The sequence below is a fragment of the Ascidiimonas meishanensis genome, from assembly GCF_037782385.1.
GTDB lineage: Bacteria > Bacteroidota > Bacteroidia > Flavobacteriales > Flavobacteriaceae > Ascidiimonas > Ascidiimonas meishanensis.
This window is the reverse complement of the sequence record NZ_JBBEXD010000009.1, coordinates 57,672-115,342: the sequence shown is the minus strand read 5'-3', so window position 1 is coordinate 115,342 and position 57,671 is coordinate 57,672. Positions and strand designations below refer to the sequence as shown.

At 33.3% G+C, this 57,671-nt stretch carries 48 protein-coding genes and 1 pseudogene (2 of these 49 cut by a window edge); 26 read left to right on the top strand and 23 right to left on the bottom strand.

From position 1 onward, the window contains the following. From WBG07_RS15165 to WBG07_RS15105, 13 genes are all read left to right on the top strand, one after another. Window positions 1-872, top strand: the 3' portion of a protein-coding gene (locus tag WBG07_RS15165; RefSeq protein ID WP_340202383.1) for a UDP-glucose dehydrogenase family protein. 460 nt of this gene lie to the left of the window's left edge; 872 of the gene's 1,332 nt are visible here — the last part of the coding sequence; its start codon lies off the left edge, out of view; its stop codon occupies window positions 870-872. Further along, complete coding sequence (locus WBG07_RS15160) at window positions 865-2,139, top strand: nucleotide sugar dehydrogenase (protein WP_340202381.1); 1,275 nt, start codon at window positions 865-867, stop codon at window positions 2,137-2,139. Before WBG07_RS15165 ends, WBG07_RS15160 begins: the two co-directional genes overlap by 8 nt. A gap of 8 nt (window positions 2,140-2,147) precedes the next feature. Continuing rightward, window positions 2,148-3,500, top strand: a complete 1,353-nt coding sequence (murJ, locus tag WBG07_RS15155) for a murein biosynthesis integral membrane protein MurJ (RefSeq protein ID WP_340202379.1) — start codon at window positions 2,148-2,150, stop codon at window positions 3,498-3,500. 20 nt (window positions 3,501-3,520) lie between these two features. Then, window positions 3,521-4,597 carry a glycosyltransferase family 4 protein gene (locus WBG07_RS15150; protein ID WP_340202377.1) on the top strand — a complete coding sequence of 359 codons (1,077 nt, stop codon included), beginning with the start codon at window positions 3,521-3,523 and terminating at the stop codon, window positions 4,595-4,597. Further along, window positions 4,594-5,811: an O-antigen ligase family protein gene (locus WBG07_RS15145; protein WP_340202375.1), complete on the top strand. Its 1,218-nt coding sequence runs from the start codon at window positions 4,594-4,596 to the stop codon at window positions 5,809-5,811. The genes WBG07_RS15150 and WBG07_RS15145 overlap by 4 nt, the downstream gene beginning before the upstream one ends. Next, complete coding sequence (locus WBG07_RS15140; RefSeq protein WP_340202373.1) at window positions 5,801-7,240, top strand: MBOAT family O-acyltransferase; 1,440 nt, start codon at window positions 5,801-5,803, stop codon at window positions 7,238-7,240. Before WBG07_RS15145 ends, WBG07_RS15140 begins: the two co-directional genes overlap by 11 nt. A gap of 5 nt (window positions 7,241-7,245) precedes the next feature. Further along, window positions 7,246-8,202, top strand: a complete 957-nt coding sequence (locus tag WBG07_RS15135) for a hypothetical protein (protein ID WP_340202371.1) — start codon at window positions 7,246-7,248, stop codon at window positions 8,200-8,202. Further along, window positions 8,199-9,278 carry a glycosyltransferase gene (locus WBG07_RS15130; RefSeq protein WP_340202369.1) on the top strand — a complete coding sequence of 360 codons (1,080 nt, stop codon included), beginning with the start codon at window positions 8,199-8,201 and terminating at the stop codon, window positions 9,276-9,278. Before WBG07_RS15135 ends, WBG07_RS15130 begins: the two co-directional genes overlap by 4 nt. Window positions 9,279-9,284: 6 nt before the next feature. Then, the gene (locus WBG07_RS15125; protein ID WP_340202367.1) at window positions 9,285-10,430 is read left to right on the top strand and encodes a glycosyltransferase; all 1,146 of its coding nucleotides are present in this window, start codon (window positions 9,285-9,287) and stop codon (window positions 10,428-10,430) included. Between the two features lie 10 nt (window positions 10,431-10,440). Continuing rightward, window positions 10,441-12,339 (top strand): asparagine synthase (glutamine-hydrolyzing), encoded by a 1,899-nt coding sequence (asnB, locus tag WBG07_RS15120; protein ID WP_340202365.1) that lies wholly within the window; start codon window positions 10,441-10,443, stop codon window positions 12,337-12,339. Window positions 12,340-12,350: 11 nt separating this feature from the next. Then, on the top strand, window positions 12,351-13,487 hold the full coding sequence (locus tag WBG07_RS15115) for a glycosyltransferase family 4 protein (protein ID WP_340202363.1): 1,137 nt from the start codon (window positions 12,351-12,353) through the stop codon (window positions 13,485-13,487). A gap of 64 nt (window positions 13,488-13,551) precedes the next feature. Then, window positions 13,552-14,880: a CoF synthetase gene (locus WBG07_RS15110; RefSeq protein ID WP_340202361.1), complete on the top strand. Its 1,329-nt coding sequence runs from the start codon at window positions 13,552-13,554 to the stop codon at window positions 14,878-14,880. Between the two features lie 565 nt (window positions 14,881-15,445). After that, window positions 15,446-15,793 (top strand): hypothetical protein, encoded by a 348-nt coding sequence (locus WBG07_RS15105; protein ID WP_340202360.1) that lies wholly within the window; start codon window positions 15,446-15,448, stop codon window positions 15,791-15,793. Between the two features lie 90 nt (window positions 15,794-15,883). On the opposite strand, the gene WBG07_RS15100 is transcribed toward WBG07_RS15105, so the two are convergent. From WBG07_RS15100 to WBG07_RS15090, 3 genes are all read right to left on the bottom strand, one after another. Continuing rightward, window positions 15,884-17,005 (bottom strand): hypothetical protein, encoded by a 1,122-nt coding sequence (locus WBG07_RS15100; protein ID WP_340202359.1) that lies wholly within the window; start codon window positions 17,003-17,005, stop codon window positions 15,884-15,886. A 156-nt stretch (window positions 17,006-17,161) separates the two neighbouring features. Next, window positions 17,162-18,865, bottom strand: a complete 1,704-nt coding sequence (locus WBG07_RS15095) for an MBL fold metallo-hydrolase (RefSeq protein ID WP_340202358.1) — start codon at window positions 18,863-18,865, stop codon at window positions 17,162-17,164. Window positions 18,866-19,611: 746 nt separating this feature from the next. Next, on the bottom strand, window positions 19,612-20,469 hold the full coding sequence (locus WBG07_RS15090; RefSeq protein WP_340202357.1) for a formyltransferase family protein: 858 nt from the start codon (window positions 20,467-20,469) through the stop codon (window positions 19,612-19,614). A gap of 67 nt (window positions 20,470-20,536) precedes the next feature. On the opposite strand from WBG07_RS15090, the gene WBG07_RS15085 reads away from it, so the two are divergent. The 5 genes from WBG07_RS15085 to WBG07_RS15065 all read left to right on the top strand — a co-directional run bounded on the left by WBG07_RS15085 (window position 20,537) and on the right by WBG07_RS15065 (window position 26,664). Continuing rightward, on the top strand, window positions 20,537-21,601 hold the full coding sequence (locus tag WBG07_RS15085) for a hypothetical protein (RefSeq protein ID WP_340202356.1): 1,065 nt from the start codon (window positions 20,537-20,539) through the stop codon (window positions 21,599-21,601). A 245-nt stretch (window positions 21,602-21,846) separates the two neighbouring features. Next, the gene (locus tag WBG07_RS15080) at window positions 21,847-22,455 is read left to right on the top strand and encodes a sugar transferase (RefSeq protein ID WP_340202355.1); all 609 of its coding nucleotides are present in this window, start codon (window positions 21,847-21,849) and stop codon (window positions 22,453-22,455) included. A gap of 10 nt (window positions 22,456-22,465) precedes the next feature. Continuing rightward, complete coding sequence (locus WBG07_RS15075) at window positions 22,466-24,571, top strand: GNAT family N-acetyltransferase (RefSeq protein WP_340202354.1); 2,106 nt, start codon at window positions 22,466-22,468, stop codon at window positions 24,569-24,571. Between the two features lie 102 nt (window positions 24,572-24,673). Further along, window positions 24,674-25,696 (top strand): glycosyltransferase, encoded by a 1,023-nt coding sequence (locus tag WBG07_RS15070; protein WP_340202353.1) that lies wholly within the window; start codon window positions 24,674-24,676, stop codon window positions 25,694-25,696. Beyond that, entirely contained in the window at window positions 25,693-26,664 is a 972-nt protein-coding gene (locus WBG07_RS15065) for an ATP-grasp domain-containing protein (RefSeq protein WP_340202352.1), read from the top strand. The genes WBG07_RS15070 and WBG07_RS15065 overlap by 4 nt, the downstream gene beginning before the upstream one ends. Window positions 26,665-26,679: 15 nt before the next feature. On the opposite strand, the gene WBG07_RS15060 is transcribed toward WBG07_RS15065, so the two are convergent. From WBG07_RS15060 to WBG07_RS15000, 13 genes are all read right to left on the bottom strand, one after another. Then, a complete protein-coding gene (locus tag WBG07_RS15060) occupies window positions 26,680-27,630 on the bottom strand; it encodes a hypothetical protein (RefSeq protein WP_340202351.1) in 951 nt (316 codons plus the stop codon). Between the two features lie 5 nt (window positions 27,631-27,635). Then, window positions 27,636-29,087 carry an MBOAT family O-acyltransferase gene (locus WBG07_RS15055; protein ID WP_340202350.1) on the bottom strand — a complete coding sequence of 484 codons (1,452 nt, stop codon included), beginning with the start codon at window positions 29,085-29,087 and terminating at the stop codon, window positions 27,636-27,638. Between the two features lie 17 nt (window positions 29,088-29,104). Beyond that, window positions 29,105-29,977 carry a hypothetical protein gene (locus WBG07_RS15050; protein WP_340202349.1) on the bottom strand — a complete coding sequence of 291 codons (873 nt, stop codon included), beginning with the start codon at window positions 29,975-29,977 and terminating at the stop codon, window positions 29,105-29,107. A 39-nt stretch (window positions 29,978-30,016) separates the two neighbouring features. Then, on the bottom strand, window positions 30,017-31,450 hold the full coding sequence (locus WBG07_RS15045; RefSeq protein ID WP_340202348.1) for an MBOAT family O-acyltransferase: 1,434 nt from the start codon (window positions 31,448-31,450) through the stop codon (window positions 30,017-30,019). Between the two features lie 198 nt (window positions 31,451-31,648). Then, a complete protein-coding gene (locus tag WBG07_RS15040; protein ID WP_340202347.1) occupies window positions 31,649-32,101 on the bottom strand; it encodes a hypothetical protein in 453 nt (150 codons plus the stop codon). A gap of 12 nt (window positions 32,102-32,113) precedes the next feature. After that, window positions 32,114-33,241, bottom strand: coding sequence for an N-acetyl-alpha-D-glucosaminyl L-malate synthase BshA (bshA, locus tag WBG07_RS15035; protein WP_340202346.1), 1,128 nt, complete (start codon window positions 33,239-33,241; stop codon window positions 32,114-32,116). Window positions 33,242-33,277: 36 nt separating this feature from the next. Continuing rightward, on the bottom strand, window positions 33,278-36,127 hold the full coding sequence (locus WBG07_RS15030; protein WP_340202345.1) for a serine hydrolase: 2,850 nt from the start codon (window positions 36,125-36,127) through the stop codon (window positions 33,278-33,280). A gap of 107 nt (window positions 36,128-36,234) precedes the next feature. After that, complete coding sequence (locus WBG07_RS15025) at window positions 36,235-36,720, bottom strand: ABC transporter ATPase (protein WP_340202344.1); 486 nt, start codon at window positions 36,718-36,720, stop codon at window positions 36,235-36,237. Window positions 36,721-36,732: 12 nt separating this feature from the next. Next, window positions 36,733-37,530 carry a (Fe-S)-binding protein gene (locus tag WBG07_RS15020; RefSeq protein ID WP_340202343.1) on the bottom strand — a complete coding sequence of 266 codons (798 nt, stop codon included), beginning with the start codon at window positions 37,528-37,530 and terminating at the stop codon, window positions 36,733-36,735. A 68-nt stretch (window positions 37,531-37,598) separates the two neighbouring features. Further along, entirely contained in the window at window positions 37,599-38,045 is a 447-nt protein-coding gene (locus WBG07_RS15015) for an HAD family acid phosphatase (protein ID WP_340202342.1), read from the bottom strand. A gap of 16 nt (window positions 38,046-38,061) precedes the next feature. Then, entirely contained in the window at window positions 38,062-39,390 is a 1,329-nt protein-coding gene (locus tag WBG07_RS15010) for a 4Fe-4S dicluster domain-containing protein (protein ID WP_340202341.1), read from the bottom strand. Between the two features lie 2 nt (window positions 39,391-39,392). Continuing rightward, window positions 39,393-40,352, bottom strand: a complete 960-nt coding sequence (locus tag WBG07_RS15005; RefSeq protein ID WP_340202340.1) for an MlaD family protein — start codon at window positions 40,350-40,352, stop codon at window positions 39,393-39,395. Between the two features lie 54 nt (window positions 40,353-40,406). Beyond that, complete coding sequence (locus WBG07_RS15000; RefSeq protein ID WP_340202339.1) at window positions 40,407-41,579, bottom strand: N-acetylmuramoyl-L-alanine amidase family protein; 1,173 nt, start codon at window positions 41,577-41,579, stop codon at window positions 40,407-40,409. Between the two features lie 64 nt (window positions 41,580-41,643). Here WBG07_RS15000 and WBG07_RS14995 point away from each other — a divergent pair, with 64 nt between their 5' ends. Beyond that, window positions 41,644-44,421, top strand: a complete 2,778-nt coding sequence (locus WBG07_RS14995; protein WP_340202338.1) for a putative LPS assembly protein LptD — start codon at window positions 41,644-41,646, stop codon at window positions 44,419-44,421. A gap of 24 nt (window positions 44,422-44,445) precedes the next feature. Then, entirely contained in the window at window positions 44,446-44,826 is a 381-nt protein-coding gene (locus WBG07_RS14990) for a RidA family protein (protein ID WP_340202337.1), read from the top strand. A gap of 53 nt (window positions 44,827-44,879) precedes the next feature. Here the strand turns inward: WBG07_RS14990 and WBG07_RS14985 are convergent, their stop codons facing one another. Genes WBG07_RS14985 through pfkA form a run of 4 tightly spaced genes read right to left on the bottom strand, consistent with a single transcriptional unit; the run spans window position 44,880 to window position 47,818 of the window. Then, complete coding sequence (locus tag WBG07_RS14985; protein ID WP_340202336.1) at window positions 44,880-45,737, bottom strand: N-acetylglucosamine kinase; 858 nt, start codon at window positions 45,735-45,737, stop codon at window positions 44,880-44,882. Between the two features lie 14 nt (window positions 45,738-45,751). Then, window positions 45,752-45,817: an HNH endonuclease gene (locus WBG07_RS19490; protein ID WP_413788829.1), complete on the bottom strand. Its 66-nt coding sequence runs from the start codon at window positions 45,815-45,817 to the stop codon at window positions 45,752-45,754. Then, entirely contained in the window at window positions 45,792-46,793 is a 1,002-nt protein-coding gene (gap, locus tag WBG07_RS14980) for a type I glyceraldehyde-3-phosphate dehydrogenase (RefSeq protein ID WP_340202335.1), read from the bottom strand. Before gap ends, WBG07_RS19490 begins: the two co-directional genes overlap by 26 nt. Window positions 46,794-46,831: 38 nt before the next feature. Next, window positions 46,832-47,818 carry a 6-phosphofructokinase gene (gene pfkA / locus WBG07_RS14975; protein WP_340202334.1) on the bottom strand — a complete coding sequence of 329 codons (987 nt, stop codon included), beginning with the start codon at window positions 47,816-47,818 and terminating at the stop codon, window positions 46,832-46,834. A gap of 115 nt (window positions 47,819-47,933) precedes the next feature. Here pfkA and WBG07_RS14970 point away from each other — a divergent pair, with 115 nt between their 5' ends. Further along, a complete protein-coding gene (locus WBG07_RS14970) occupies window positions 47,934-49,661 on the top strand; it encodes a sodium:solute symporter family protein (RefSeq protein WP_340202333.1) in 1,728 nt (575 codons plus the stop codon). Here WBG07_RS14970 and WBG07_RS14965 read toward each other — a convergent pair. Further along, window positions 49,658-54,058 (bottom strand): translocation/assembly module TamB domain-containing protein, encoded by a 4,401-nt coding sequence (locus WBG07_RS14965; protein ID WP_340202332.1) that lies wholly within the window; start codon window positions 54,056-54,058, stop codon window positions 49,658-49,660. The two genes, WBG07_RS14970 and WBG07_RS14965, sit on opposite strands and share 4 nt — an antisense overlap. A 117-nt stretch (window positions 54,059-54,175) precedes the next feature. Between WBG07_RS14965 and tsaD the strand changes: the two genes are divergently transcribed. From tsaD to WBG07_RS14950, 3 genes are read left to right on the top strand one after another with little or no spacing between them, the layout of a single operon-like run. Beyond that, the gene (gene tsaD, locus WBG07_RS14960; protein ID WP_340202331.1) at window positions 54,176-55,198 is read left to right on the top strand and encodes a tRNA (adenosine(37)-N6)-threonylcarbamoyltransferase complex transferase subunit TsaD; all 1,023 of its coding nucleotides are present in this window, start codon (window positions 54,176-54,178) and stop codon (window positions 55,196-55,198) included. Next, entirely contained in the window at window positions 55,198-55,524 is a 327-nt protein-coding gene (locus WBG07_RS14955) for a TfoX/Sxy family protein (RefSeq protein ID WP_340202330.1), read from the top strand. Before tsaD ends, WBG07_RS14955 begins: the two co-directional genes overlap by 1 nt. Next, entirely contained in the window at window positions 55,524-56,228 is a 705-nt protein-coding gene (locus WBG07_RS14950; RefSeq protein ID WP_340202329.1) for a 16S rRNA (uracil(1498)-N(3))-methyltransferase, read from the top strand. Before WBG07_RS14955 ends, WBG07_RS14950 begins: the two co-directional genes overlap by 1 nt. Here WBG07_RS14950 and WBG07_RS14945 read toward each other — a convergent pair. Beyond that, window positions 56,223-56,516: a hypothetical protein gene (locus WBG07_RS14945; protein ID WP_340202328.1), complete on the bottom strand. Its 294-nt coding sequence runs from the start codon at window positions 56,514-56,516 to the stop codon at window positions 56,223-56,225. The genes WBG07_RS14950 and WBG07_RS14945 overlap by 6 nt on opposite strands. Before the next feature lie 33 nt (window positions 56,517-56,549). After that, window positions 56,550-56,927 (bottom strand): annotated as a pseudogene (locus WBG07_RS14940) (DUF1223 domain-containing protein). A gap of 45 nt (window positions 56,928-56,972) precedes the next feature. Between WBG07_RS14940 and WBG07_RS14935 the strand changes: the two are divergent. Together WBG07_RS14935 and WBG07_RS14930 are read left to right on the top strand one after the other, a co-directional pair. Next, entirely contained in the window at window positions 56,973-57,626 is a 654-nt protein-coding gene (locus WBG07_RS14935; RefSeq protein WP_340202486.1) for a DUF4159 domain-containing protein, read from the top strand. 21 nt (window positions 57,627-57,647) lie between these two features. Continuing rightward, on the top strand, window positions 57,648-57,671 hold the 5' portion of the coding sequence (locus tag WBG07_RS14930) for an AI-2E family transporter (RefSeq protein ID WP_340202327.1). The gene runs 1,077 nt beyond the window's last position; the window shows 24 of its 1,101 coding nt (coding positions 1-24); it begins with the start codon at window positions 57,648-57,650; its stop codon lies off the right edge, out of view.

Genomic DNA, 57,671 nt, shown 5'->3' with positions numbered 1-57,671 from the left:
AATTCCTCAAAGAAGGAGCAGCAATTGGAGATTTCATGAAACCAGATCGTGTTGTGATTGGTGCGGATAATGAATATGCGTTTAAGAAAATGGAAGATCTATATTCGCCTTTTCTTTTAAATACAGGAAGATTTATTGAAATGGATGTAAAATCTGCAGAAATGACTAAATACGTAGCAAATACAATGCTCGCTACCAAGATTTCCTTTATGAATGAGGTATCTAATATTTGTGAATTGGTTGGGGCAGATGTCAATCAGGTTCGTATTGGTATAGGGTCTGATTCACGAATTGGTTATAGTTTTATATATCCTGGCTGTGGCTATGGAGGTTCTTGTTTTCCAAAAGATGTAAAAGCCTTAAAGAAAATAGCAGAAGAAAACGGATATAAAGCAAAAATTATTAGTTCTGTTGAAGAAGTAAATGATGCACAAAAGCTGGTGATTGCTCAAAAGGTAGTTAATAGATTTGGTGAAAACTTAGAAGGAAAAACTTTTGCTATTTGGGGACTTGCATTTAAACCCGAAACAGACGATATGCGCGAAGCACCTGCTATTTATGTGATTAATGAATTGATTAAAAGGGGTGCAAAAGTGAATGCGTATGACCCTAAAGCAATGGAAGAAGCCTCTCATTTTTATTTAAAAGATTTAAATGGAATTAATTATTGTCAATCTAAATACGATACACTCAAAGAAGCAGACGCTATGATACTTCTTACTGAGTGGAAAGAATTTAGGTCTCCTGATTTTGAAGAGTTAAAAACACAGCTCAAACATCCTATCATTTTTGATGGAAGAAATCAATACAGTAGTTTAAATCTGGAAGAAAAAGGTTTTGAATACTTTCAAATAGGTAAAAAAAATGATTAAAATAGCTGTAATTGGCCTTGGTTATGTAGGCTTGCCATTAGCTCGTCTTTTCGCTACTAAATATCCCGTAATTGGTTTTGATATCAGCGAAGGACGTATTATTGAATTAAAAGAGGGTAATGACAGTACTCTGGAAATAACTTCGGGTCTTTTAAAAGAAGTATTAAAACCTTCTCCTCAAATATCTGAAGGACTTTATGTTAGTAATCACATAGAAGACATTATTGATTGTAACTATTATGTAATAACGGTTCCAACACCGGTAGACAAAAATAACAGACCAGACCTTACACCACTTTACAAATCAAGTGAAACGGTTGGAAAGGTGCTCAAGAAAGGGGATATTGTTATTTATGAATCTACTGTTTACCCAGGGGTTACAGAAGATGAGTGCGTTCCTGTATTAGAAAAAGTTAGCGGTCTTAAATTTAATGAAGATTTTTTTGCTGGATATTCCCCGGAAAGAATTAATCCTGGAGATAAATTACATACAGTAGAAAAAATTTTGAAGGTTACTGCTGGATCTACTCCAGAAATTGGAAAAAAAGTAGATGCACTATATGCTTCTGTAATTACAGCAGGTACTCACCTCGCTCCTACTATTAAAGTGGCTGAGGCAGCTAAGGTTATTGAAAATTCACAACGTGATATCAATATCGCCTTCGTAAATGAATTGGCTAAAATATTTAATCTAATGAATATAGATACCCATGCCGTATTGGAAGCAGCAGGTACTAAATGGAACTTTCTTCCATTTAAACCCGGGCTTGTTGGTGGGCATTGTATAGGGGTAGATCCCTACTATTTAGCGCAAAAAGCGCAAGAAATGGGTTATCATCCAGAAATTATTCTAGCCGGAAGAAGAATAAATGACGGCATGGGGAAATTTGTCGCAGAAGAAGTGGTAAAACTCATGCTAAAGAATGATGTGAAGGTAAAAGGTGGAAAACTCTTGATGTTGGGTATTACTTTTAAAGAAAATTGCCCAGACGTTAGAAATACCAAAGTAGTAGATGTAATCTATCAGCTTCAGGATTATGGTATAGATGTAGAAATTTATGATCCTTGGGCAAATAGTGAAGAAGTAGCACATGAATATCAACTTACAACGTATACTTCTTTACCCAAAAATAATTATGAAGCAGTAGTTCTAGCTGTTGCACATAAAGAATTTGGGGAATTAGATTATGATGATATTTTAATTGATAATGGCGTCCTCTATGATGTAAAAGGGATTTTGAAGGACAAAGCCCATAAAACATTATAAAAAAACACATGCCATCACTTAGTATTCAGAAGCTATTGGTTGGCGTAAAAAACGTTTTGCGCAATCCACTCATCAGAAATATGATGATTGTAGGAGGTGCGTCTGTAACCGTAAAACTGGTGGCTTTTTATAAAGAAACACTAGTGGCAGGTACATTTGGTCTCTCAGATGTTTTAGATACTTTTTTTATAGCTATTCTTGTTCCGTCTTTTATTCAAAATGTATTTATAAATGCTCTTAAGAATATTTTTATTCCTAATTACATCATTGAAATTAAAGAAGGAGGAGATAAAGGTCGCTTTCAGGCGGTAGTTTTTCTTATTACCTTTGTTATAGCCCTTTTTTCTGTTCTTATTGCCTATTTATCTACAGACATATTTCTAGATTTAATTTTTCCAGGACATACGGATGCCTATTATTTATTGATTAAAAAACAACTTTTTATACTTTTACCTTGTCTGTTTTTTTGGGGATTTTCTTCGCTAATGAGCGGATTGTTGGATATGGCAAACAGATTTTTATTCTCCACTATTTTTCCAATAATTTCTGCAGTGACCGTAATTATATTTTTGCTCTTCTTTAGAGAAGAACTGGGAGATACCGTTTTAGCAAAAGGAGCCTTAACTGGGGCATTTATTGAATTTGGTTTTCTTTTGGCTATATCACTTAAATTTAAAGACCTTATTATTGGAAAACCTGCCCTTAATAAGAATATTAGGTTTATGCTCCGCCAGCTACCTCCTAAAGTATCCTCGGGCTTTCTTACTGGGCTCAATAATTTTGTAGATCAATTTTTTGCAGCACAACTCGTAGTAGGATCAATTACTGCCATTAATTACGGGGTTAAGATACCAGCCTTTATGGTAAGCATTCTTATTTTGGCATTAGGTAATGTACTGCTGCCTCATTTCTCAAGACTTATTAGCGATAATATTCACAAAGCATATGACCAGCTATTTTACATCTTAAAAATTGTATTTGTGGGGGCTGCTGTAGTAACAGTAGGTGCTTTTATTTTTTCAAATGATATTATTTCTTTATTATTTGAACGCAATGAATTTACATCTGAAGATACACTCATTGTAGGGCGAGTACAACGAATTATCTTTGTATATGTTCCTTTCTATCTCTGCACACTTATTTTAGTAAAGTTTCTTACTAGTATTAATAAGAATAAATTTATGGCATGGACCTCATTACTCAATCTCTTCCTAAATATCATTCTTAATTTTATACTCGTACAAAAATATGACCTCTATGGTTTGGCTATGAGTACTACTATTGTATACATTATTAGTAGTTTTATTTATTTTATTTATACTTATAAACAATACAAATTGACTCTTATTAATACAAATTAAACGTAAAAAACTAAATATCGATGAAAATTGATTTTGTCATAAATTCTTTAGTAGGAGGCGGAGCGGAGAGGGTCATGGTTTTACTGGCTAATTACTTTTCCTCTAAAGGACATGACATTTCTATTATTACCTTTAATGAGCCCGATGATTTTGAGTTAGATCCTCAAGTGAAACGAGTAAAATTACATCAAGGAAACATTAAAAATCATACCATTCGGAGTATTCTAAACCTTACCAAGTATTATACAAAAAGAAAAAACCGTCCGCAGGTAATGATTCCATTCATGACGCATGGTAATTTTATAGGTATTCTGGTAAGCAAGCTTTATGGCATCAAAACTGTTTCATCAGAACACAACAATCACCTAAAGAAAACAGATCAAATAGGAGCCTTCACCAAGAAGTATTTATACAGATTCACAAATGTTTTAACGGTACTAACCGCTTATGATGTTCCTTTCTATAAAAAACACAAGGCAACGGTAGAAGTGATGCCTAATCCCTGTACATTCAAAGCTTTAGACCTTAGGAATCCAGAACGTGAAAAAGTAATTATTGCAGTAGGTGATCTCAATAGGTATCATCACAAAGGGTTTGATAACCTTATACCTCTCATAGCACCCGTTCTTGAAAAGTATCCAAAATGGAAGCTTAAAATGATAGGAGCTGGAAACGAAGGACTCACAATGCTACAAGGACTCACCGCAAAACACGGTATTTCAGATCAGGTTATTTTTACCGGATTTTCTGATAAGGTTGCCGATATAATGAAGGTGTCAGAAATCTTTATACTACCTTCCCGCTTTGAGGGTTTACCAATGGTACTATTAGAAGCAATGTCTCAAGGACTTGCATGTTTGGCATACGACTGTATTACTGGACCTTCTGATATTATTGAAGATAAAATCAGTGGATTGCTTGTAGAAAATCAGAATCCTGATAAAATGGCAGAATTACTTCAAAAATTAATTGATAACGACTCTCTAAGGCAAGAACTAGGGAGTAATGCTATTAAATCATTAGGAAGATTCAGAATTGAAGTAATCTACCAAAAATACATGCATATCTTTACCAACCTATTAAAGATTAATCAATGAGAATTGCAAACATCATATGCTTTCTGATGCCATTTGTGATATCTACTTTTAATGCACAAGTATTCGTAACTGTTTTTGTTTCAAATGCACTAGCACAATTGATTGCTTATGGTAATATAGGCCTTATTCTGTTTGGTATTTCTCTGAATTTAAAAAAGAGCGGTCAGTTCTCCGATACTGCACGTCTCTGGGGTGTTTTCTATGTTGTTTACTACGTACTCGCTATTATAGCAAGTGCATATCACGACAATCCAGCACAGGTGGCCAAAAGCATCATACCTACTATTTATTTTTTTGGGTTTTATGTGTACTTAAGTATCCCAGAAAACAGAGAACTATTTCAAAAGGTCGCAACCGTAGCTTTTGTAGTTTCCTCCATTCTTTGTATTTATTTATTTAAGATCAATTTCAGTATAGACCACGGAGGTATTTATCAATATAGAATAGACCGTGCTGGTGGTGTCTTCGGGGATGCAAATAATGCCGCACTCGTAGCAATTTTATCTTTTATATTTCTTTTTAAAAATTACAATCCCACTACAAAAGCGAAAAAAATAGTAAAAATAGCCTTATTAGCCACTATGGTGTATTGCCTGTTCATTACCTTTTCTACTACAGGCTTTTTTGTTTTTGCCATAAGTATGGTCATGCTAAACCATAAGTTCTTTACTCCTAAGAGAATCTTTTTAGTAATCATACTATTACCCATTTTTTACATAGCCATGATTAATCTAAATTCACTTACTAGTGGCTTAAATTTGACAGAACATCAAAAATTTAAAATTAATAATCTTGTTAACCTTCTCACCCTTAAGACAGATGAAGTAGACAGTTCAGGTAGAGATGATTTACTTGCTAACTTATTAGAATATGTATATGAAAGTCCTTATATGGGTAACGGAGTAGATTTTGCAATTGGGCAAAGAGGTCATAATACCATTATAGGCGTCTGGGCAGATGCAGGAATTCTTGCCTTATTGGTCTTTTTATTTATGTTGTTTATGTATTTTAAAAATGCAATCAAAGCTCCCCCCGGAGTGCGTTTCTTTACAATACCTATTCTTATGGTATTGTGTATTTTTATGTTGAGCCTTCAAAGCGTTATCAATCAACCCTACCTCATTGCATTGTTTGTATATCTGGCATATATTATTGATTCCAGTAATGATCCATATAAATATCGTTATCCTAAAACTGTAGCTAATGTTATTTAATTCGGTTGATTTCGCAATATTTTTGCCTGTAGTCTTTGTGCTTTATTGGTTTGTTACACACAAAAATCTAAAACTACAAAATCTGCTTATTGTTGCTGCCAGTTACTTTTTTTACGGCTGGTGGGATTGGCGTTTCTTAGGTCTTATTTTATTCAGTACTGTTTTAGATTATGGAATTGGAATAGCACTTGCGCGCCAAACCAATACTCAAAAAAGAAAACTACTTCTTACTTCAAGTCTCTTAGTAAATCTTGGCTTTCTTGGCTTTTTTAAATATTACGATTTCTTTTTAGACAATTTTGTAGCCGCTTTTAGCTTTTTTGGTCAAGATATGAGTCCAGAGAGATTAGAAATATTGCTTCCGGTTGGTATCAGTTTTTATACCTTCCAAACACTTAGTTATACCATTGATGTTTATAAAAATAAGCTCACACCTACCAAAAACTTTATAGCCTTCGCTGCTTTTGTTAGCTTTTTTCCACAATTAGTAGCTGGCCCTATTGAAAGAGCCACGAATCTTTTACCACAATTTTATCAAAAACGAAAATTTGACTATTTACTGGCCAAAGATGGATTAAGACAAATATTGTGGGGGCTTACCAAAAAAATTGTAATTGCAGATAATGCAGCATACTATGCAAATTTGATCTTTAACGATCACGAATCCTATTCTGGGAGCACTTTGCTTATGGGAGCTTTCTTTTTCGCATTTCAAATTTATGGTGATTTCAGTGGTTATTCTGATGTCGCCATCGGAACCTCAAGATTGTTTGGGTTTAACCTGATGCAAAACTTTGCTTTTCCCTACTTTTCAAGAGACATTGCAGAGTTCTGGAGAAGATGGCACATTTCTCTTTCCACCTGGTTTAGAGACTATCTATATATCCCTTTAGGAGGTAGCCGAGGTGGACTTGAAATGAAAATTCGCAATACGATGATTATTTTTGTGGTTTCTGGGTTTTGGCATGGTGCTAACTGGACCTATATTATTTGGGGGGCACTTAATGCGATTTATTTTTTACCATTGATGTTACTTGACAGAAACAGAATTCACACAGATGTGGTAGCCAAAGGTAAATACCTTCCAGGAATTCGTGAAATGTTTCAAATGCTGTTAACATTTTTTATCACCCTTATCGCCTGGGTCTTTTTTAGAGCTAAAGATGTAACTACAGCTATAGACTACATTATTCAAATGTTTAGTTCCAACTTTATTTCAATACCAACTGTATTACCCATGAAAGTACTTGCTTTTATTGGTCTCTTATTGATTGTTGAATGGTTGCAGCGTACCAAACAACATGGATTAGAGTTCAAGACAAATACCAAAGTACCATGGTTTGCAAGATGGATACTCTATTTTGGATTAATAAGTCTTATCATCCTCTTTAGTGGAGAGCAACAGCAATTTATTTACTTTCAATTCTGATGCTTATGAAAACATTTTTAATAAGATGCCTATTGTTTTTGCTTGCTTTTCTAGCAATCAATATGTTATTGGCATTTATCTATGAAATACCGGTAAAAAAAGCAATTCTTAATAAAACGCATAAAAACTACTTAAAATGGACAGATGTACATGTTCAAAAAAACACCTATGATCTTATTATTATGGGATCTAGTCGTGCCTACACGGCCTACAACCCAAATATATTAGATAGCATAACGGGACTTAAGAGTTATAATATGGGTACTTCTGCGCAAGATGTTGCAGAAACTTATTATATGCTAAAAGAACTCTTAGCATACCAACAACCCAAGTTTGTTGTGATGGATCTCTTTTTCCCATCAGCAGATACAGAGCACGAATTCTATCAAATATTCTCTAATGCCTCCTTTTTCAACTCCAGTAAACAAAAATTCAATTTGGTGACAAAAGGTTATGGAGCAGAAGGTATTGTAAATTATTTAATTCCCATGGTAGAGCTTAAAAACTATATCAAAAATGATCTATCGTTTATTTTAAAACAAGATAGACCTGAAAAAATAGAAGATCATTGGATAAGGGGATTTCTTTTTGATACTACCATAGTTACGCAAAAGCAAATTGACAAATTCACGCCTATCTCAAATTTTAAGAATACCTCATTTAGCAAAGAACGTTTTGATTCTTATCAAAGAAAAATTCGTACGCTTTTAGAAAAATCTAATTGTAAATTTATTACCATTCGTACCCCATATCCTCCATCGAGAAAAAAGTTAAGTAAATTAACTCAAGAAGGAGATTATTTTGCTTCCTATACCAAAGAAAACGGAATCCCTTTTTATGACTTTAACCGAGTACTCACTGATATAAAAGATAGTGACTTTTCTGATTATCATCATACTAATTATAAAGGGGCTAGAAAAGTAAGTATCGCATTAAGTGAAATTATTCAAAGCGTAGAATGAAACCAACCAAAAAAATTAATATAGTATTTGTACTTCCTTCACTGGTTCCCGGCGGAGCAGAACGGATTATTTCTTTTGTTTCACAGAACTTAAATCCGGAAAGATTCAATTCACAATTGCTTATTGCTGGATTTGAAAAAGATAGCGCTTATGATATTAAAGGAATCAAAGTAACCTATCTCAATAAAACAAGAGTCTTACATGCGATACCAGGCATGTTATTTTTTCTCCTGAAAGCAAAACCGGCGATTGTAGTAAGTTCTATAGCACACCTCAATGCTGCTATGGCTATAATCTCACCTTTTTTTAGAAAAACAAAATTTGTAGGACGTGAAGCAACTGTACTAAGTTTTCGTAAAGGAGAAAAAAAGAAAAAAAGACGGCTATACCCCTCATCACTTATCAAAAACAGCTATAAAAAGTTAGATGCACTTATATGCCAATCTGGCGATATGGCCAAAGACATGGCTGAAAATTATGAAGTCTCACCTAACAAAATACGCATTATAAACAACCCTATTTCAAATCTCCCTCCTTTAAAAGAAAAAAGTACCTCCTTAAATGTCAAAAGATTTATTACGGTTGGTAGGCTAACGGAGGTTAAGGGCCATTTTAGAATACTTTCTATTTTATCTAAGCTAAGAGTTCCTTTCACCTATACAATTATAGGAGATGGTGATTTAAAAAATGACATTTTTATCAAAGCGCAATCACTAGGTATTTTTGATAAAATCAATCATATTCCCTTCACCAAAGAAGTTAATAAATACCTAGCAGAAAATGACCTTTTTTTACAAGGCTCTTATGTAGAAGGCTTTCCAAATGCATTGTTAGAAAGTTGCGTTGTGGGAACTCCAGTAATTGCATTTGACGTTCCTGGCGGTACCAAAGAGATTGTTGAACACAATATTAATGGGTATTTGGTAAAGGATGAAGCAAGTTACCTTACTAATTTGAAGGAAGATAAAGAATGGGATCCTAAACAAATAAGAGATTCTGTATATAAAAAATTCAATGAAGAAAGGATCATTGGTGAGTATCAACAATTGTTTGAAGACCTTATTTATAAACAATAATCTAAGATGGCAGAAAAACCAACGATAAGTATTCTTGATATAAGCCTTACCAGCGGTGGTGCAGAAAAAGTAATTAGTCTTCTGCTCAAAGAACTGGTAAAGGAATATCAGGTAACCTTAGTCTTATTTTATAATGAAATTCATTTTCCTATCCCTGAAGGTGTAGATGTGGTTATTTTTTCTAAGAAAGGGCCGGATAGAAGATTTTATCAAAAAATTATCGAGACCCTTGGGTTTATTTATAAATACCACAAACTTCTTAAACAAAGAAAAATTCAATATGCCGTTTCTTTTCTCGCTTTTCCTAATTTGGTGAATGGAATTGTATCCATATTCAATAAAAGGGTAAAAACGTATGTGAGTGAACGAGGTTTTCCATCAGACAATACCTCTAGTAAACTTTCCCTTTACATTTCAAAAGTGGCCTATCCCCTGCTCTACAACCGTTGTTATAAATTATTCTCTAATTCAGAATATATAAATAAAGATTTAAAACAAAATTTTGGAATTACAATTCCCATGGAAGTAGTATATAACCCAATAGAGTTACCTGAAAAAACAGTAAAGCCAGAATCATTATTAACCATTGAAGGGTCATTAAAAGTTATCAATGTAGGCACGCTCAATCACCGAAAAAATCAGGGAATGATTATCAAAGCCCTACAAAGAATTCCTAAAACTTTTCATCTTACCATTCTGGGTAGAGGGTATTTAGACAAAGAACTGGAACAACAGACAAGAGAAGCGCATTTGGAAAAAAGCATTACGTTTGGAGGGAACGTTAAAAACGTAAATGATTATTTGGTAGCAAGTCATTGTTTTGTACTGTCTTCCCATACTGAAGGATTTCCTAATGCCCTTTTGGAAGGGTTGGCTGCTGGACTTCCCTGCATTTCTACTAACTGCCTTTCCGGACCTCTAGAATTGTTACATGATAATGCAGAGGCAATTATAAATAAAGGTGAATTTTTCAAAGCTCAATATGGGATACTTGTAAGTAATGATGATGATAAAGCCTTGGCAAAAGCACTGGAATATTTACAAAACCACCCTAATGAACGGGTAAGATATAGTAAACTAAGCCTCGAAAGAGCAAAAAACTATGAATTACCCAGCATTTATAACCGATTTAAAGAATTTATACATCGATAAAGAATAAACCATGTGTGGAATTAATGGAATAATTACAATGCAACCCATAGCGGAAGCCCAAATGCATGAACAGCTCAAAGCAATGAATGATTTAATAATTCATCGCGGACCTGATGATGACGGGCAAGTAGCTATTGCTGAAAATGATTTTACTGTTGGAATGGGAATGCGCAGACTAGCCATTATAGACCTTACTTCTGGTAAACAGCCTATGTATTCTGATGATAATGCAATTGTTATTGTTTTTAATGGAGAAATTTATAATTACAGAAAATTAAAATCCCAATTAGAGGCAGCCGGTGTTTCCTTTAAAACTACCAGTGATACCGAAGTAATTCTTAAGCTTTACGAAAAAGAAGGTACAGCAGCTTTTAGCAAGTTAGATGGTATGTTTGGTTTTAGTATTTATGACAGAAGTATCAATAAACTGTTTATAGCAAGAGATTTTTTTGGTGAAAAACCTTTGTATTATACCCAATCACAAAATGGTTTCCTTTGGGCTTCAGAACTAAAATCAATCATAAAACATTTGCCAACAAGACCCCCTATTTCCCCCAAGGGGCTTAATCTTTTTTTTAGGCTCACCTATATTCCCGCACCGCATACAATTTATGAAGGCATTTATAAACTGGAAGCAAATCATTGTATAACCTATGATTTAAATACCCATGCGTTAGAAATTAACCAGATTTGTGAAGAACCTGCTCCAAAAGAGCAATCTATTTCTTTTGGCGATGCAAAAAACAAAGTAAAGGAAATGGTATATGACAGTGTTAACAGCAGATCTGTTTCTGATGTACCCCTAGGAACTTTTCTTTCTGGTGGTGTTGATTCTTCTATTGTTTCCCTTTGTCTCTCGCAAGCCACCAATAAAAAAATAGAAACCTTTTCTATTGGATTTAAAAAAGTACGGTATGATGAAACTGATAAATCGCAATTAGTAGCAAAACTAATTAATAGTAATCATCATGAGTTTGTAATAGATGAAGACGATTTAAAAGACAGTATACATGATATTCTTGTAAATTTTGATGAACCCTTTTCTGATACGGCTGCATTACCAACCCATCTGATCTCACAAAAAACAAGAGAGTATGTAACGGTAGCATTAACAGGAGATGGTGGTGATGAAGTTTTTGGAGGTTATAATAAATACTATATTGGTAAAATGAATAAGAGGTATACCTCTATAATTCCAAAAAATTTACACGGTTTGGTAAAAAAGGCAACTACCCCCCTGCTTGCTACTAAAGATGACAGCCGAGGTAAGCGTTTTAAAATACGTAAGCTCCTTAATACCATAGATTATGACGGTCAGTTTTATTGGGATATTATTTCACTCGCCAATGTAGAATCACAACTAGAAGAAATTTTAAACCCTGCCTTGTTTGATGCTAATTTGTTTGGTGAATACAAAAAGAAATTAAATATTGATAAAGCCACTACCCTCACCCATTTTAGAATGATTGATAGGGTTTTGAGCCTTGAAGGCGGAATGCTACCCAAGGTAGACCGCACTAGTATGATGAATTCACTGGAATGTAGAGCTCCTTTTCTCAATAGAGAACTATGGGAGTTTACTAATACCCTTCCAGAGAGTTATCTCATGAAAGGATGGAATAAAAAACATATTCTTAAAGAAGCCTTTAGAGATCAATTTCCTGAAAATTTTCTGGAAAGAAGCAAAAGCGGTTTTGGGTCTCCTGTAGGTGATTGGTTGCGACAAAGTCTGCGTAAAGAGCTGGAAAGTTATATAGAACCCGCAAGGCTAGAAGCACAACAATTATTCAATATTCCGGTAATTACCCAATTGGTAAAAGACCATTTAAGTAGTAAAAGTGACAATACATTTAGAGTCTGGGCTTTTTATTGTTTCCAGAAATGGTATCAGTTTAATTATCAGGCATAACGCAAGAAATAATGAAAAATAAAACAATTTTGTTACTCGCCTCTTTCGCTAAATCTCTCGTACATTTTAGAGGAGATTTTATCAAAGACCTGATTATAGCAGGTTATGATGTGGTAGCTGCCTCCCCTGATATTGATGATGAGATTAAAGAAGAATTAATTCAATTAGGCGCTAAACCTGTAGAGTTTGAGTTACAACGTGCTGGCTTAAATCCCTTAAAAGATTTAAAAACTATTGCTGAGTTAAAAAAATTAATGAAACGGGAAAAAATAGATATTGTGTTCCCTTATACTATCAAACCTGTAGTATATGGCTCTATTGCCGCCAGAGCACTTAATCTGCCTGTTTTTTCATTAATCACCGGTCTTGGGTATACCTTTAGCGGAATGTCTAAAAAAGCCAGAACGCTACAAAAGGTAACACAAACCATGTATAGATATGCACTAAAATCAAATAATATGGTCATCTTTCAAAATAAAGATGATTACCAATTATTTCTGCATAAAAAGATTCTTTCACCTAATTTTCCAGTAGCCATTGTAAATGGTTCTGGTGTTAATTTAGATAAGTATCCCGGAAGAATTAAAGAAAATGATGGTACTAAAATGGTTTTTGTTTTTGTAGCTCGTTTAATTCGCGAGAAAGGCATTCATCTATTAATTGAGGCTGCAGAAAAATTAAAACCTATCTATCCGCATGCAGAGTTTCATATTCTAGGAGATGTATCAGTAGCTTCTCCATCTGCCATTCATAAAGATACCTTAAAAGACTATCATGATAAAGGGATTGTGGTACATCATGGTAAACAGAATAATATAGAAGACTATCTCACTGCTTCTGATGTTTTTGTACTCCCCACATTTTATAGAGAAGGGGTGCCACGCTCCAGTCTAGAGGCGCTTTCTATTGGAATGCCTATCATTATTACAAATACAGCTGGTTGTAAAGAAACAGTTACTTCTGGTGAAAACGGAATTCTTATAGAACCACGTTCTCTAGAGGCATTGGTAGCAGCCTTAGAATTCTTTTTGAAAAATCCGGTTAAGGTAAAAGAAATGGGAATTAAAAGTCGTAAGCTAGCAGAGACCAAATTTGATGTAAAACTTATTAACGAGCAACTCATTTCTCTTATTGAGCATAATCTCTAGAATTTATGCGATGATTTTGGAAGCTAAAAAAAATCAAATCATGTTTAATATTTAAGATTATAGAATGCGTTTGACACAGAAACTTAGAAAAACTGCTTATTGGAGCCTCGACTTTTTAAAAGGAGCTCCCGTAAGAAAGCATTACCGCCAAGTTTCAAAAGCACTGCAATATCCTACCAACAATAATACTATTGTTCAGCAAAATCAAACAATTAAACAACTCCTGCAGTACACTAGTAATAACATTCCTTATTATCAAAAACTAGTCCATTCTACAAAATTGGAAGACTTTCCGGTAGTAGATAAAAATGACATTAGAAAACAACAAGAACTGTTTCTCTCCCCCCTTTATAAAAAAGACCAATTACATAAACTCACCACAAGTGGTTCTACAGGAACCCCTTTCACGATATACCAAGATGCTAATAAAAAAAACAGGAATGCTGCAGATGTTTTTTTCTTTGCAGAACAAGCCGGGTTTGAAATTGGCAACACCCTTTATTATATGCGGCATTGGACTTTTAACGTTGCCAAAAACAAGTTCCTTGCTTTTTTACAAAACGTGGTGCCAATTGAGACCTCTTATTTAAAGGATAAAGCAATAGAAGACTTACTCACTCAATTAAAAAAAGATACCTCTACAAAAGGCTTTATTGGCTATGCATCCTATTATAACACACTTGTGAACTACATGCAGCGTGCTAAAAAATCTCCAACAAATTATAATATAAAATCAATTATTGCCATCTCCGAAAGTCTTCCTAAAGAAACCAAAGAATTAATGGAATACTTCTTTAATTGCTCTGTAGTTTCGCGTTATTCTAATATGGAAAACGGTATCATAGCCCAACAATTACCAAATAAAGGAGATGATTTCTATATTAATACTGCAAGCTATATCGTAGAAGTACTAGACTTTACTACAAACCTACCCGTTAAAGATGGTAAACCAGGAAAAATTGTAGTCACAGATCTTTTTAATTATGCGATGCCAATGATACGGTATGATACAGGAGATGTTGGCGTACTTGATAAAGACAGAACTGTAGGTAATATAAAACTTACCAGAGTAGATGGAAGAAAAATGGATGTGATTATGAACACAAAAGGAGAAATTCTCTCTTCATTTGTCTCTATGCATGTGATTAAATATCCCGGCATTTTGCAGACCCAAATGATACAGGAAGGTAAGAAGGAATACAAATTTAAACTCTGCATAACTAAAGACTTCAACAGCGAAGAAGCTATTAAAAAAGAATACTTAGATACCTTGGGCAAAGATGCTAGTATTACGTTTGAATATGTAGATGAAATTCCGTTATTACACTCAGGAAAACGTAAAATGATGGTGAACAATTACCTCACTAATCTTGACCCTTCCAATAAAAAGTAAGTGAAAAACAAAGTTTCTAACAAAAAAGTTATTATAAATCAAATCTAAAGGAGTTCGATCTAATTTCAGTTTTATATTTTAATCTTAAATAGGATCTTTTAATTATTAAAGTTGTTGTATATGAGTTACTTATGTTCATTTTCTTTGCTTGTCTAGGGGCGAACGCAAAGAAAAGACACTTTTAAGTTCATATTATATCTGTTTTGTATGAAGGCATTCATGAATCTTCGATTTACAGATGTGTTTTTAGTCGAAAAGACTAAAACGGTATTCATTCTATTAAATTTTAGTTCTTTAAGCTCTATTTTCTTCAAAAGAGTTTATGAATTTACATTTCTCCTCTGAACGGTACCTTAAATTTATACTTTGTAAAATTACTATTAATGTCTCCTAAGAAACTTTCTTTAACAATAGCATACTTCATAAGAAATATATTGATTTTAAAAAAATCAAACTCAATTTCATAGAATATGTGTAAAATTTCATCCTCAATAATTAATACTCCTAAATACCTATATTTACTCAAAATCAAATATTGAAAAAATTATAACTTAACAATTTACAGATGGTAACAGATGCAGCCTATAACCTTATAAACGCCTTACTTTTTTTAATTCCGCAGTGTATTATTATCATTGCCTGTATACTTTATCTTATTAAGAAAATATCTTTAGAAGGAATCCTCCTTTTAACAGGGGCATTGATCGCACTATTGGTTTCTTTATTTTATCAACTTATCTGGCCTTATCTTCTTCAGGAAAATTTTGTAGATGCTGGAAGTACTATGATTTTTTTAATTGTGGGAGGAATTAGTCTTTTAGGTTCGTTATCTTTTGCTATTGGCTTTTATCTAGTCACCCAAAAAGCTTTAAAAAACAACTCTTTTTTTAAGCAAAACTCACCATCAATTTAGTTTTTAACTAAAGAAAGGCATGAGTTTCACATGCCTTTGTTTAGTCCATCTTCTTATTCCCTAAGAACTAAATAATTAAAATATAAAGTTTTAGTTAGGAGATGCATGGCATGAATAACACTGGTATGCCTGTCTAAAGTCTCTAGTTTTAAAGAATTCGTTTAATTCTGGAATCTCACTATTAATTCCGGAGTTTAAATCGTTCACATACGATTTTATTTCTTGCATTTTTTGAAATCTAAGATCTACGGTCTCTTTAAAATCCCATGAATTGTAAAGAACCGTTCTATCATTTAAAATAATATCTTTAACAGTAAATAAGGTGTTTACAAAAAAATTAATCTGTTCAAGTTCCTCGGCAGAGATACTTTCGCTATTGTTAAAAGTGTGATCTAACTTCTTTGTAATTAAATCCAGTATATACACAGGTCCTAATAAACCAATATAATTTATGTCATCTTCTGGGAGTACTTCTGGATTTAATCTGTCAGTAACATTTTTTAAAACAATATTCATTTTTGGATTGTCATACCCATTCAGAGGGTCATTATAGTCATCAAAGAATACTAACGTCATAATAACATTCCATTCAGTGAAAAAAGTAGTATCCTCAATTTCTTCTTGTACATACTGAATTAATAAATCCTGCACTTTTTCTTCATTAAAATAATCTGTATTCTTTAGACGCTCTTGGGTTTGTTTAACTCCTAAATAAAACCCATAGGCTCTATCATTTAAACCATTAATGTCTAAAGCTAAAAGAGAGACCTTTTCTGCAGTCTCCATCATAGCGTTCAGTTCTAAATCCTTAAAATTTTCAGACCTTACCAAAGTTTTAGAAAAAAGTCCTTCAGTGCTGTTTCCCTTGATATCCTCAAAAGTAATAATGCCATCTAAATGAGCTTTAACAACAGCTTGTATAAAAAATGAATAATACATACTTGCTAACCTCATATTTTCTAAATCTACCGAACTTTGATATACGCCATTTTCATACTCTTCCGTATAATCATCGTAACTAGCTTTAAAAGATTTTAATTTTTCAGGGATTTCAGAAATAGTGGCTGCTTTGTTAAAATTTAATGTATTGAAATAGTTGGGTCTTATTTCATTCAAAAATGATAGATTAATTTGGTTTGTAGGCTCAGTTTCATCATTTGACGAACAGGACACTAATGTAATTATTGTTAATAAACAATAGAAGTACTTCATAATAATTGATTTAAAATATATTGGTAACTTATAAACAAGTCTTAATTGACTTAGTAATTAAAATAGTATTCTCGTCCATATAGGTTGAAATAAATATGGAATAAGAATGGAATGTGTAATTTCTATATATGCTGTATTCTTAATAGTTTACTTCTATTAATAATTTGCTACATTTTGAACGTCTTCAATTGTTGTTACGCCTCCATGTAGGCTTATTATTTTTTCTACACTAAGGTTTTTTTCACTAATAAAATTTAGCAAAAATTGAGCTCTAGATTTTAAGGATTGTTTAACTTCTTCCGGAAATGTATTAAATGTCAAATTATTAAAAACATTTTCTAACAGTCCAGAATAGTAGAAATCGGCCTGTATCAGTATCCCTTCATTTGGAAGATATACAATAGTTAAATCTTCAGCATGTGGATTTCCTCCTATGCTTTCCGATTCTAAAAGGTGGATCTCAACAGAACCTCCATCTAAATAGGTAACCCCTTCCACTTCATTAATCTTTACAGAATTACTTGAAGTACTTAATAAATCCGGGACCAACGAATGTGTTTGATTCAATACAAAATTGGTGAATTCTACACCTCCCTTACCAACATATATATCTGAAGTTTTGGACGCAAATGTCCTTATCCCTTCAAAGTGTGTATTGTGCATGTGAGATGGAATAATCCCCACAATAGGTTCTCCTGGAAATTCATTAGCAACCACATTTAAAACGCTTTTTGCCCATTTCTCACCTAAAGGTGTATCAACTATTAATACTCCAGAATCAGTTCTTATAGCTACTGGCCAAATAGTAACATCTGGTCTCCCTATTATTTTTATATCCTCACTAACATATTGGCTTCCTATATTAAATTGAGATAAATCTACATCTTCAAGTGCCAACGCTATATTTATAGATTGATCCATAGGCAACGCTTGATAGAATAATCGATAATACCATTGCGAAAAATAAATTCCATTTTTGCCTTCAATGAGATTATAAATAGTAGGAGTAGCAGTTTCAATATTAAAAAAATCTTGCGGAAAGTCTGGATTTATAATTACGTTAGAAATAGTTTCATTTCTAATCTCATTATTGTTAATTAAATGGCTTAATTTTTTAGGAAATTGAAAGTCTCCTGTGTTTTCCCAATCACTATATGTAATTTGAAATAAAATATCTCCGTACAAATAATCTGATTCTTTCACCACTGCTTTAGTAGGGTAAAATGTTTCTGGATCAATAAAAATTTCTATAGCTAATCCTTCTATTTCAGTAGGTAATTGAAATGAATTACTAGTTGTTTTTTGGGAAAGGTCATACTCTTCCATTAATTCTTTTAAAAGTTCTAAAGGATTACTCATCTTTTGAACTTTTAGTACCGCTTCTATCCTACTTGCATGCATACCAACCGCACTCTGGTTACCAGAATAAATAGATACTAAATTATATTCGCCAGAGATACTTCCTTCAAAATTATCTATTATTAAGGTATTTCCAGAACCTTTGTACGCAAACGGATAATTATAATTAATAAAATCGTGTTCTAGCTTTACCTTTCTTTCAGATAGCACTTTAGAGACCTCTAATTGATAATTAGAGTCATTAATTGGAGATTCAATATGTGGAATATCTTGGCCATATTCGTAAGAGCTTCCCTCTATAGTAAAAGAAATAGTGTTTAATTCTTTTATGGCATCTATACCACCTAATGTTTCTACCACCTGTTTTAAAGATACTTCACCAGATGCTGAATCTACTTCTGAATTATCTGAGTTACAAGCTAAAAAACCTGCTAAAGTTAGCAGCAAAAATAAGCGTGGTAATTTTTTGATTTTTTTTCTGTGAAAAAATAGTTTTGTCATTTTATAATTTATTTAGTTAGTAATTTTCAAAAACAATAAACCGCACTTCCTGAGAGGAAACAGCTGTTTTTTATAAAAGGAATGATTTTTATATAGAAATAAATTGTATTTCTTTAGAAAGAAAACAATAGGACTAAATGTATATGATACTTGTTATTTTTAAACGAATCGTTGAGTTTGTTTTCTGGACATACTCAATAAATGTTTCTATGAAAACTTAAGATGTAAAGTTGATTAGTTGATAAAGCTCGCGCATCTTGGCTTACAATAGCTGCCATTTGATCAGAACCTTTAACTTTGGCTTTATTTTATTTCTTAAAACCTGAAAATTTAGTCTTTCCAGATCGTTAAATTTGAGCTTTTGCTACTCTTGCATTTATAGAACCTGAATTTGTCAATAATACAAGTATTCAGAACTAATCACATAAATACAGATAATATAATTATGTAAAACGTATCTATAAAATTATAAATGCTTTAAGATTTATAAAATTTTAACACATTTAATTTCTTACAAATTAATAATTATTTTCTTTAATATGATATGTCATGTTATTTTTTTTGTTTTTTTTAAAAAAAATGTTAAAATATTACTATATCTAAAATTTATACCTTCATTTTGTATAAAAATTCCATATTTACGAAAATACTATAAGTGAACTTCCACTTTATTTATTCATAAAATTGATCATATCGTAACCATTTTAGTAAACTCCAATTAGCATCTTAAAATAACATAGACGAACTTATGATTTACTTTTATAATTGGTAATTTTAAGAATTCCGTCTATGGTTTTTACTAAGAGTTTTCCATCATATACTAAGACTATGGTGCCAGGCGTAGCATTTTTAAATTGCTCTAACAAGGCCGAATGAATGATAGCTTCAGCAGCAAAAATCACATATTCTTTCTTTTCTAATTCTGCTGTGCATCCCTGAGAAGAAATTCCAAAACTCTTAATAAGCCTAAGGAGCTCTTTATTAGTATCTTTTTCAAAATTTAAATGCTGCATTTCAACTGTACGGTTAAAATAGCTGGACGTTCCTGTTTGCTTTTTTCCTGTGTATGCAAATGCATTTGCTTTTAAAACTTCCCATCCCGCAGCAAAAACAGTTCCTTCTAATTTCATAGAAAGATAGTATAACAAACCAAGGTCAATATCTGGTGTTAGGGTTACTTTTTCTTGATGAATGATGGCACCTGTATCAATTCCCTCGTCAATATAGTGCATAGTTGCTCCATAAAAATCGTAATTATTATAGAAAACCCCATTCAATGGTGTTTTACCTTGTAATAAAGGTAAATATGTAGGGTGTACATTGATAAGTGTTTGATGCGTTTTAAACTTATTGGTAGGTAAAATAAACGGACATCCATTAGAAACTAGGACGTCAAAATCCATTTCAAGAATGTTAGTCAAAATTTTTTTTTTATCACTCATACTAAAAGAACTATATGCTATTTGTTTTCTATCCAGAATATTTGATAGAAAACTATTCTCTAGTGCAAAGATTTGCAGAGACGCTTGATCCTCGGTTTTAAGCAGTTGTTCTAAAACATTAAACCTTGCTCCTATGAAAACTATTTTTTTTCCTAAATTCACCCTATTAATTTTTGATAAATAATATTCAAATATAGGTGTTTACACCTGTATTTTTCAGTTGCTCAGAATGGAAAATCTTATTGCAGATATCAAACAAAAGGGAATTGGGTCTATGTTTGCTTTGGCGGACACTAGCATCACAGATAAAAAACAATATTCCAATACATTTTATCCAAAAAATCATAAATTGTTCTACACTGGTAGACATGCCATTAAATTTGTGATTGAAAATGTAGCAAAAGATCGTCTTATACCTACTATTTGGATTCCAGAATACTACTGCCAGCATGTAACCCGGTGGATGAAAAGGAACTATTCTAATATAAAGGTATATGCAGTTGATCCAAAAAACAGGAAAGAAGTTATACATACAGATGCCTTTGCAGAAGACGGAGATCTGGTAATGATTAATAATTTTTGGGGAGTTCATGCTTGTAACATCAAAAAGGGAAATAAAGATGTTACTATTTTGGAAGACCATTCACATGGATGGCTCACACCTTCTTGCATAAACAGTAAGGCTGATTATTGTGTTTCTTCATTGCGAAAATCAATTCCTGCGCCTTTAGGCGCTATGGCATGGAAACCTATTGGAGAACCTATGAAAGATATTCCCTCAAAAGGCAATACACTTTTCTTGAAAATTTGGGATACCATCACACTGGCTCAGCAATTTAAAACTAGTTATCAGGAAGCAGATAATCCTGACTTAGAAGATAAGCAAAAATCACTTGCGCTTATAAATGAGGCAGAACGTGAAATGAACAATAATCTTGATTTGGTAACATTAAGCGGAGATCATAAAAATGTAATTAGAAAATATATTGAAATAGACTATTTTGAATACAAGAAAAAGAATCTTTCATTTCTAAAAACATTAATTAATCCTTCTAAGAATTATGAAATTGTGGCTCCCAAAGAAACTACTTTTGGATTGACACTTTTTATAAAAGATCATTCTAAAATGTTGGCACTTAGATCTTACTTAATAGCAAATACTATTTATCCATCACTATTATGGCCAGATAACCCTACTTCTTACGGCTATTATCTCAACATTCATGTTGATTTTAGATACGGTACTATGGAAATGAAATATATCGCAGAAAAACTCAATAGCTATATCTTTTAAACACATAACAAACTGCCTTTTGGTTGCCCTATAATCATCAAAGTCAAATTAAAAATTGATGTTGAGTTATAAAAATAGGTCTCTTATCGATAAAAATGTGAATGAGAGCGTAATTATAGATGATCTCAAGGTAGAACAGAAAGATAATTATAAATTTGGGGATGTTAAAACTAAATAGCTAATTTTAATTGATTATCGCCCCCCAATCATACTAAAACAAACACTACTTAAACCAACCTCGTTGTATGTATCGCAATTTTCTCAAACGCGTTTTTGATTTTTTCGCTGCGTTAATTGGACTGCTTATCGTTTCGCCTATTGCGATGATTATATATGTAATTCTTTGGTTTACCAATGATAAAAAACCGTTGTTTTTGCAACCAAGACCTGGTAAAAATGAAAAGATTTTTACTATTTATAAGTTTAAAACTATGACTGATAAAACGGATGCAGATGGCAATTTACTACCAGATCATATGAGAGTGACACGGTTTGGCACTTTTTTACGTAAAAGCTCTTTAGATGAAATTCCACAACTTCTTAATATTGTTAAAGGAGATATGAGCTTGGTAGGGCCTAGACCTTTAAGAGTGCGGTATTTGCCTTACTACACTAAAAAAGAACAAATACGCCATAGTATCAGACCAGGAGTCACCGGTCTGGCTCAGGTATCGGGAAGAAATTTATTGAGCTGGGATGAAAAGCTAGCTAAAGATATTAGCTACGTAGAAAATCTTTCTCTTTGGCTAGACGTAAAGATTTTGCTGAAAACCGTACTAAAAGTGATTCAATCTCAAAACATAGAATTAGCTCCGGCTTCAGAAGATTTAGATGCCATTAGAAAGAAAACTTGAATATTAAAAATTGAATACTACACAACACATATTATTTACCTGTGCCGGTAGACGTAATTATCTCATTAATTATTTTAAAGAGGCTTTAAATGGAAAGGGTCAAATTTTTGCATGTGATAAAGATGCCACCGCACCAGCATTAAAAGATGCAGATAAAGCCTTTATTGTGCCTTCTATTTATCATTCAAGTTATATCTCATCACTCATTAAACTTATCAAAGATTACCAGATTACAGCCATTATTTCTTTAAACGATCTAGAATTACCCATACTATCAAAAAACAGAGCTATTTTGGAAAAAGCAGGAGCTCGTTTATTGATTTCAGACGAGCATGCCATCCAAATTACTTTTGACAAATGGGAAACTTATCAATTTTTAGTAACTAACGGATTTAAGACTCCAAAGACTTTTTTAGAATTTAATCTTGCCGTAAAAGCTATTAAAGAAGGTTCAATCTCTTTTCCTGTAGTTGTGAAACCACGTTGGGGAAGTGCTTCTATAAACGTTGATATTGCAGAGAACCAAGAAGAACTTGAATTAATTTATAAACTTCAAAGTTTAAAAATCAAACGTAGTATTCTACGTGAAGCCAGCAAATTTGATTTAAAAAAAGCCATTATCATACAAGAAAAACTTATAGGTAAAGAATATGGTCTTGATGTACTTAATGATTTTGACCAGAATTTCTGCGCTACTTTTGCAAAGAGAAAACTAAGCATGCGAGGTGGTGAAACCGATAAAGCTCAAACTATTATAGACCAAAGATTTGAAATCGTTGGAAAAAAATTAGGGGAAGCTTTAAAACATATTGGTAATATGGATTGTGATGTGTTTCTTTGTAATGAAGAAGTATTTGTTCTTGAATTAAATCCAAGATTTGGCGGAGGCTATCCTTTTTCTCATGAGGCTGGTGCCAATATACCTGCCATATACTTACAGTGGTTAAATGATTCTAAAGACGTTCAACATTTAAATTTATATAAAGAAGGTATCCTATTTTCTAAATGTGACCGCCTTATTGAAATTTTAAATCCTATGAACATAAACTGGGAATTAACTGTTGAGGAGATTAATAGTGAATATGAATTGGAGCACTACCAAGAATTACTATCGACCATTAATTGTGATAATCCGTTTTATAAAATAAGGGTTTCAGACGCTTACACAAAAAATCAGGGTGACCGCTCTTTTTATTTTATATTTAAGAAAAACGGACATCCTATAATTGTCATGCCTTTCTTTTTAAGAAAAATTGAAATAGACAATGAAGTGATGCCTTATTATGATGTGAGTTCTCCTTATGGATACAGTGGTCCTTCATTTTCACCAGATTTACCAAAAATATACCTAGCTGAATTTTGGCAAAAAGTAGATCAATGGTATCTTGAAAACAATGTAGTTTCAGAGTTTATTCGCTTTAGCTTAGATGAAAATCATTTACATTATACAGGCACCTTAATTCCTACCTTAAAAAATGTAAAAGGAATTATTAAAAATGAGGAAGAACAATGGAATGATTTAAAACCCAAAGCTCGGAATAATTATCGTAAAGCACTGCAACAAGGTCTTCGTATTGAAGTATTTCATGAAAAAATTCCAGCAGTTGTTATAGAAGATTTTTATAATATCTATATTAAAACTATGGTTCGAAATAAAGCAGACCAGCGTTATTTCTACGAACTAGAATACTTTAAATCTATTATCACAGAGAATGCTGATGCTTGTGCAATAGCAGTTATTTATAAAGATAAAACACCTATCTCTACCGAGTTGATTCTTATCTCCCAAAATACCTTATACTCGTTTCTAGGAGGTACATTAAATGAGTATTTCTATTGTCGTCCTAATGACTTTTTAAAATTGGAAATTATGAATTGGGCTAGAATGCAAGAAAAATCATTTTACATCTTAGGTGGTGGCCGTGAAGATGGAGATGGGTTGTATAAATACAAAAAATCATTTTTCCCACATGATGAAGATGTAATTTATTATACAGGAAGAAAAATAATTAATTCTGAAATTTATAACGAACTTGTTATGAAGAAAAATGTAACTGATATAGAGGTTATAACAGATACCATTGAACTGTATTATTTTCCATTATATCGAAGTTAATATCCTTTTATTATACCGTTCACTTTGATTCGTAAATTAATACGTATTATTGAAAAAAATTAGTATTTGTAGTTTGTTTTACCTCAATAAAAAGATTTCTAAATGCTCCTAAGCATCATCATTCCCCTCTACAATAACAAATCATATCTGGCAGATTGTTTAGACAGTATACTGGCGCAACATTTGGTAGAAAAAGAATACGAGGTAATTATTGTGAACGATGGCTCTACAGATGGCAGCGAAACTATAGCAGAATTATACCAAAAAAAATATGCCAATTTCTCATTAGTTAATCAAACCAATAAAGGCAATGGTATTGCTAGAGAGACTGGATTGAGCATAGCAAAAGGAGCCTATATTTTCTTTGTAGATTCTGATGATTTTCTGGTCCCTCATACCTTAAAACACATTCTATCATTAGCGTTAGATAACAATTTAGACGTACTTAGGTTTTCTGCAAAAGATACTTTTGATTCTTTTGACCCAAATGAAAAACCTCGATTTTTTGAGATAGAAGATACATATGACATCATTACTGGTTTACAATTTCTCGCAGAAATCTATTATAGTCCAGAAGTTTGGCGGTTTATTTTTAAAAGAAGTATTATTGTAGAAAATGAAATCGCATTCATATCAGATCACTTTATTCAAGACAGTTTCTACACTCCTATGATTTATCTTTCTGCAAAAAGAACCATACACACAAAATTAGACGTATATAGATATAGACAGAATAGAACTTCTGTAACCAAGAGAAAAACAGACGCACACATTAAGAAATACGTGAACAGCATAGAATTTGGTATTGAAAAATTAAGTGAGTTGCGTAAAAATATTCCTTTGGAACTGCCGTATGCCGCTCAATGTGATGCCATGCTAAAAACAAAACAACAATGGTATTGTGTTTTGTTTATCATCCGATTCGCAAGAAGCAGCAACGACACCCAAATGCTAAATTCCAAATTAAATAAAATGAAAGCACTTGAGGCATTTCCTCTAAAAGAACTCAAAGGAGGTCCTTATGATTCATTTAAATATAGTGTTATCAGATTCGTTTTTAACCACAAAAGTCTCCGGAACATCTTTACTCATGCATACAGAAAGTATTACCAAATAACAAAATGAATATTTTAATTACCTCCGCCGGCAGAAGAGTTTCTCTTCTTAATTTCTTTAAGGAAGAACTCACAAAAAAATTTCCACATGGGAAAGTCTTTATTACTGAATTAGATCCGCAAACTGCACCGGCAGCGCACGCAGCGGATAAACATTTTCAGGTCAAAAAAGTTACCGATAAAAATTACATCTCACAACTTCTTAAGCTTTGTAAAGATGAGAATATTTCATTGATTATACCCACCATAGATACCGAATTGCCTGTTTTGGCAGAGAACTATAAAAAATTCAAAGATTTAGGTATTGAGGTAGTTATTTCTGAAGTAGATCGCATAGCATGTTTTCAGGATAAACGAACTACGCATACCTTCTTCAATGAGATGGGAATTGAAGCTCCTAAAATATATGAAAAAGATAATTATCAACTCCCTATTTTTGTAAAACCGTATAATGGTAGTAGGAGTATTAACACTTACAAAATTACTAGTGAAGATTACTTAATGCCCTATCTATTCAAAGATGAAACGCTTATGTTTCTGGAGTATTTAAGTTCAGATACGTATGATGAGTTTACATGTGATATGTATTATGATAAATCTGGTGAATTAAAATGTATTGTACCTAGAAAAAGAATTGAGATAAGAGGAGGCGAGGTGAGCAAGGGTATAACGGTTAAAAGTAAACTTATCAATTTTTTAGACAAACATCTGGGCACAATTAAGGGTATGCGGGGTTGTGTAGCCGCTCAATTCTTTGTAAACAAAGAAAATGGAAGTGTCATTGGTATTGAAATAAACCCAAGATTTGGAGGAGGATATCCTCTTTCCCATCTTGCCGGCGCAAATTATGCCAAATGGATTATTGAAGAATATCTTTGCGAAAAAGAAATTGACAAACAACTTGATTTCTGGGAAGACAAACTATTAATGCTCAGATACGATGACGAAATTTTAGTACGCAATCACCTAGATTCTTAATTTCCAAACATATATTTATTTTTTGCTTTCTTCAATATAATTGATAATTACTTTGGCAATTAGTTCGCGCCCATAATTATTCCAGTGTTTATCATATATAAGCGTGGTGGGTTTTTTTGCCTTTTCAAACTCATTCGCATAATCAATATATTGAATATTTTCTTCCTTTAAATAATCCATAAACAAAGGAGAGGTATTTCTAGAGTCTAACAAAAAAGAAAAACGCTTTTTATCAAAGCCGTAAGTAGCAATAAGACTTTTCAAATTGGCAAGATATTCCCTTTCTTTTGCCAATTGATTTTCATTTGTCGTTTCCTTTTTATCAGATTTGTTTTTACCTAATGAAATCAAAGCAGTTGCCATATTTTTAATAGGATCTAAAGCACCAATATTCTGTACATATACCAGAAGCTTGCTTTTTCGTAATAAACGATACATAGGCTGTTCAAACTTCATTCTGGCTGCTATTGTCGTGTAGGTACCCCTATTTAGATCATTACTAAATTTAATTCCCAATATTACATGATCAATTAGATCAAACTGCTCTTTGTATGCATTGATAAGATGCAATTGATCTGCCATATCATATCCAGCATATCCATATTCATATACTTCAATATTAGGTAATTTATTTTCTATTTTTTTACCTGTAGAGTTATAGTAATTTTGATGAAAGCCTTCAATAAAAGAGTCCCCTACAAGTGCAATTTCTTCTTTGCTCTCAGTTGGTTTAAACTCCCTGTAAGAATTAAAACCAAAATTATTTATATAATACTCCGAAAAATTCTGTCTCCTATTACCCGTAACGGAATGCCCCTGTTGATTAGGTTGCCATTTTTCAACCTTTTTATCATCTATAAATCGAACTGGGTTGTCTTTGCTCAGATGCAATGCACGTACCCATAGTTCTAAAGCTATTAACAATAATACGCTGTAAATAATACTTTTTAAAATTAACCTTTTCATATTCCTTAAAATTGAAAATAAATAAAGGAACGATCAAAACTACTGTCGTAAAACATTAAAATTAACAATAAGACAATAGAATATACAATAAATCGAACAACAGGTGATTTAAATTTAAATGGTGATCTTTCATCTTTACGAATCCGGAATTCATAAAGTAAAAATAGGGCTATCAGAATATAATAATCAATCATTCTATATCCTGAGGGATGTGCATAGGCTTCATATCTGAAATCTGTAAATATCTGATTCAGAAACCCAAATGAGTCCGTCAAAGAAGCTGATCTAAAAAATACTCTTGAAAAAGTGACAATAACAAAAGTGAGAAACATTTGTAATAATTCTATCATAGAAGGAAACCAGCGATTTTGCGCTACCACATTTCCCATATAAATTCTGTTTCTTCCCATAAGAAAGACCGGAATATAGAACAATGCATGAATTCCTCCCCAAAAAATAAACGTCCAATTGGAACCATGCCAAAATCCAGAAACTAGAAATATAATGATAATATTACGAACAGATTTTAACTTCCCCACTCTAGAACCTCCTAATGGGATATATAAATAATGTCTAAACCATGTAGATAGCGAAACGTGCCATCTTTGCCAATATTCTGCGACATTTCTAGCAAAGTTTGGAAATTTAAAATTAGACATTAGTTCTACTCCAAAAAGTTTCGCAGTACCAATTGCGATATCAGAATAACCACTAAAATCACCATATACCTGAAAACTAAAAAGTGTAACACCCAAAACCAGTGAAGAAGCTGGGTAATCTGCATAATTTGCAAAAACATCGTCTACAATAGGTGCTATCCCATCTGCTATCACCAATTTTTTAAAGAGACCCCATAAAATTAGTTTAAGACCTGCTACAATTTGCTCATAATTAAAATGACGCTTGTTGGTAATTTGTGAAAGTAAATTAGAAGCTCTTTCTATAGGTCCCGCTACCAACTGAGGAAAAAAGCCAACAAAGGCAGCAAAAGAAATAAAATCTCTAGTAGGTGTTAGTTTTTTATAATAGATATCAAACGAGTAAGACATTGTCTGGAATGTATAGAAAGAGATTCCTACTGGTAATATTACTTGTAAAGTCCAGGTACTTCCAGTTGGCATTCCTAAAGCATCCAACATATCAATCCATGAATCCACAAAAAAGTTGAAATACTTGAAGAAGCCTAGTAAACCTACATTAAAAGCAACACTAACCGCTAACCAACGCTTTCTTATAGATTGATTATCACTATGGAAGATCTTCAAACCAACCAGGTAATCCACTACAGTACTAAGAAAGATTAAAAACAAAAAGCGCCAATCCCACCAACCATAGAAAAAATAGCTGGCTACCAATACCAATATATTTTGTGCTTTTAAGTGTTTGTTAAAAACAAACCAATAAAGAACAAATACAATAGGCAAAAAAATAAAAAACTCAACAGAATTAAAAAGCATAGTCTTAAATCAGGGGTTTAATAAGTTGTTTTTTTTATCATTTTTGCTACCTGACTGGCAGCTCTTTCATGTCCGTAACAAGTCCAATGACTGTCATGCTCAAAAGACCAATTTTTATCTCCATCATCATTTAATTTAATACTTCTAAAACCAGCTTCTTCTACTGCTTCAATGATAACCTTATCTGTATTTGGCATAAAAACAAATATCTTATTGGTTATACGATAATTCTTTTTAATGAAATGTAACAGTTCTGGGATTTTACTATCTAAAACTAAGGGAGCATCCGGTTCTTTCAATGATTGCTCATTATTGGTACCCCTTCCTATAGGGAAGCGATTATAAAGGTAATATAGAAATTTCCAATTATAGAGAATTCTTTTTAGACCCGGAGATTTCATCTCTCCATGAATAATCTTTTGGTTCACTAAGGATACCTGAGTTATATCTTTTAATGCTTTAATTTCTTTGATACTTTCTATAAAATCTTCATTCTTAACATAAAGAAAGTAATTTTCTGGTTGTAAACTATCTAACTGTTTAGCAATTTCCATTGCTTCAATTAAGGAAACACCAGATCTAGCTGCTTCCATAAAATTTAATTCAGGTATTTTTTCTTTTAAAAATATGGATTGATGGCATTCTGGAGGATTCATAAAGTTTTCAATAAAAGAATCTCCAATAATAACTTGAAGGTTGTCAAAACTATTTGGCAATTTCCCGGGCCATCCCATCTCATTAATACTCCAAGAATGGTCTCCCCCTTTCCAATATCCTTTTTGTCCGGGAAGATACTTTTGTATATAATTTTGATCTATTGTTCTTCTTGGAATGTCTGAAGTTAAATGCATCGTTCTGGCAATTACCTCCCCTATTAACATTCCTGTCATGCAAAAAACTAATATGTTGACTAAAAACTTTTTCATGCATTAAAACTGAAAATAAATAAATGCCTGTTCTTCTCCGGCGTAAGCAAATAATAATACGATCACACTAAAGTAAAAAGCCCACCTCCATCCTTTACCAAATTTCACTAATTCTTCAATAGCGTATTGCCCATGCCTCCCAAGCCATTCCACAATTACAAAAACAATAATGAGGTAAATTAGATACGAAGGGAATATTTCTGGAATAGTTAAAATACTTTTAGACCAGATACCGCTAAGATATTCAAATGCATGAGATATGTTATTGGCACGAAAAAAAATCCATGCAAAAAGAGTTAAAAAAAAAGTCGTGAGCATTTGAAACAGTTCTTTTAAATTTGGCAACCATTTTCCTTCTGCTACCAAATCTGTATTCACTCTATTCCGATTGAGTAATAACAAAGGGAGAAAATATATAGCATTGAGTGCTCCCCAAATAATAAAAGTCCAATTGGCACCATGCCAGAAACCGGAAACCAAAAAAATGATCATGGTATTACGAACCTTCATTCGTAATCCGCCACGACTACCTCCCAAAGGTATGTACAAATAATCCCGAAACCATGTTGATAATGAAATATGCCATCTTCTCCAGAATTCTGCAATATCTCTTGAAAAATATGGGAATGCAAAATTGCGCTTTAAGTCAAATCCAAAAAGTCTGGAAACACCTATAGCAATATCAGAATACCCAGAAAAATCCCCATAAATCTGAAAGGCAAAGAAAAAGGCTCCCATCACTAAGGTACTTGCAGTATATTCACTAGAATTATTAAATATTATATTGGCGTATTTTGCACAATTATCTGCAATAACTACTTTTTTGAATAATCCCCAAAGCATTTGACGTAAACCATCTTTTGCTTTTTTTAAATCAAAGTTTCGCTTACTATAGAACTGTGGCAAAAGATGTGTAGCCCTCTCAATAGGACCTGCCACTAATTGAGGGAAGAAACTCACAAATGCGGCAAACGCAACAAAATTTTTAGTAGGGGTGAGTTTTTCTCTATACACATCAATAGTATAGCTCAGTGTTTGAAAAGTATAGAAGCTAATGCCCACTGGTAGAATAATATCTAATGTGTTGGGTTGAATGGCATAGCCAAAGGCAGTAAAAGCATTAGTGAAGCTTTCTACAAAGAAATTATAATATTTGAAAAAGCCAAGAAAACCTAAGTTTACAATAACACTGGTATATAAAAGTAGCTTTCGTTTTAATTGCTTCTTTGATCGCAACAAAAAAATTCCAATAGTATAATCAATAATAGTACTGAAAATAATGAGTGACAGAAAACGCCAATCCCACCAACCATAAAAGATATAACTGGCAACTAATATTAAAAAATTTTGGAAACGAAGATTTTTGGAAACTATAAACCAGTATAAAACAAAAACTATCGGTAAAAAAATGAAAAAATCAATAGAGTTGAATAACATATTCTAACGCTGGTTTATTGAAATCAAATCTTTTCTACACTCAGTATCTAAAATTATACTTACTATAGAATAGACATTTGAGGGTAAATATCCTAGAAATTCCTTTGTAAGTCAAAAAAAATCTTTGAAATACTCCTTTTAAGATGTTAACTGCTATTTGCCTTTTTTGATCTGCATAAGAAAACATTATTAACTACCTTAATCTATGATTGTTTTTTTAAATTGAATGTTGGTGTAGTTACCTTTAACTTTATAGATACTAAAAGGTTCATTGAGTACTTTAGGCATTTTTTCTAAATCTTTGGGATGCTCCTCACTCACGAATATGGTTAATTCATCTTTGGACACGTTTAATTTGGTGATAGAAATATCATGTCCGGTTGTTTGCATAGTTCCCAAACATAAAATCAGTATAAACTCCTTGTCAAAATCTACTTTTGGCAATGCCAAACCTGGCCTTCGGGTTTGATTCACCTTACTATAGAACTCTTTAAGGCTGGAATATTCTTTTACCACTAAAATCTGCGGACTTCTAGGACCTCCTGATGTGTCTTTCACCACTAATTCATAAGAAGGCTGCATTGAATAATAATTTACAGATGACGTTGAAATAAAGAAAATAAAAGAAAGAAATAACAACTGTGTTTTCATGATACATTGAATTTACGCCAAACTAAAAGCCTTGTTATAAATTTCTTCATATAGAGGAACAATGGCATCAATATCAAATTTTGAGGCCTCTATCCTTGCATTTTCTTTGAAAATATTTAGTACTTCTTTGTCTTTAAGTATGTTTATAGCATTACTGGCCATATCTTCTACATCTCCTACATTACTTAGATATCCTGTTACACCGTTAATATTGACCTCGGGGATACCTCCAGTGTTACTTGAAATTACAGGCGTTTTATTAATCATCGCTTCCAAAGCTGCCAAACCAAAACTTTCCGTCTCGGAGGGTAACAAAAATAAATCTGAAAAACACAAAATACGATCAATCTCATTACTATTTCCTAAAAAAAGTACTTTATCCTGAATTCCTAATTTTTCACATTGATATTCCGCAAGTTCCTTTTCCGGACCTTCCCCAACCATAATGAGTTTGGAAGGTATTTGTAATTGTATTTTATAAAAAATATCAATTACATCAGGGATGCGCTTAACTTGCCTAAAGTTACTGATATGTGTAATAATTCGTTCTTCTTTAGTTGCCATCATATCTCTTTGACAATCTGTAAAATCATTTGCATACTTGGCAATATCAATAAAGTTAGGAACTACATAAATCTCTTTTTCAATATCAAAAAGGCGAAGTGTGTCATTTTTAAGACTTTTTGATACAGAAGTAACTACATCGGATTTATTGATACTGAAATTTACGGCAGGTTTGTAAAATGGATGATTTCCAACCAGTGTAATATCTGTTCCATGCAACGTGGTAACCATTGGAATAGAAATACCTTCTTCTTTTAGCATTTTTTTAGCCATATATCCTGCATATGCATGTGGTATTGCATAATGCACATGAAGCAATTCTATTTTATGAAGCTTCACCATATCTACCAGTTTGCTAGACAAAGCAAGTTCATAAGGCTGATAATGAAACAAAGGATATTCTGGAACGTGAACTTCGTGAAAATGAATATGGTTGCTAAGCAAGGCTAATCTAACGGGTTGTTTATACGTAATAAAATGAATTTCATGCCCCCTGTTTGCCAATGCAATTCCTAGCTCGGTAGCCACTACTCCACTACCTCCAAAGGTAGGATAACATACTATTGCAATTTTCATTTTTTATCTATCAATATTGGTAAAGGGTCTATAAAACTAATCAATAATTGCATCATAAATGAGCTGCTGTATCACGGTTCGAGTTCCTTCAGTTATTAATTTTCTATTACTGGCCGTAGGAAAAGTACGGTTTGATAAAAATACATAAACTATTTCTTTTTCTGGGTCTGCCCACGTATAAGTACCTGTAAATCCACTGTGGCCAAAACTCTTCATGGAAACACAACCACAAGTAGGTCCATTTTCAACCAATTGTGGTTTATCAAACCCCACACCTCGTCTATTATTACGTTGGCAAAAATAACATTTATTAAACCTACCAATAGTTCTGGTTTTAAAATAACGTTTACCACCATAATACCCTTCCCAGAGATACATTTGCATTATTTTGGCAATATCATTGGCATTGCTAAAAAGACCTGCATGCCCACCAACACCTCCTTGCATGGCAGCTCCCATATCATGGACGTATCCTTGAATTACCTGATGCCTAAAATACGTGTCATTTTCAGAAGGTACTAAGCGGGCTCTGGGAAATTTATCTAAAGGATTGTATGTTGTATTGTAGGCCCCTAAAGAGCCATATAACTTTTGCTGTGTGATTACATCTAAAGAAGAACCAAACTCTCTCTCTACTACCTCTTTCAAAATATAATAGGGTAAATCACTATATCTGTATTCTTTTCTTTTTCTTAAATCTGTCTCCAGAATACGTTGCTTTATAGAATCTTTATAATCATTGCGTATATAAAGATTACCTACCACCTTGGTGGTGAAATCTTTTTTTGGATACTTACTATAAAACAGAGAGGAAGGCCTTTTAGTAGCATTATTCAAGGTATATAAATAGAATGGAATCCAAGGTTTTAATCTGCCATAGTGGGTAAGCATTTCTAAAAGCGTCACATTTTCTTTATTCGTGCCTTTAGACGCTGGATAAAACTGCTTCAGAGCACTTTGCAAGCTTAATTTACCTGTTTCTTCAAGCTTCATTATCATGGGCAGTGTAGATAGAATTTTAGTAAGGGAAGCCAAATCATAAATATGATTGTTGGTAACCATCTCTCCATTTTGATAACGTGTTTTTCCAAAACTTTTATGATAGATTACTTTACCCTTTCTAGCTATGAGTATTTGTGCTCCAGGTATAATCATTGAGTCAATGGCTTGATGCACTACAGAATCAATTTTTTTTAATTTTTGAGACTGTATTCCAACTTGTTCTGGCAATCCATAAGATAATCTAGATAGTGCATTAGTTTGTATGCTGATACCAGCCTTAAACTCTTCTGCTATAGAAACTGGTAGCACTCCCTTAGTGGGAATTGCTCCAAAAATTATTTCAGCAGATTTTTCCTGATAAACAGACTCATTTTGATAACTCACCAAAATAGTTTCTGTATTTGTTACAGATGAGAGTTTTGCTAATTCTAATGGATTGGTAAATAAATTTAGTATCACGTTGTATTGTCTGCTAATTTCGTATAACCATGTCTTTTCAATTGCACTAAACTGATTTACCTTTTTTGCTCTTATTTTTGATGGATGTAATCCAATAATCACCAGATTATACGATTTCAACTTGGCCAATAATTCATCCAGTAAAGGGGCTTGTACAAGATCAACCTTACCATACAATTTCATGGTATTTAAGAATGTTGAATAATCTCCATCACCCATAGGCACATACGCTATCTTTTTAAGATCAAGGTTTCTTACTGGAAGTAATTCATGTTCATTCTTAATGAGCGTAATGGAAGCTTCTGCCAAATTTTCCATCAAAACTAAATCCTCTATGGTGTCCATTTCAGGAGTTAATTCTTCCTTTTTGTTATTGGTAATTAAATGCAATCCTGCTTTATACTTCGCCATTAGTATTTTTTTGACAGAATACGCCAGACGTTCCTCAGAAATAGCACCTAATTTATAGGCTTCTTTTAATTTATTAAAAACAATAGGAACTTCTATTGAAAATCTCAGTATATCGTTTCCTGCAAGAAAAGTTTCCAATACCTGATGTTCAGAAGAAGCAATATCAGAAATAAGCAATCCTTTAAAACCTATTTTGTTTTTAAGTATTTCTGGAAGTCTGTTTTCTGAAAGTTCTGTTGGTATTTCATTAATATAAGAAGGAAAAGCAATGTCTTCATAAGAAGTAGTAATTGCAGATATTCCTTTATCAATTAATGTAGTATAATAATTTAAAAGCGAAAGTTCGTGTGGCATCACAGAAAAGAAACCAGTCATCAAACTATCCAAAGAGGTGGCTATTTTTGGTTTTTTATCGAAATAATAGTTCCCACAGCTTAAAATTCCCGTGCTCTGTAAGCCTCTCATGAAAGTAGTAGCTCGTTCTAGCTCTTTGCTATAAGAACTACTTGCTATACTACCTGAATTGGATGAATAAACAGGAATTCCAGGCAAAAAATTTAAATGTATACCTAAACGTCTTGCTTTTAATCCAATTTGCTTTCCTGTTTTTTTAAGTAAGTCTTTATTATCTATAGACGCTAATACGGAAGGTTTTGGGAAAGAAAAATGAGTTTCTGCTCCAATCAATAATGGAATCCTTAAATCTGTGTGAAAAGTATTAACCAAATTAAAGGTAGACCAATCTTCTGGTTGCTTAACAATTAGGGTTCCTACCGGATATTTCTCAAGCGTGGTTATTAAAACTTCACGATCTTTATTGATTAAGGATAAATTTACTTTTAAGGCGAGAAGTTGTCCTATTTTTTCATCAATAGACAAAGAGTCATAGCGTTGTTGCACCCATGACTTTTGATCTATTGCGTCTTCTGAAAGTAATGGATTTACCTCCATGTGTTGCGCACAAACACTACTTCCAAAAAAAGATAAAAGGAGTAAAAAACTCTTCTTAAACATTTTAATATTGAATTTTTTCAAAATATACGTCTAAGCAGTTACAATGAAAACCAAAATCGTTTATTTAACAACAATTTCGGTAATTGGTATCTTTTGTAAAGAATATGTTAGTTTAGAAAACGAGCATGCCAACTTTCTTTTGCTGGAACTTCCCAGTGTTCCATATATTCTCCTTTAGTAGTGACAAGATTATTAAAGACAACTGTATTTTGATTTACGGCTTTGTCTTTTACCATTTTTTTAAAGTCCTTAAGAGGTTTGTAAGCAACATATTCTCCTTGTTTAAAGGAAACATTCATCTTGTCTAAGAGGTCAATGTTATACTTTTTTTCTAATTCCTGAATAAAGTGAACAGATGCATCAATAGAGCATCCACTTGCCGAATGTGATTCTTGGTCTAATGCAATAACTATAAACCTATTGTATCTAATCTCAAAGCCTGCTTTTAAACTAGCGCCATGTGCTGTCCATGATGTTAAAAAAAGATTTGTTTGTTCTTTTATTTCTTCAACTTCAGCTTGTGAAAGCCCTCTGTTGGCTTGATAGATCCAAATACGGGAATTTTCTGGTAAGGTTTCAAATGGCACAATCATCTAGAGTAGGTATTAAAGGTCTGATGCATTCGCAATAAGCTCGGCTACATCCATCACCGCAATTTCAGCTTCTTTTTCTTTATTTTTAATGCCATCAGTCATCATGGTATTACAAAAAGGACATCCTGCTGCTATAATTTCTGGTTGTGTTTCCAATGCCTGCTCTGTTCTTTCAATGTTAACATCTTTATCTCCTTTTTCGGGTTCTTTAAACATTTGAGCACCTCCCGCACCACAACAAAGCCCATTTTTACGACACTTTTTCATCTCTACCAATTCTGCCTCCAGTTTGCGAATAAGCTCCCTTGGAGCTTCGTAAACATTGTTGGCTCTTCCTAAATAACAGGGATCATGAAAAGTAATTCGTTTTCCTTTAAATTGTCCACCTTCTATAGTTAGTCTTCCTTCATCCAATAAAGTCTTAAGGAATTGTGTATGATGCATTACTTCGTAAGTTCCGCCTAAAGAAGGGTACTCATTTTTTAGGGTGTTAAAACAATGTGGACATGCGGTTACAATTTTTTTAACCTCGTAACCATTAAGTACCTCAATATTAGTAACCGCCTGCATTTGAAAAAGAAATTCATTTCCAGAACGTTTCGCAGGATCACCAGTGCAACTTTCTTCAGCACCTAGCACAGCAAACTCAACCTTAGCTTTGTTTAAAAGTTTAACAAAAGCTTTTGTGATCTTTTTAGCACGATCATCAAAACTCCCTGCACAACCAACCCAAAATAAAACTTCTGGTTCTTTACCCGCTGCTATCATTTCTGCCATGGTGGGTACATGTAAACCTTGGTTACTCTCCATAATTTATAATATTATTTCTTCTAATAAGGGAATCTTTAATTCTAAAAGTCTACCCTTATTTATAGCTTTTAATCATATTTGCCGTCATCAAATACTTGAATAGTAACTTCTTTTTCAACCAAATCTGTGAATTTGCCATTATATCGTGTTGCTTTCACCAAATGATTATCTATCCAATGATAATTACCTCCTCTTGGTTTACCCATTAGTAAACTATGATAATTGAATCCATATTTGTTCAACCAGTCTTCCGTTACCTTACGATGATCTTCGGTTCGGGAAGTAAAAAAACATATTATATGCCCTTCCTCATACCATTTATTTAATGTTTTTAGTGCATCTGGATATACTTTTGCAGTAGCCATACGTTCAGGCTCTTCATTAGGTATATCATCGCAAATAGTACCGTCAATATCAATGAGATAATTTTTAATTCCATCTGGCAGAACCGGACTGATATGTTCACCAGACTCTAGTTTATCATGCAATAATTTTTCAACGTCTTCTTTTTTCATTTTTACCTCATTTAATTTATGTTTCGTTTTTCCAATTTAATCTATCCATCTGATTATAAGGCCAAGGTGCCCCATTATTCTCAATATTACTCATCATATTATTGAGATCTGAAGGAGCGGCGGATTCTTCCATGACCAAATATTGTCTCATATCCATTATTATAGATAAAGGATCTATACTTACTGGGCATGCTTCTACACAAGCATTGCATGAAGTGCATGCCCATAATTCTTCTCTACTTATATAATCATCTAATAATGATTTATTATCATCCTTAAAAACACCTGCATTTTTATCAATATTCTTACCAACCTCTTCCAATCTATCTCTGGTATCCATCATAATCTTTCTTGGAGATAATTTTTTTCCCGTTTGGTTTGCAGGACATTCACTTGTGCATCTGCCGCATTCTGTGCACGTATATGCATTCATTAACTGCACCCAGCTAAGGTCTGTTACATCTGAAGCACCAAATTTAGCAGGATCTTCATCTCCTTCTTCTGTAGTTGCATAGGGATCTGCTTCTGGATCCATCATTAACTTAACTTCTTTGGTAACGGATTCTAAATTTCTAAATTGTCCCTTAGGCTTAAGGTTTCCATAAAAAGTATTCGGGAAAGCCAATAAAATATGAAGATGTTTGGAATAATATAAGTAGTTCAAAAATAATAGAATACCAATAATATGGAGCCACCAAGCGGTTCTCTCTACAGTAATAAGAGCGGCTTCCGATAATCCGGAAAGTAATGGAGATAACCATTGACTCACTGGAAAAGCACCGGCTTCAACATAATGCGCTGCACCCATTTGTTGTAACTGGTAATCTGCTCCATTCATCGTTAGGAATAATAACATTAATACCACTTCAAAATACAGAATTATGTTACCGTCGTTTTTGGGCCAACCTTCCATTTCAGGTTTCATGAAACGCTGCAACTTCATGATATTTCTTCTGATCCAAAACGCAAAAACAGAAATAAGCACTAAGAGTGCCAGTATTTCAAAAGAACCTATTAAGAAATCATAAAATCCTCCCAAACCTGCAAACATACGATGGGTTCCAAAAAGTCCATCTAGTATAATTTCCAATACTTCTATATTTATAATGATGAAGCCAACATAGACTACAATATGGAGTATCCCTGCTATAGGTTTTACCACCATTTTAGACTGCCCTAAAGCAATTCTGATCATAGCTTTCCAACGTTCTGTCTGATGGTCTGAGACATCTGCATCTTTTCCAAGATTAATGTTGCGAATGAGTTTTCTAACATTCAAAATGAAAAACCCTATTCCCAAAATAAGGAGAATCGCAAATAATATAGTAAAGAGATATTGGGTCATAATTATTTGTTTTCTTCTTTGCTTTCTACTGGAGGCTCATAAGGCTTTGCCCTTTTTCCAAACAAAGAAAAATGAACATATCGTTTTGGATTGAGTTTCATGTCTTCTAATAAGAGTTCCAATTGTTTTGAAGCTCCAGACATATTGTTATAAAAAGACTCATCTTTTAATAATTTACCCACAGATCCTTCACCTCTTTCAATACTGGCAAGAACTTTATCTAAACTTGTAATTGTGGATTGTAGATCTTTCACCGTTTTTCCAATATTAGCTTTTGCTAAAGAATCTGAAAGACTTGAAAGGTTTTCTGTAATATTCGCTACATTACCAAGTGTGCTATCTAATTTTTCCTTATTCCCACGAATAATTAGGTCAATATCTCGTGAGGTGTTTTTGAAATTTGAAATTACAATTCCAAGGTCATTAATACTGTTTTTGAATTTCAGCTTGGTATCATCATCCAGCAAGGTATTGATATTTAACAGCAATGAATCTGCACTGTATAGTGTGGATCCTATTTGCTCTTGCAGCGGTGTTAACTTTTGAGTCACCAATTCTGTAAGACCTGGTTTAATATTACCTTGTAAGGTGTCTTTGGATTTTGCTGGAGTGCTTCCATCAAAAACTGGTATTACCTGAATTCCTTTGCCACCAATAATGCCTGTATCATATAATTGGGCAATACTATTCTTAGAAAATTCAAATTTATTCTCTACGTTAAAAGTAACTATCAACTTACCACTGTTGTCTTTGAACCTTATGTCTTGAATATTTCCTACAGAAAAACCATTGATAGTAACCGGCGTTCCTACTGCAAGTCCTCCCACGTGATCATAGACCACATAAAAAGTACGATAACTTTGAAAAATAGAGTTAGACTTTAGATAGCTAAATCCTAAAATGAATAATAATATCCCTCCTAATACAATAATCGCCGTTTTAATTTCCCGAGAAAGTCTCAAATGAATCTATTTTCTATTTCAGACAAAATTAGAAATAATTTGTAAAGAAACCACTTAATTGGAAGCCGATTTTGAAACTTCTGAAAGACTGGTGCGTTTACCATTGCGATACCCCACAATAAAGGCGGAGGTATAGCCTGCTTTCACAGCCTCTTGTTGAAGCTCTTGTGCCTTACTAAAGGAATTGGTTTCTCCAAAAAGATACCTATAAATGTCTTGGTAGCTTTCTCGTGAAAGATTCCTAAGCCCCCTGAAATTAGCCGGAATGAGTTCTAACTTTGAAGCACCTGCTGCAATTTGAATTTTATAGGTTAATACCAACTTTGGATTTTGGTCTTTTTTATTTTCTATTTGTTTAGTAATACTATCTATTACTGTAATAGAGGTTTCAGGTGTTACTTCATTATTTTGAGATTCAAAACTAAAGTCATTACCAACATTTTCTCCAACCGACTTTTTATAGGCTAAAATACCTTTGGAAATAGATCCAGCAATTTCAACTTGCCCTGAAGCCGAATTTAAATAACGGCCTTCTGGTTTATGAGTTAAAAAACCTACTTCCACCAAAACACTGGGCATAAATGTTTGATGCAATACAATAAAACCTGCCTGTTTTACGCCCCTATTTTTTCTTTTGAGCTTTTTAGTGAAATTGCTTTGAATATTCTTTGCCAACATAATACTTTGATCCAAAAACTCCTCCTGCACAATTGTCAAGGCAATAAATGATTCAGGTGAGTTAATGTTATAGCCAGCATAGTTGGTCTCGTAGTCTTCTTCTAAATAAATTACCGAGTTCTCCGCTTTCGCCACTTCAAAATTTTGTCTATTGGCATGCAATCCTAACACAAATGTTTCGGTACCACTGGCCTCTGATCCATGCGAATTACAGTGTACGGAAACAAAAAGGTCTGCATTAGCTTCATTTGCAATTTTACCTCGAACATACAGATCGATAAACTTATCTGTTTTACGAGTATAAACTACATTAATATCGGTTTCTTTTTCCAAAATGGCTCCAACAGCTAGTACTATTTTAAGAGCAATATCTTTTTCTTTATAGCTATTCCCTAAATTACCAGGATCATGACCTCCATGTCCTGCATCCAGAACCACCGTAAAGTTCTTCTTACCTGGTTGCGTTTGAATGGGAGAACACCAACCGTTATTTGTAAATGATACTGCCGTTAATATGATAGATAGAATATGTATTTTATAGCTTTTCACCTTGCTTATTATTGGTTAAAATAATTATAATGTCTTGCTAACAGACAAAAAAATATACGTATGTTTGAGTACTCAAAAATTGAGCCATATTTTTACAAAAATAGGATTTAAAGCTTTGCAAGCAAAACAACCTCATATTCTTTTATCTCTTATTTTATTGCTTTGCGTTTCAATAAACTACGCTCAGGATACTCCTGCAAGAAAATCTTTGAAGATAGCAGCTAATAAGGATTCTATTAATACAGAATTACCTTTCATTAAAAAGGATTCTCTTACTTCATTTAACATAGTACAAGACTCAATTAAAAAGGATTCCGTAAAAAAAGAACCCGCATTGCTGCTTGATAAGATTAAATATAAGGCAAAAGATTATGTGAGGATTAGTCAAAAAAACAAACAAATTTATCTTTATAACGAAGCAGAAGTTTATTACCAAGATACCGAATTAAAGGCTGGTGTTATTGTTATTGATTATGAAAAGAATGAAGTCTATGCAGGGCGTATAAAGGACTCTACTGGCAACCTCATTCAAAATCCTTATTTTAAGCAAGGAAGCAATGAAGTGAAGCCAGATTCTATTAGATTTAATTATACTACAGAAAAAGCATTAATCTGGAAATCGAGATCTGAACAAGCTGCAGGAGGTTTTGGTGGCGTAACCAGTGGAGGAAATATTCTGGTATTTGCAGAACTTACCAAAAAAGAAAGTGATTCTGTCTATTATTTGAAAGAAGGAAAGCTTACTACAGATGAAGACCTTGATAATCCCGATTACTACATTCGTATAAGAAAAGGAAAATTTGTTCCTAAAAAGAAAGTAATTGCTGGATTTAGCAATATGTATATTGCAGATATTCCCACTCCTATCGCAGTTCCATTTGCCTATTTTCCGCTATCTGAAAGTAGAACCTCAGGAGTTATATTTCCCACTTTTGGTCAGGTAAACGAAAGGGGGTTCTTTTTGCAAGATTTAGGTTATTACTTTGCGGTTAGTGATTATTTTGATTTGGCCATTAAGGGAGATTATTATACCAATGGCAGTTTTGGTTTTAGAGCAGAAACATCTTATGCGGTAAGATATCGTTTTCAGGGACGCCTCAACTTTAATTATGAAAATGTACTTCAGAGTCAACGAGGATTTCCTGATTTTAGTCAACAGCGTGTTTTTAACTTACAATGGTCTCATACCCAAGACCAAAAAGCAAGCCCCAATTCAAGATTTTCTGCTTCCGTTAATCTCGGAAGTAGCAGTTTTTTTAGACAATCCCTGAATCAGTTAAATAGCTCTAACTTTTTACAGAACACATTGAATTCATCTGTTTCCTATTCCAAGACTTTCCCTGCATATCCATCCGTTAATATTAATTTAACGGCAACACACTCTCAAAATACGAATACTGAACAAATAAATATGACACTGCCCACATTACAAGGTAGTGTAGAACGTATTTTTCCATTTGCGCCGAAAGAGGGAATTAAAAAAGGAATTTTCCAAAATATTAATTTCCAGTATAATATAAGAGCAGAAAACAGGATTCAGACGACTGATTCGTTGTTTCTCAAAAAAGAAATGTTTGAAGATGCCCGTATAGGATTTAGACATACTATTCCAATTAGCACAAATTTTAAAGTAGCCAAATATCTTAGTGTTACACTTAATGGAAATTATGAGGATATCTGGACATTTAGAACTATCCAAAGACGTGATTTTGACGAGACTACCAATGAAGTACCTATAGATACTATTAATGGTTTCGATAGGTTTAATCAATATAATTTCGGAGGAAGTCTAGGTACTACGATCTACGGAACTTTTAATTTTAAGGAGGGAAGTAAGATACAAGCCATAAGGCATACTATGAGACCTTCCATTTCTTACGGATTCACCCCATCCGGAGATCGTTATTTTGAAGAATATGTTGCTAATGAAACGGGCGAAATAAGGGAATTCACTCGTTTTGAAGGAGGACTCTTTGGCAGCCCTCGTCTTGGAAACTCTAATAATATTGGCATTTCAATAAGCAACACACTAGAAGCAAAGGTAACTCCCAAAGACTCCACAGCAACAGAGCCAAAAAAGGTAATGATTTTAAATAGCCTGAATTTCAATACAGGTTATAATATTGCAGCAGATTCTTTACCCTGGAGTCCTTTACGAGTTACCGGAGGTACCCAAATACTCAATAGTAAAATGAGTATTAATTTTGGTGCCACATTGGATCCGTACGCCATTGATAATAACGGAAGACGTATAGATGTTTTTAATGTTAATAACGGTGGAAGCTTATTTAGATTAACAAATGCCAACTTAACATTGAACTACGCTCTTTCTAACAAGACTTTTGAAAAAAAGGATGATGATGAAGAAAAAGACGATAGATCTGTAGAAGAACAGGTGGCAGATCAATTTTTTCAAGACGGATTTGCATTTGGTGAAAACAGGCGTAATGGTTATAATGAAGAAGAAAAAGAGGAAAAAGAAGAAGGTCCGCAAAAACTTTATGGGGCGCGTATCCCATGGAATTTACGAATAGGATACTCTATGAATTATAACAATTCAAACAGACAGAATGAAGTTACCAATAATGCGTTACAATTTAGCGGAGATGTTTCTCTTGCAACTCGTTGGAAGGTACGTTTTTCTTCAAGTTATGACTTCGTTAGAAAAGGATTCGGGTTTACCAATCTAGGTTTTCAAAGAGACCTCAATACTTGGAACATGAGTTTTGATTGGCAACCTTTTAGACAAGGAGGTACCTGGTATTTCTTTATAGGAATCAAGGGTAGTATATTAAAAGATGTTAAATGGGAAAAACGTCGTGATCCTGATCGTAGACTATAAATCTTTAAAAAAATAATAAAACTTATGAAAAAAATAATTAAAACAGACAAGGCTCCTGCTCCTTTAGGACCTTATAACCAGGCCGTATTAAGTGGAAACACTTTATATCTTTCTGGACAAATACCAATTGACCCTGCTACCAATAAACTTGTTGAAAGCACTATAGAAGAGGAAACAGAACAGGTAATGACCAACTTAAAGGAGGTCTTAGTAGCTGCTCAAATGGATTTTGAAAATGTAGTGAAAACTTCTATCTTTTTAAGCGATATGAATAATTTCGCAAAAGTTAATGCCATTTATGGGAAGTATTTTAATGATGATACGGCTCCGGCTAGAGAAACGGTTGAAGTAGCAAATCTTCCTAAATACGTACGTGTTGAAATTTCCATGATTGCCATAAAGTAAAAAAGCCGCCTCAGTACTGAGGCAGCTTTTTTTGTATATTATTTATTTGGAATTTAAGCGAAAATGGATTGGTGGTATTTAACAAGTCCGTCGATTGGTCTTCTTAAAATATTACCTACTTTAATTCCATTTTCTTCCATTATCATTTTAAGCTCATCTTGTAAATAATAAGCAATACTTCCTACAAAGTGAACAAAGACTCCAGTTTTTGCTTGTTCAAACTGAGTGATACTATTATCAATAAAAAGTTGCATACCCTTCCGAATTAGCTTCTGGCAATACTCTTCATTTTTATTTTGAATGACAAACTTTGCAAAAGTAGCCAAGTAGGTATTTGGATTTGGTTGTTTGTATAAATGGTTTTTAATTACATCTGCCTCAAGATCATATTCCTGCTCAAACTTTGCTGTTAATTTTGGAGGAATTTTATGATAATAATAATCTCTAAGTAATTGCCTTCCAAAATAGTTCCCGCTGCAGTCATCCATCAAAATATAGCCTAGTGAACTTACTTTCTGAAATAACTCTCTACCGTCAAAATAGCTGCAATTAGAACCGGTTCCTAAAATACAAACAATGGCATGTTCTTTAGCTTCTACTGTGGCATAAACAGCCGCATAAGTATCTTCTTTAACAGAGATTTTAGCATTTTTAAAATAATCATGAAATATATCTTTCAGATAACTTTGCATTCTTACGGTACCGCAACCAGCTCCATAAAAGAAAAGTTGGGTTACTTCTTTGCTGTGTTTAGACAACTCAAAGTTATTTGCAAGTCGTTCTATGATTATTTCCCGTGTTAAGACCTCAGGACTTAGACCTAAGGTCTGGGTCATAAACAATTGATTTCCGTTATCATCCAGAGCAATCCAATCAGATTTTGTGGCGCCACTATCTACTATTAAAATCATACGCTGTTCTTAAATTAACAAAAACTTCCCTTTTGAAACAAATTATGTATTGTTTTACAGAGAGTTAATATGTTCTGCAAGGTCTATCAGTTTGTTTGAGTAACCAGCCTCATTATCATACCATGATATAACTTTAAAGAACTTAGAGTTTAACTCCATCCCAGCGCCTGCATCAAAAATACTTGTTCTTGCATCACCTATAAAGTCTTGAGATACAACTGGTTCATCTGTATACCCTAGAATACCTTTAAGACTTCCTTCTGAGGCATCTTTCATCACCTTTTTAATTTCTTCATAAGAAGTTTCTTTTTCAAGTCTCACAGTAAGATCTACCACAGAAACATCTGCTGTAGGAACTCTAAAAGCCATACCAGTTAATTTCCCTAATAAATCTGGTATTACTTTAGTCACTGCTTTAGCTGCACCTGTTGATGCAGGAATAATATTCAACATAGCACTTCTACCTCCTCTGTAATCTTTTCTAGAAGGACCATCTACTGTAAGTTGAGTAGCGGTGGTTGCATGAACGGTGGTCATTAGACCTTCTTCAATTCCAAAAGTATCATTTAACACTTTCGCCAAAGGTGCAAGACAGTTTGTAGTACATGATGCATTAGACACTATACGATCTGAAGCTTTTGCTTCGTGATGGTTTACTCCCATTACAAACATAGGTGCATCTTTAGATGGAGCAGAAATAACTACCTTTTTTGCACCAGCGTCTAAGTGATATTGTGCTGTATCTAATGTAGTAAAGATACCGGTACATTCAGCCACTATATCGGCACCTACTTCATCCCATTTTAGATTTTTAGGATCTCTTTCTGCGGTAATTCTAATTGTTTTACCATCAACTACCAAATGACCATCTTTTACTTCTATGTCTCCGTCAAATTTTCCATGAACAGAATCATACTCTAATAAATAGGCAAGATGCTCTACGTCTAGTAAGTCATTAATCCCTACAATTTCTACATTTTCTCGTTTTACGGTTGCTCTAAACACCAATCTACCAATTCTACCAAAACCGTTAATACCAATTTTTAATGTTGACATTTTAAATTTATTTAGTTTACTTTTTGTTATTCTTTGTTTTAAATAGTCATTATATCTGATACTCTCAAGAGTTCCAAATCAATTTTAGAATGACCTTTTATAGCTTTATCTAAGGGAGTTAATTGCATTTTATTATCAATAACTCCAACCATATATTTTGTTTTTCCTTCTAAAAGGCTCTCTACTGCTTTTACACCCATTCTACTGGCAAGTACCCGATCAAAACAAGAAGGTGCTCCACCGCGTTGCATATGTCCTAAAACAGAAACTCTCACATCATAAATTGGCAAATTCTCTTCTACGTATTCCTTAAGTTCAAATACATTTTTGCCTATTTTATCGCCTTCTGCTACCACTACCAAACTAGAAGATTTTCCTGTTTTTTTACTTCTATCTAAGGACTCAATTAATCTATCTAATCCCAGATCTTCTTCTGGAATTAAAATCTCTTCTGCTCCAGCTCCTACTCCAGTGTTTAGAGCAATATGCCCCACGTCTCGTCCCATTACTTCAACAAAGAATAGTCTATCATGAGAACTCGCAGTATCTCTAATTTTATCGATAGCTTCCACTACGGTATTCAATGCCGTATCAAAACCCAATGTAAAATTAGTGCCATAAATATCATTATCAATGGTTCCTGGAATGCCCATTACCGGAAAATCATATTCATTGCTAAAAATCATTGCTCCGGTGAAACTACCATCTCCTCCAATAACTACAAAGGCATCTACGCTAGCTTTTTTTAAGCTTTCATAAGCTTTTTGTCTTCCTTCCTTGGATCTAAAATCTTCACAACGTGCAGATTTTAAAATCGTACCACCTTTATTAATGATATTATTAACACTTCGAGCGTTCATTTCTACGAAATCTCCTTCTATCATGCCTTGATAACCACGATAGATGGCGACACACTCTTTTTCATAATAAGCACATGTTCTTACAACAGACCTAATTGCAGCATTCATACCGGGTGAATCGCCTCCTGATGTCAGTACCCCGATTTTCTTTATGCTTTTTGACATAAAAAATTAATTTAAGGGGTAAAACTACCAAACTTATTTTAATTTTCTATTATTGTATTCTCTAATTTTACGATGTTCAAAAATTTCAAACGTTTTAGTTAATAAAATTTGATTTATGCAACTAACCTTATTAGATTATGGATTAATTGTTGGCTTTTTTATTATTTCATTAATAATTGGATTATTTGCTTCAAGAACTTCTGGGAAAGATGCAAAATCATTTTTCCTGTCTGGAAGAAATATGCCATGGTGGTTATTAGGTGTATCTATGGTTGCAACTACGTTTGCCGCAGACACCCCAAACTTGGTTGCCGGAATTGTTAGACAAGATGGTGTATATGGTAACTGGGTATGGTGGAGTTTTCTACTAACGGGTATGCTTACTGTATTTTTTTATGCAAAATTATGGCGTAAAAGCGGTATTAATACAGATCTCGAATTTTATGAATTAAGGTATTCAGGAAAATCTGCTGCTTTTTTACGAGGCTTTAGAGCGGTATATTTGGGTTTGTTTTTTAATATTGTCATTATGGCTAATGTGTGTCTTGCGGCAATTAAAATTGGCCATGTAATGTTTGGATATACTGAATGGCAAACGCTATTAATAGCGTCAATTGTAACCGTGTTTTATTCTATGCTCGGGGGGCTTAAAGGAGTTTTACTAACTGATTTTGTTCAATTTATAATTGCTATGATAGGTAGTGTATGGGCAGCTATTTATATTGTAAATCTACCTCAAATTGGAGGCGTTGATATATTGCTTACAAATCCTTTAGTGGCTTCAAAAACTAGTATGTTTCCTGATTTCACAAACCCTGAGATAGTGATTCCTATATTACTTGTACCGCTTGCTGTTCAATGGTGGAGCGTTTGGTATCCTGGATCTGAGCCCGGTGGAGGTGGTTATATAGCGCAGCGGATGCTAGCGGCTAAAAATGAAAAACATGCCACTTGGGCCGTCTTATTTTTTAATGTAGCGCATTACGCCATTCGCCCATGGCCATGGATTATTATTGGACTTGCTTCTTTGGTAATTTATCCAAATCTTGAGGCTTTACAGGCTGCTTTTCCTAATTTGAATAGTAATTTTGTAAAAAATGATCTTTCTTATCCTGCTATGCTTACTTTACTTCCAGCTGGACTACTTGGGCTGGTAGTGACCTCTCTTGTAGCTGCATTTATGAGTACCATATCTACACATCTTAATTGGGGAAGTTCTTATATTGTAAATGATCTCTACAAACGTTTTATAAGACCTGAAGCCAAAGAAAAAGAATTGGTTATGACAGGTCGTATTTCTACCTTTCTTATGATGATTTTTGCAGCTTTGCTTTCTACCATTTTGGAAGAAGCAAAAGAAGCATTTGATTTGATGTTGCAAATTGGCGCCGGTACTGGCTTACTTTTTATTCTGAGATGGTTTTGGAAACGAATTAATCCGTATAGTGAAATTGCTGCAATGGTTATTTCCTTTATCATAGCCTTCGTATTTTTTGTAGATGGCAAACAAGAAAATCCTTTTTTTGAGATAGAGGGCTATTGGAAACTCATCATTGGGGTGGTAATTACAACTTTGGGATGGGTTTTTGTAACCTTAGTAACTCCAGAAACGGATTCAAACACCATGAAATCTTTTGATCACCTTATTTTTGGTGATGCATCTAAATTTAAAGGATTTAAATACAAAATTATATGCTTCCTTGCGGGTGTTGTAGGAATTTATGGGGCGCTTCTTGGTACTGGATATTTTATTTATGGAAATTATACTCTTGCATTTTCCCTATTTTTTATGGTCATTATTTCAGCAGTATTAATTATAAAACTTTGGAAAAAAATGAATTAATCCTCACGCTTTTCTTTATTTTTTGAAGAAAAATTTAAAATCCCCTCTCCTACCACGGGTGTTTTATTTTGTGCGTTTTTTTCTTTATTTTGAGTTACCTCATTATCTTCCTTTTTTTTCTTAAAGATTTTATCCCACAATTCCTTAAATGTATTGAAGTCTACCTGATATGAAAGTCCTACACCTTGAGTATATCCCAAACGGTCATTAAGAAACTGTTGAATCTCATTTTGCTTATTAAAAATTTTAGCACTTAAGGTTCCTTCTTCATTTAATAATATTTGCACTTCTACATCTCCGGCAACTACAGATTGAGTAACACCTCCCACTGGAACACCTATTTCTCCATTGATTAGAATTCTATCACTTATTTGAGTAGATACAGTAACCCCTATTCTATCACCATTATTCACACCTAATGGATTCCGTTCACCGACATCATACGAAAATCCAAAATCAAATTTCCCATCATTACTCCCAAAAATATCGTTGATGAAACTGGAAGCAAAACCCGCAATATTACCTGCCAATGCTTGCTGGCTAAGAGTCACCTCGTTGACAAAAGTGCCTTGTGAGAGCAAAGAAAACGCTTGTAATTCTCTTCTATTCTTATCTTCAAGGCGGTATTGCAATTCTGCAACGGTTACAGGATTTGTATTAGGGAAATCAATTTCAAAATCTATTTGAGGTTGTATAAGCTGCCCTTCAAGGTGAATAATTACATCTGTATCTATTTTGCGTGTAACAGAGTTATTGTCTAATAAAACGGCAGGGTTCGCTTTTGTTTTATAAACTGCCTGAATATTAACATTGGCATTCAAAGGGTCTCCATCCCAAGTAATAGTACCCCCAGGAAGTACTGAAAAATCTCTTTCAAATACACCTTTGTACTTGTATTTATAATCTCCTTTAAATGTGATAAAGTCACCCCACATATTAAATTTACCATTGGTGTTTATTTCTATAAGTAAGTTTCCTGCACCAGTTCCCGTGAGCATACTTCCTGATTTACGATCCAATACAATTTGAACTTCTGCCTCTGGGGTAACATCTAAATCAAATTCTAATTCAAGTCCCGAATATTCGCGTAATTTTCGCTGTTCTGCCTCTTCATCTGTTTCATTCTTATCTATAAAATTAATAAAAGACGTGTCGCCTATAGTAGCAACATCACTAATAGGGATTTTAAAGGAAGTACCGCGCATAGTTTCGGCTGTTACTGAAATAAACAAGGCATCAGTAGGACCTTTTATAGTTCCGATTCCATTAATAAAACCTGTACCATAATACAGTTCGTCTTCATCAAACTGAGTATTCAATACTAAAAAACGATTTCCATCAGTTTCTAACTTGAGATTTAAAAACCATTCTTCAAAATTAGTATGGGTAATTCCGCCATTAAAGCGAGCTTTGGTATTAAATACAGTATCTGTTAATTCAAAATTATTGAATTGAAATGTTTGTCCGTATAGTTCTACCTGTGCCAACTCATTAAAAGAAAGGTCAACATTTAAATATGGAATTTTTAGTCCAGCGTCATTAAGCATTAGCATCCCGTCAATTGATGGATTTTTAGCAGAACCCGTTATACGAGCCTTCCCGGTGACTAATCCGTGAATATTTGAAATTACATCTCCACCTAGTGGACTAAAAGGAGCTATATTTAAATTGTCTAAGCTCGCATTAAGGTCTAGAGTAGATTTCTTATCCCCAAATATTGCATCACCTTCTAAATTCAAAGTTGACACGCCATTATCTTTTAAAGAGGCATCAACGGTAAACTTAGAGAAGTCTTCATTTCCAATAATATCAAGATCTAAATCTCCCAATGTATAGCTATTTACCTCTAACTTTTTAACAAATAATCTGGAAGATGGAAAATAATTCCCTCCCTTTTGTAAAATATTTAAGTCTCCATTAACTACCCCTTTTAGATTTAAACTATCAATTTGCGGACTAATTTTGTCTAATGCGACATCTTTAAAATTGAGCTTAATATCCTTATAGGTTGAATCTATTAACTGTCCTTGTAAAAGAATTTGTTCTTCATTAAGGGTCATATCTATTTGACGAATAGAGATGCTATCTAAAGACCTGTTAAAAACTACTTTGTTCTTTGTGTTTCCATTTTCGTTGAGCAACCATTTATTTCCTTTAAAACCAACTTCTGACTTTTTTAGGCCAATAACGGATTTTTTTTCTTTGTTAAAAGTATGATAGAAGTTAAGATTATAAATATCTGTATACTCTTTTCCTCCTAAGAATTCTGTTCTAAAGAATAATGTATCCTGTATAGTTGCATTTATAAGATTAAAGTCTTTAATTTTATAAAAACCTACATCCATATTACTGACTTCAACATAGGTATTAAAAAGTGGATTTTTATTATCTATCTGTACTTTTATTTCATCAAAAATTTTACCAAAAGCATGAATATGGGGAGATTTAAAGTTTAATTTAAAATCACCATCATCTGCCACCATACTACCTCTTAAGGTGGTATTAGGGTCAAAAGCAACTTCTGGGAAAAATACATCTATAATTTTATTATAAATTTTAAAATTAAAATTCATATACTGACCAGCTGTAACTTCATAAGGACTATAATTCGTATAAATACTTCCAATAGAATTCTCAACAAGCTTCCCTACTTCGCTTATTTTAAACTTTCCCTTAACTGTTCCTGTAATAATATCCGGAGAATTGATTTCTAGGATGCGTTCTTCTTTTTCAAATACTGAAGTAATCTTAAAATCATCAAAATAATACTCGTCATTTTGATTTTGATAGCTAGTTTTTAAAAATCCAATATCACCTACTGCATCGTCAATGGTATTAGCAGACATATTCATGTAGATGTTTCCTTTAAATATGGAGATACTATCTGTTTTAATTAAATTAAGCTTTTTAAGATCTGCATATTTAACTGATGCTATAAAATTGAATTGATTTTTTTCACTTGACAAGTCTGCAAGGCCTTTAAAAGTAAATTTAGCATTTGAATCTTTTGAAACCATACTCCCGTCAAACAGTTGATCTTTAAGTACCCCAGAAACATCTATATCTTTATAGTCATAATTGTTATAATGCAGCTTAAATACCTTACCAATAACTTCAGTATTAAGATTTTCCTTTGTAAATCCTTTTCCATTTACATCAAAATCAAAAGAAACTTGCCCAAGAGAAGGGTCGTCTATAAATGCACCTAAATCAAACTCAATTAAGGAGATAAAACCTTCATAGGAAGCATTATCAATGTCTTCAATGCTGGTAAGCTTCATATCAGAATAACTACTTCCCAAGTCTGTAAATAAATTTACTCTAGCATCAATAAAACTTTCCGTTATAACAGAATTTCCACGAATGGTGAACTGCCCAAACTTTTCAAAAGATGAAGGAAGTGTATTTCCCAAAATATCTGGCAGCAAAGATTTTAATTGATTGTAACTTGAAGATATATTTTCTATCCCTGCATCAAGACGAAAAGGTTGTGTTGAAGTAAAAATATTTTTGAAATTAAAATCTCCACGAATAATTGAATTACCAGATTCAAGAATCATTCCTTGAGCTTCAAAGTCATTTAATACCCCATTGATATCCGTTGAAAATGTAATCAGTTTACCTTGTCCGAATTCATTGTAAAAAGTATTTACTTCATCTAGTGCTACTTCGGAATCATTAAAAATGGCTTCTATTTTAACTTTATTAAGAAAATCGCCAAAATCCTTCCTATCATACCTAAATACAATTTCGCCGCTAATGTCTGAGTTTTTGGTTAACAAGTTAAATTCTTCAAATCGCATCTCATTAAGTGAATAATGAAATTCTGTTTGTAATTTTTCTACATTGACACCTCTTCCCGTATGAAAAGCAAGTTTTTCTATTTTAGCATCTACGTTAGGACCAATAATCGCAAAATCATCTACTTTGGCATTCATTTCATTAAATAGAAGCAAGTTGGATTTTTCTTCATTTAAATCTATCAACCAAAATTTACTATTGGTGATATCTATACCTTTCGCAGTAAGCCTAAAATTAGATGTAGAGGTGGTATCTGGGGTACCTTCAAGTTTTGCAACAAATACGTCTAAATTCGTGTCATTTTCTCCTTCATAGGTTTTGAGCTTCATTGTCAAACCTTCAATTGAAATATTTCCAAAATTCAAATTTGAATTTACCGCATTTCTTACACTTAATAAAGAGGTGGTCAATTTATCTACATAAAATAATGTATCTTGCTTGTAGTCTTCAATATACACTCCTTTTAACCCTACTCTACCTAGAAAAGAAAGATCTACTTTATCTATTTGAATACTTGTAGCAAATTCTTCATTTAAAGATTTGGTAACTCTTTTGGCTATATTATTTTGAACTGCGGGAATGGATAAAATTATCACCAATATTAATAGAATAAATAATACTGCGACAATTAAACGGACAAGTATTTTTCTAAATTTTTTGATAGTGCTAATTAGTTATACTTTTGTATTGCAATTTTTATTCCAAATACAATCATGGATACTCCTGATGTTTATATTTTAGGTATTGAATCATCCTGCGATGATACTTCTGCCGCTGTATTGCACAACGGAAAAATGTGTTCTAATGTTGTTGCTAGCCAAAAAATACATGAAGCGTATGGTGGTGTTGTTCCAGAACTTGCGTCTAGGGCTCACCAACAAAATATTGTTCCAGTAGTTCATCAGGCTTTGGTTATGGCAAATATCGACAAAAAACAATTATCCGCCATAGCTTTTACGAGAGGGCCAGGTCTAATGGGATCTTTATTAGTTGGAACCTCTTTTGCTAAGTCTTTGGCCATGGGATTAAACATTCCGCTAATAGAAGTAAATCACATGCAGGCGCATATACTGGCCCATTTTATAGTAAAAAAAGAGGGACATTATCCTAAGTTTCCATTTTTGGCAATGACGATAAGTGGCGGACATACACAAATAGTTAAAGTAACCAACTATTTTGAGATGGAAGTTATAGGGCAAACCATAGATGATGCCGTTGGAGAAGCTTTTGACAAGAGTGCTAAAATTCTAGGGTTGCAGTACCCTGGCGGGCCACTTATTGACAAATTTGCTCAACAAGGAAATGCAACTGCCTTTAAATTTACAAAACCGCGAGTTGATGGTCTTAACTTTAGCTTTAGTGGTTTAAAAACAGGTATTCTCTACTTTATTCAAAAAGAAGTAGCTTCCAATCCCCATTTTATAGAACAAAACCTACATGACATTTGTGCTTCTATACAATACACCATTGTAGAAATTTTGATGGATAAATTAAAGAAAGCAGTAAAACAAACCGGAATAAAATCTATCGCTATTGGGGGAGGAGTTTCTGCAAATTCAGGCATAAGAAATGCACTGAAAAGTGCGGAACATGCCTTAGGATGGAATACTTTTATACCAGATTTTGAATTCTGTACAGACAATGCAGCTATGATTGCTATGGTAGGCCATCTAAAATATGCACAAAAAGATTTCACTGATACGCAAGTAAATGTTAAAGCCAGATACGCAATTTAATGGACTATAATCAAGACTTGGTAGAAAAAGTAAGATCTGTTTTAAAACAACTACCAGAAAATTTTATCGAAAAAGAAATGTTTGGAGGTATTAGTTTTATGTTTGAAGGTTTTATGACTCTGGGGGTGCTAAACAATGATATTATAGTAAGAGTATTAAGTAATAAAATGGAAACTCTTCTTTTATCTCCTTACGTAAGACCTATGAATTATTCTGGAAAAATATTAAGTGAATATATTTACGTTTCCAAAGATGGCTGTAAAACAGATAAGGAGTTACTAAAATGGATATCTTTGGGGTTAGAACATGCTAAATCTCGCTTGTAATGCAATTATTTTATCATTCTAATATCTCAGAAAATGATCAGTTTTTTTCTTTTGAAAAGGAAGAAAGTAGACATTTATCAAAAGTTTTGAGGAAAAACATTGGAGATGAAATCCACGTAACCAACGGAAAAGGAATGATTTTTAAAGGATTAATTGAAGAAATCAGCAGCAAAAATTGTCTTGTAAGAATTACTGGTGAAGTTAAAAAGTTTTCTCGCAGATATTACCTTCATATGGTGGTAGCACCTACCAAAATGAATGATAGATATGAGTGGTTTTTAGAAAAGGCTACTGAAATAGGTGTTGATGAAATTACGCCTATTTTTTGCGAACGCTCTGAGCGCAAGTCAATAAAAAAAGAACGCTTTGAAAAAGTTCTAATTTCTGCCATGAAACAATCGCTCAGGTCTTATTTACCTAAACTAAATGATCCTATAAGCTTAAAGGAGTTCTTAGAAAAAAAACACGAAGGTCAATTGTTTATTGCCCATTGCGAACCCGGAGATAAATACCATTTAAAGCGTAGATTGCAACCAGATAATCCTGTAACTATTTTGATTGGCCCGGAAGGAGATTTTACTCCAGAAGAAATTGAAAGAGCAGCCCATCGTAATTTTTATCCAATCACCCTTGGTAAAGAACGCTTAAGAACGGAAACAGCCGCTATTGTAGCTTGTACGGCTACTGCATTTTGTAATTTATAAGCTTTGTTGCTTTCCGTATACTATAGTTGAATTTTTATCTTCTAGTAAAACTAAAACTATCACACGCAATTGATCAGATGGCTCTACAATAGCGGGAATTGCCAGTATGTTGGTTGTTTGATCAGAATCTAAGCTAATTTTTTTTTCTGCAACTACCATATTACTATTGCGTAAGTTCAGGTCTTTATTCTCCCCTCTCTTAATAGGGGTAACTCTATCTTCAATCACCAATAAACAACTTAATTTGACAGCATTTTCTTTATACAGAGTTTTAATGGTTAAAGTCAATAGGTTTTCTTCTTGCTATAATTGTTCAAACGCTTACTTAATAGGAGTTGCGTACCGTCTGGAACCAACAAAACCTTTAATACCATTCACGACAATTTGTGGGGTGTACAATGAAGTCTCTTTAAGTTTATAGGCGTACCAACGTTGTTTTTCAATAAATGCTTCATGGCTAAATGGATCTTTCCATCCAATACGATTCTAATAATCCACATGATATGAATTGGCTATCACTTCTTGATCTCCGTATGCATTATTCACTTCTGATAGCAATCTATCTGCTGGAAGACAACTGGAACAACCTTGGGAGGTAAACAATTCAGGTACAATTAGTCGTTGATTTTGTATGGGCTTAACGAGAAAATATGAGCCTACTATTATAAAAACCAGACTAAATAAAATAAGGTGCTTCATAATTATATTGCTTATTTTTGAATACTATATATGAGTTCGAAAAATATGAGCAGGCTAACTAGATTTAACATAATATTGTGCTTTGTATGTATATCAGCAATACTGCAAGCACAGGAAATCGCAGTACTTAAATATGGTGGTGGTGGAGATTGGTATTCAAACCCAACCGCTTTGCCAAACCTTATCAAATTCTGTAATCAAAACCTACGAACCGCTATAAAGGAAAGACCTCAAACCGTAGAAGCGGGAAGTGTTGATGTTTTTCAATTCCCATTTATTCATATGACCGGGCATGGTAATGTATTTTTCACGGAGCAGGAAGCAAAAAACCTTCGTAAATATCTGCTTGCTGGAGGTTTTCTTCATATTGATGATAATTATGGAATGGAGCCCTATTTGCAAAAAGAACTTAAAAAAGTTTTTCCAGATAAACAGCTAACAGAACTTCCTGCAAGTCATCCTGTTTTTAATCAACAGTATCCTTTTCCTCAAGGGCTTCCTAAAATTCATGAACATGATGGAAAACGTCCCCAAGCATTTGGGTTGTTTGAAGAAAACCGTTTGATGCTGCTTTTTACCTTTGAAAGCGACCTTGGTGATGGCTGGGAAAATCAAGAAGTTCATAACGATCCTGAAGAGAAAAGACTTCAGGCTTTACAAATGGGAGCCAATATCATTCAGTATGCATTTGAAAATTAATTCTAAAAAGTTTGTCAAACTATGAATTCAAAAATTATTGCTAAT

Excerpts from the sequence above, each read along its gene's own strand:
- WBG07_RS15015 (WP_340202342.1), bottom strand. The coding sequence starts at position 38,045 with ATGAAAAAAGAAGACGTTGAAAAATTATTGCATGATAAACTAGAGTCT.
- WBG07_RS15125 (WP_340202367.1), top strand. The coding sequence starts at position 9,285 with ATGGCAGAAAAACCAACGATAAGTATTCTTGATATAAGCCTTACCAGC.
- asnB (WP_340202365.1), top strand. The coding sequence starts at position 10,441 with ATGTGTGGAATTAATGGAATAATTACAATGCAACCCATAGCGGAAGCC.
- WBG07_RS15070 (WP_340202353.1), top strand. The coding sequence starts at position 24,674 with ATGCTCCTAAGCATCATCATTCCCCTCTACAATAACAAATCATATCTG.
- WBG07_RS15145 (WP_340202375.1), top strand. The coding sequence starts at position 4,594 with ATGAGAATTGCAAACATCATATGCTTTCTGATGCCATTTGTGATATCT.
- pfkA (WP_340202334.1), bottom strand. The coding sequence starts at position 47,818 with ATGTCAAAAAGCATAAAGAAAATCGGGGTACTGACATCAGGAGGCGAT.
- WBG07_RS15135 (WP_340202371.1), top strand. The coding sequence starts at position 7,246 with ATGAAAACATTTTTAATAAGATGCCTATTGTTTTTGCTTGCTTTTCTA.
- WBG07_RS15130 (WP_340202369.1), top strand. The coding sequence starts at position 8,199 with ATGAAACCAACCAAAAAAATTAATATAGTATTTGTACTTCCTTCACTG.
- bshA (WP_340202346.1), bottom strand. The coding sequence starts at position 33,241 with ATGAAAATTGCAATAGTATGTTATCCTACCTTTGGAGGTAGTGGAGTA.
- WBG07_RS15150 (WP_340202377.1), top strand. The coding sequence starts at position 3,521 with ATGAAAATTGATTTTGTCATAAATTCTTTAGTAGGAGGCGGAGCGGAG.
- WBG07_RS15105 (WP_340202360.1), top strand. The coding sequence starts at position 15,446 with ATGGTAACAGATGCAGCCTATAACCTTATAAACGCCTTACTTTTTTTA.
- murJ (WP_340202379.1), top strand. The coding sequence starts at position 2,148 with ATGCCATCACTTAGTATTCAGAAGCTATTGGTTGGCGTAAAAAACGTT.
- WBG07_RS14985 (WP_340202336.1), bottom strand. The coding sequence starts at position 45,737 with ATGATTTTAATAGTAGATAGTGGCGCCACAAAATCTGATTGGATTGCT.
- WBG07_RS14950 (WP_340202329.1), top strand. The coding sequence starts at position 55,524 with ATGCAATTATTTTATCATTCTAATATCTCAGAAAATGATCAGTTTTTT.
- WBG07_RS15115 (WP_340202363.1), top strand. The coding sequence starts at position 12,351 with ATGAAAAATAAAACAATTTTGTTACTCGCCTCTTTCGCTAAATCTCTC.
- WBG07_RS15050 (WP_340202349.1), bottom strand. The coding sequence starts at position 29,977 with ATGACAGGAATGTTAATAGGGGAGGTAATTGCCAGAACGATGCATTTA.
- WBG07_RS15140 (WP_340202373.1), top strand. The coding sequence starts at position 5,801 with ATGTTATTTAATTCGGTTGATTTCGCAATATTTTTGCCTGTAGTCTTT.
- WBG07_RS15095 (WP_340202358.1), bottom strand. The coding sequence starts at position 18,865 with ATGACAAAACTATTTTTTCACAGAAAAAAAATCAAAAAATTACCACGC.
- WBG07_RS14990 (WP_340202337.1), top strand. The coding sequence starts at position 44,446 with ATGAAAAAAATAATTAAAACAGACAAGGCTCCTGCTCCTTTAGGACCT.
- WBG07_RS15030 (WP_340202345.1), bottom strand. The coding sequence starts at position 36,127 with ATGTTTAAGAAGAGTTTTTTACTCCTTTTATCTTTTTTTGGAAGTAGT.
- WBG07_RS14970 (WP_340202333.1), top strand. The coding sequence starts at position 47,934 with ATGCAACTAACCTTATTAGATTATGGATTAATTGTTGGCTTTTTTATT.
- WBG07_RS15110 (WP_340202361.1), top strand. The coding sequence starts at position 13,552 with ATGCGTTTGACACAGAAACTTAGAAAAACTGCTTATTGGAGCCTCGAC.
- WBG07_RS15085 (WP_340202356.1), top strand. The coding sequence starts at position 20,537 with ATGGAAAATCTTATTGCAGATATCAAACAAAAGGGAATTGGGTCTATG.
- WBG07_RS15040 (WP_340202347.1), bottom strand. The coding sequence starts at position 32,101 with ATGAAAACACAGTTGTTATTTCTTTCTTTTATTTTCTTTATTTCAACG.
- WBG07_RS15010 (WP_340202341.1), bottom strand. The coding sequence starts at position 39,390 with ATGACCCAATATCTCTTTACTATATTATTTGCGATTCTCCTTATTTTG.
- WBG07_RS15055 (WP_340202350.1), bottom strand. The coding sequence starts at position 29,087 with ATGCTTTTTAATTCTGTTGAGTTTTTTATTTTTTTGCCTATTGTATTT.
- WBG07_RS15020 (WP_340202343.1), bottom strand. The coding sequence starts at position 37,530 with ATGGAGAGTAACCAAGGTTTACATGTACCCACCATGGCAGAAATGATA.
- WBG07_RS14935 (WP_340202486.1), top strand. The coding sequence starts at position 56,973 with ATGAGCAGGCTAACTAGATTTAACATAATATTGTGCTTTGTATGTATA.
- tsaD (WP_340202331.1), top strand. The coding sequence starts at position 54,176 with ATGGATACTCCTGATGTTTATATTTTAGGTATTGAATCATCCTGCGAT.
- WBG07_RS15160 (WP_340202381.1), top strand. The coding sequence starts at position 865 with ATGATTAAAATAGCTGTAATTGGCCTTGGTTATGTAGGCTTGCCATTA.
- WBG07_RS15065 (WP_340202352.1), top strand. The coding sequence starts at position 25,693 with ATGAATATTTTAATTACCTCCGCCGGCAGAAGAGTTTCTCTTCTTAAT.
- WBG07_RS15100 (WP_340202359.1), bottom strand. The coding sequence starts at position 17,005 with ATGAAGTACTTCTATTGTTTATTAACAATAATTACATTAGTGTCCTGT.
- gap (WP_340202335.1), bottom strand. The coding sequence starts at position 46,793 with ATGTCAACATTAAAAATTGGTATTAACGGTTTTGGTAGAATTGGTAGA.
- WBG07_RS14955 (WP_340202330.1), top strand. The coding sequence starts at position 55,198 with ATGGACTATAATCAAGACTTGGTAGAAAAAGTAAGATCTGTTTTAAAA.
- WBG07_RS15025 (WP_340202344.1), bottom strand. The coding sequence starts at position 36,720 with ATGATTGTGCCATTTGAAACCTTACCAGAAAATTCCCGTATTTGGATC.
- WBG07_RS15060 (WP_340202351.1), bottom strand. The coding sequence starts at position 27,630 with ATGAAAAGGTTAATTTTAAAAAGTATTATTTACAGCGTATTATTGTTA.
- WBG07_RS15080 (WP_340202355.1), top strand. The coding sequence starts at position 21,847 with ATGTATCGCAATTTTCTCAAACGCGTTTTTGATTTTTTCGCTGCGTTA.
- WBG07_RS15045 (WP_340202348.1), bottom strand. The coding sequence starts at position 31,450 with ATGTTATTCAACTCTATTGATTTTTTCATTTTTTTACCGATAGTTTTT.